Below are 53,288 nucleotides of genomic sequence, written 5' to 3'. Positions count from 1 at the left end.
AATTCAGGAGCATGTTTAATTCGTGTTTTCTTAGTTGTCATTGTTCACCTCGTTAGTGATTGTACTCACTTAACTCAGTGTCCAAAACTTCTGGTGCGGATCACTTCTAAACAATGCAACTAATGAAAGGAAAGAGATCCGTCAGCTTTATGAAGGTATTTTTGGTCATAGTTATGAAGATGATGAAGGAGAAATTCAACAAGTTGAAGGTTTGAAAGAGCAATTAGAAACTAGTTATCAGAAGATTAGAGACGATCTTTCAATTTTGTCGAATGATTTGTCAAAGACTATTGATACTCAGTCAATTAAATTGCAAGAGCTAGAAGACTTTTTTAATGAAAAAACTGGTGATGCAATTAATGCTGCCAATGAACAGTATCAGGGTATTGTTAGCAAGATAAATGCATTATTACCTTCCGCGTTAACTGCTGGGCTGTCAGGGGCTTATGTAGAAAAGATCAAGGTAGAGAAAACACAATTAGAAAAGCATGAAAAGTCTTTCTTCGTAGCAATAGTTGGCTTAATTATTTGTTCATCGATACCACTGTTATACAGTGTTTTTCGTGTGTTATTTCAAGGGCAAGAGTTCGTCACCGTTATAAAGGATACGCCGACTATCTTTTCGCTAATGTTGCCCGTATATGCTCCAATCTTATGGGTGGCTTACTCTTCAAACAAAAGTTACAAACTTAGCAAGCGCCTTATTGAAGAATATACTCACAAGGAAGTTTCGAGTAAGACATTCGAAGGGCTATCTACTCAGATATCCAAAATAGGTGAAGACGATTCCAGTGGAGAGCTGAGGACGCGACTATTATTCAATTTGCTTCAAGTTAACAGTGAAAACCCAGGAAAGCTTATATCTGACTATAACAACTCTGATCATCCGATTATTGATGCTATCGATAAAAGTTCTAAGTTAGCCGATGCAATTAATAAGTTAGACAACGTACCTTTGGTTAGTCACTTGTTGAAGCATTTGAATGCTAAAGCACAGGCTAAAGTTGATCAGAAGGCGAATGAAGCGAAGGTAGTACTAGAAGCTCATGTCGATGATCACCTTCCAAGTAAAGCTTCTAACGATTCTTAAGGGAAAAATATAGAATATGACCAAGAAAATTCCAATTGATGCGAAGTATCAAGCAGTTGTTATAGAAGATGACTTAACTTTCACACCGCAACAGTTTCAAGGACACTCAATCCAAAAGAGCGTTAGAAAAGAAATTGTTCTTGAAGTTGTAATTGATGATAAAGACGAAATTGAGTCGCTTAAAGATCTATCAGATATAACCAAGCACTAACTAGCAGGGAAAAGATGGAAGCAGTAGATTTTGCTTTTTTTGCTATCGGTTTTTTGGGGTTCTGCTGCTGGGGTGGTTTTAGGTCAGAAAAAGCTCGACAGCGATTACAGGCGTGTATCGATAACGGAAAGGCGCAGTTCGATGGATATTCGGTAACACCAACAGTCGGTATTACCGAATCACTTAACGCAATGCCAAAACTATTGGTTCAGATCCCCCACCCATGCTCCTTTAATCTTAACCTCAATATCTCTATACCTTGTTTGTTGAGTTGACGTGCTCGTTCAATCGAAACTCCTAGCTCATCCCCGACATCTTTGAATTGAACCATAAGGTCGAAGTCAGATAAAACTGAATAACGAGTTGATACAGCGATACGCTCGCGACTTGGTAACTGAGTAATAAGGTTTTTTATGTCACTTTCAAATTCAGTTTTGCACAAAGAATCAAGAGGGCAAGTTATAGATTCAGAATGCATTTCAGAAACCGAATGAAATGGTGGTTCGGTATGAACTGTTCTGTCGAACCCCATGTCAATGAGGAACATAGCTTCACGGATATCTGAGACAGAAACGTCTAACTCACTTGCGATGCTCTGAATCATGCATGGATTAATGAATCGTTTCTCATGTTTGTTGTACATAATACGAGATATTTTATAAGCGAGTTTCAACCTATAAACTGGTATACGAACCGTTCGACTTACATTCAACAATGACGATTCAATGGACTCTCTGATCCACCATATTGCGTAAGTTGAAAGTCGATTCCCAGCAGTATGATCGAATTTGTCGATAGCTTTCATCAAGCCAATGTTCCCTTCACTAATTAAATCCAGAAGGTTAAGTGAAACACAGAGTCTCTGCGAATAGGAACGAGCCGTTTTTACAACAAGCTTGAGGTTACAAGTTATGAGTCTATCTCTAGACACAAGACATCCCGCTTTATATTTTTCAAAAAGAAGAACTTCTTCTGCTGCAGTCAATAAATCGTGATCGGCTATATCTGATATATACCTTTCCATTGAGAGCTCTTCTCCATTAAGTTTGACTCTGTATCCCTTTATCATTAATAGCTTACACCAACAATTGAGCATGAAATGCTAAATTTAACTCATATGTGTGCAGATTCATATTTGATTTTGTGATGCTCTTCATGAAATGAAAAAACAGTCGCTCAATGATAAGTCTGTAAACGGGCTATGGCTTTGAAATGATGACTACTATCAAAAATTGTGAGTTTCACGCAGCAGCACTAACATATTTTACCAATCGAAAGATTCAAGAAGATGGGGAAAATGATGCTGCTTCGTATAAATAATAGCTTTTTAACGAATGGTTGGTTTTGGCTTGGTTTGTTGATTTGCGCGGCGCTTACAACAATGTTATTTGCCAAATACAAAAACCAAAAGTAGAGGGAAAAGAAATGGCGTGGGTTATCGAAATCACAGAAAGGCTCAAAATTCGCAATAGTGATAAAGGGTTAGATAGATCTTACGTTACCTCTATTAAACGATGCGGAACAAACTGTTCACTTACCACATCTTTCGATAGTGCAAAGGTCTATTCGAACAGAAAACACTTTCAAAAACTTTTGGATTTCTTTAATGAAAATGGAATTGCTCACCAAGTAATTCCAGTTAACGAAAAGAGGTAGAAAATGTCAGTTAGGCAAGCAAAGAAGAATAAGCGCCGTCAGGCAAGAAAAAAAGTGAAAGCGGCTAAATCTAAGCCCTACTCTCCAGCTCCAGCACAAAACGTCATTGATGGTGTTAAGCCGCTATTGATTGAGTACATTCAAAGTGAGCAGAAATATTTGGATATATTCAAATCACTGGAAAGAGGGCAGGTATACGTTGTGGGAACAGAAGGGCCACAAACTATGCATACGGTTTTATCAGAAGATGAATACCTTGACTTAATGCCACAGAGAGATAGGACCGCATTGGCTACACAGTTCGCCTTATTAGAAAGTGAAAAAGTAGTTGGATACACCGAAGACGAGTCAGGCTTTATGACTTACTTTTTTGCGGAAAATGAGGTTCTTCAACCACAGGTAAACAGGGAAAACTCTAATGCGTTGATAGAAAAACGGCCTATGCCTGATACGGTCTATGTGTCTGAAACTGGGCAGCGTATTTATGTCGAAGATGTTGTAGGCGAAATGGACGATGAGTTCTATTTGGTCATGACCGTTCCCGAAGAAGATAAAGATCATATGGATGCTATGGGTGATGAACTAGATTCTCACCAGTGGGTTGAGATGATCGATTTATTAGGACTAGAACTAGAGAGTTGAGCAATGATTAATGTTCTGAAAGGAATCGTGTTTTACCCCTTATTGTGGCTACGAGGGCTAGTGATAAAAGTAGGTAGACTTTTAGCTGGTTTTTTATTGTTCGCAGCACTACTTAGTCTTTGGGTAGGTGACATACCAACAAAAATCTCCATTGCATGGGCTGTAATCAGCTTTGTCCTATTTCTGCTCTGTCACTTTTATGATTGGGTTTTAATTAAGCTCAACCCGATCGACAACATACTAATTTTGGATTAGCGGGGAAAATAGAGCGTTATGAAAAAGTTTATTATAACAATGGGTTTGACGTTAGCCGCATCGAGTTCAAACGCAACAGTGACAGAAACAGCGGCTAAAGAGTTTGGTTTGTCGATGGTTGATTCACTAGTTGAACTTCAATTACAGACGGCTTGTGACACTCATATTGCTAGTACAGGTAAGCAAGTCGTATCCGTTGATTACGAATGTATTTCAAACGTGAATGAACTACTGACCATGTTAGAAACAGAGCCAAGTGCAAAACAACTGGTGAGTAAGGTTAGTGCGTTCATGGATGCTAATAACATTCCTAAAACTCTTTAATGGGGAAAAATATGGCAGTACCTTTCATAGTCTTGGATGGAGATCTATCAAGCGCAATAAGGTTGCGAAAAGCTATTTTAATGAAAAGTGCTAGTGAACAAACTGCAAGATTGGTCACTACCGATGATGTAAAAGGTCGTTGGGCGCATCTTGGTTGTACAGGTTATTGTGTTAGCGAGATTGTTAGAATAGCTAATGCTGAAAAAATTGAACCGGAAACATTTGAAGTGCTGATGCGCTCAATGAATAGCTATTTGTAAAGCAAGGGAACGAACAATGGGGAAAAAATGTCTGGAAAATTTAAATACTTCATAGAACTCATTCAAGAGAATGAAGGTGATGCTAGATCAGAAGGTACGAATGCGTATTTTGTTAATCCAGTAAGTAAAGGCGATACAATTTATTGGGATAATGAATATGGTAGCTGTGGCGGTGTTATCAAATCAGTGGAACATCACCCTACGGTATCCGTTCTCATTGTTAGAAAAATTAATTTGGGGGAGAGTAAATGAAGATTAAATTAACAAATGAAGATCTAGAACTAATCAATCGCGCTTTGATGCGCCAAAGGTGGCACGTCGAGAATGATACAGACGAAGGGACAGAACATCCTGATTTTCAGCGCTCAGCATCGCTAATGGATCGATTAGCAGTACCTTGTGAAAACGGGGCTGAACTGGAAATCAAATACTAGAGGGAAAAGACGATGCCAGTTTCATTTTGGGTACTATTCAGTTTATGTGCTGTTAGCTGTGCAGCTTGTAAATATGCCAGTAAAGATATGCAGGAAAGGAAACATATTGGGGTACTTGGGGTTGTGGGCTTTACTACCTCAATTCTCGGTATTTTCATCGTTTAAGGGGAAAAATGCCAATACTAAAATTTATAGCTTTACTCGGAACCATTGCAATTGTTTGGATAGGGCTTGTCGACATTTTTTATAAATATGGAGCTATAGTAGGAATGCTTGCTCTTTTTATTACCGTGATGATCGGTAGATATTTATCAAAAATAACACTGGCAAAGATAAGATCGAAACAATAACTTAGGGAGGATCGTCTCTACAGCTAATTTCGCTTAACCCTACTCTCGAAAATTTTGCATGCAAAATTTTTTATACTTCACCACGGATGGTGTCGAAATCTACAAAAACCCTCCCTTTGTAACTCAGCGCTGGGTACGGCATGACAAAATATACTAGTTTTTGACATGCCGTACATGTGTGCGGGAGTTGACCGTGCTTTTCTATTCGCTCGATGTCTTTTCTAAATCGGTAATAACCTTTACCACATCCACATGCGTATTCGATTCTTTGGACACCTTCAATATTATTAAACAGTCTATTTTCATTAGTGCGCAAATTCTTTCCTCCTGGTTCGATGTTGCCCTGATAAGATGCTAAGCCCACTTCTCTTCATATTCATTATCTCATTTTTATTCTCATGTTCGACTAAGCATCACTACGCAAGTAGTTAAGAAGAAAAAGTTAACACGTATCAATTACGGGAGCTTTCAATATTAATAACAATTTTGCATGCAAAATTAATGTATTTCCCTATTGACTTTTTATGGTTAAGGCGTAATATAGGTAAGGTAATCAGGCGTTAACGCCATTCTCAAAGGAGTATCAACAATGAGCACTATCATTTGTATAGTTAATCAAAAAGGCGGCGTGGGTAAAACGTCAGTATGTGTCAACCTTGGCAAAACGCTTTCCTTGCAAGGCAAGCGTTGTCTGTTCTTGGATTTCGACCCACAAAATAACTTAGGCGAAGCATTAGCCCCTGAGCTTGCCTCAATGGAAGGTTTTGAAAGTGGCGAGCACCCGAGCAATGTTATGTACATGTTTAGCGGCGTTGTGGAAGCGAAACCGTATGCCGTGAACGAGAATATTCATGTTATGGGTAGTTCGAAAAAGTTAGCTAGCGTAACCCAAGACAATATGTTTGATTTCGCTGACAGCTTAGATGCTATTAAAGACAGCTACGACTACATATTTATTGACTGCCCGCCTAGTGTTGGCGCATTGCAACATACAGCGTTAGCTGTATCTAACAAAGGTTTGATTGTCTCTCAGGCTCAAGGACAATCCATTAAAGGTGTCGATAAGGTAATGACGACACAAGCCCAAATTAAAAAGCGCTTGAATCCAGACCTTGAAATTATCGGTATCGTTATCAATCTTGCCGAGCGACCAGCGCCTAAGAACCAAGCTGAGAAAGAACAAGACTTACGAAAACACTATCCATCATTGGTTTTTGAAAACAAACTATATAAAACCGTTCGTGTTTCTGAAGCCATTGAAACTGGTCAAGCATTGGTCGAGTTCTCTCCGAAACATGCTGAAGACTTTGGGTTTAATGCATTTGTCGATGAATTTCAAACTCGTTTGGAGATGAAAGCATGAGCTTACGAAATAGAGCAGAGGCATTAGAAGGCGTTGACTTGTTAGATGAATCAGCAGTCGCGATACTTCCTGGTGAACAGATTGTTCGCATTCCCAAAACAGATATTTACAGTACCGAACAGGTAAGAAAGAACTTTAACGCTGAAAGTATTGAAGAAATGGCTTTTAGCTTGGAGCAAGAAGGGCAAATCCAACCTATTGTTGTCAGTGAGCGTGATTCTCGTGGTTACTGTATTCAAAAGGGCGAGCGCCGTTGGAGAGGAGCTAAGATGAGTGACAAGATCACGCATTTAGATTGTCTCGTTCGAGCGCCTGGTACCATCTGGGGCCAGCTTGCTGAAAATATCATTCGTGAAGATTTGACTCCTTTTGAAATCGGCATGGCCATCGAAAAAGGTAAAAAAGAGAACGACCTTGATAATAAGGGTGTGGCCAAGAAATTAGGTATTTCTACACCTAAAGTCAGCGCATACTTAAAGGCAATTGAAGCGCCAGAAGTGGTGAAAAACGCTTATAGCGAGGGAACTATTGGTGATGTCGATACCATCAATTCGCTTCGCATAGCCCATGAACTAAACCCTGATGCCACAGAGAGCTTACTGTCTAGCGGTGATGCTGTTTCGCGTAAACAAGCGCAAGAGCTGACCAAGGAACTTAAGAGCAAGAAGTCAAACGATGCTTCAGAGAAAGAGCAAAATAATCTAACACCCGCCAAAAAAGATCGCAAAGCTAAAGCTAAAGCGATTCGCGTAAAAGTTGATGGTGCATACGGTGTCATCGATATCACTGGAAATGCCGTAGATGGTGAGCTCATGGTGCTGCTAGATGATGCTCCAGAGGCGCAGAGTGTATCTGCGTCTGATATTGAGCTGATTGGCTATTACACTGGTTGATATGACAGCTAAAACAACATTGGCTCGCGTGGTTAACCCCAAACGAGCCAATTTGATTAAGTGGTTTTCTTATCAGTTCGATGGTTCAAGCACTCAGGCAGCAGAGTGTTTAACGAACATTGCTATTGAAAGAAAATACATCACTTTTCGGAGCGCCCCACCAGGTGAATCTCTAAAACATTGGGTTAAAGCTAAAAAAGCACCACAGTGGGCGTGTCGTGCAGCTTTTGACTACCTAATTGATAACGATTGGCAACCCAATGATGAATTAAGCAAAGCTATTGCAGCGCGTTATTTACTGCTTAACGGCCACCGTATCACCCAGGAGTGGGAGTACCTTATCGGCCCTTGGTTTGATATTGCTCTAGAAGCTAACAAAGAAATGTAGTCAAGAGCGCAAGTGTAACAGGTGCGTTTTCGACGAATGGACAAACAAATGAAAATTGATAATTACAATGAACGTCTAAAAGACGAGTACAGAACCCTTGTTGTGGCGTTTTTGAATGCCGCTGAAAAATCTAGAGAAGATCGAGACAGAAGTGCAGCTTTGCTTTTTGATATGGCCAAGAAGCATGAACTGACTGAAAAAGAGTCTATGAGCGCTGACTGGTTAAGACAACGTGTTTATCAACCAGAAAAATATAAACATTTACCGCAGTGGTTGGCCAAGTCTGCTTACCTTTGCTTGATGGAATTAGAGTGGACACCAACTAAACAGTCTGAGTGGTTCGCTATGATTGCCCTGTTCGTTCGTGAACGTGGTGGTGATGAGCCGAATTATGACGAGTTGTCTAAAGTTCTACCGCTGAACCTGGAAGGTGAATTGGGCTTTTTGTGGCTTAAAGTTTGTGTCGATGCGGTGTGTGATATTAAAAAGATGAAGCAAGAGAGTGAATCATGAGTGTGAACTTTGAAACTTATACCAAAAACCTTCAAGAACTTTCTCAATTAACCAGAGTTTCTTTATGTTTTCAATTTCTTACGTTAATGAATCTTTGTGACCAAGACCTGGATAAAGGCAAGGTCGAAAGAGATCGTGATGATGAAGGGAAGGTGTTCTTTGAAGCCAATTCTCTCAAAAGTAATCTTCTCGATGTTCCAAGTCTGAGTAATTCACATAAGGCACTTTATGCTTTGTTAGAAGCTGGATTCGTAGAAAGAAGAGTGCTTAACAAAGATGGTGAGGTTGTATATGGTAATAATTTTGGCCGTAACTCTTCAAAAATCTATTGGCGTATTACTGACAAAGGTTTGAGTATCTTTGGTCGATAAAATGATCCTTTCTTTTTAGTTGGGCGTTGCCGCTTCGCGGCCAGGCTTTCCGTCGCTACGCTCCTCTGACCGCTAACTTGAGCCACTAATAGCAAGCAAGCTTGCTGTGGCTCTAAGTTCCAGGCCAACAATCCTTAACGCAATTCTTTATGTGAATCTTAGTGAGTCGTCATTGGTTTATCAGTTCCACTGAATGTTCATCTAGTGATGACAGTCCGTAGGTCGCTTCGCTCGGCTTAGCAAGGTGCGGTCGGGCTCCTGGGGGCGCTGTGCTTCATTCTCACGCAGTCGCGGCCTGGCATATGGGTTAGGTTGGGCAACACATTTTCACACGCTTAGCATCCCTTTGGTGTGCAGTAGCTTTACTGTTCTTTTGTGCTTTGGCTCTGCTGTCTCGCTTCGCTTATCCCTTCGGGTCGACATTATTTAGTTATTGTTTTTCCTTATTGACTTTTTAAGTGTGGACAAGTACAATACTCATACTTTCAAAAAAGGAGAAAAGCATGATTAAACTACATTCTGTTAAATGGCTTGTCCTGGCTTCACTGCTTGTTTGTACTTCTAACGCTAGCGCTGAAGAGTGCAAGCCTGAAGGGGCCGCACTGTCGCTCTCTGAAGACTTTCTTTGGGTACTTAAAGGCCGTAAAGACATCACAGAGGAACAATATTCACAAGCTTACGAACTGTATTTAAAGTTTAAGCTTGAGTATGATCATTGTGTAAACTCTATTGGTACACCTTCAGCCAAAAAGGAATCGTAAAATGAAATTACTTGAGAGCTTTGAAAGGAACATCGTTGAGATCACTGTTATCGTTTCGATTGTGTCTCTTGTTGCTACTATTGGTTTTTTCGCCTGGCAAATGGGTAACTAGATGAAACTGAATGTGAGTTTTGAAAACCTTGTCCTGGAAGCGAGCAAGGTTAAAGGCTTGATTGGCTTCGCTGAAGCGCTCAGAGAGAGCTCTTATAGTTACCAGGAGGCCATTGAAGCTCTGAAGCTGTTCACCTCCCAGAACGGCGGTGAGTGTCGCCAGGAGGACGAAGTCACTCGGTTTGTTGTTTTGGGTGAAATCTTAGACTGTTATCAACCATACAAGGATATCGATAAACTCTATTTTGATTGTTAGTTTATTAATTTTCCCTATTGACCTTTTAAGCGTAAAAGCTTAAAATAGCTCAAGAAATCAAGGCAATACCGCCGCTACTTTGGAGACTTTAATATGTCATGTTTTTATGTTGGTGATGACTTCCTGGCTCACCTTAAATCTTCTCTTTCTTCCATTGCTTTCTCTGGCAAGTTGCATAATGCCGACACGCTTAAAGGTTTTTTGGCTTCTTTAGATCCTGACCCATTTTTTGGCTCTCCAAGTGATGGTGTACTTAACTTGATCCGCTTGTTTCATGTGGCCAATCATCGCGCTTATCGCCTTCGTTATCCTCACGAAGAGATTGAAGCCTTTGAATCGTACAAGCGTCGTGACCCTTCAGTTGCTCCAACGAACCACCGCCCAAAAGCGGATTACAAGCAAATTGCGGCTACCGTGAAAGCAATTGATTACCTTATCTATCATTGTGCTGAGGATGGTGTGGTCTCTTGCGAAAGCCGCAAATGTTGGGCGCACTTTCAAGAGTTACGTCGCATTATGAAAGACATTCTGATTGAAAATAGTCCTGAGTATCAATCAGCGCAGTGGGGTGATTCTGATTTTATCGAGTGGCAAAAGATGTACTAAGGTTGAGGGCCGTGCGAGCGGCCCATAATTTTGCATGCAAAATTGGAGAGTCAGCGATGACAAATAAATCAAAAGTATATTGCGCAGAGGTGTTGGTAGAAACTGAAGACGGCGAAACATTAACGCTTCACGTTAGAGCCATTAGTGCGTCACTCAGATCCAAAACGATTGAAAATATTGAGGATGAGTGGTTTAAGGTTTTAGACGTCACCCTTGCAGATTAAGCTAAATCTATTAAATTTCCCTATTGACTTTTTAGGCGGTAGGGATTAAAATTAACAACGAAATCAAGGCAATACCGCCGCTACTTTGGAGATTCATCATGTTGGAAAAAATGCTACTTAACGAACCGTTCAGCTACCGCTTCCCTGCGACTCGCGGCCTTCAACACACTCAATACTTCCAGATCAATGTGCCGCTAAAGGTGCTGGTCAAAATGCTAAACCTGGACGATAAGGGGTCGACTCTAGATCGCTCACAGCGTGCCGTTAACAATAAAAGAGCTGAAAAATTTGGCGACTATCTGATTGATAATGTGAAGAAAAATCGCTTTTATATCTTCCCGAGTGTAGTGGGTTTGATCGATACCCCTGTCAATAGTAAGCCGGCGACGTTTTTTGATGTTTATGAGGTGCTCAATGTCAAACGTACCGATGATGTTAATATGCTGTCTCAAGGCGTGTTAGTAGTTTCAATGGATAGCACCATTAAATTGTTTGATGGCCAACACCGCTCTTCTGGCTCAGCATACGCGATTAAAAAAATTGCGACTGATCCGGAATTGAAAGACCTTGATTTGAGCACAATCCAGGTGCCTTTTATGGCTTACACTGATTTGTCATTAACTGACCGCCAAATTGGATTTAGTGATATCAACAACAACTTGGCCAAGCCGCCTGCGGCTATTTCGATTGCTTATGACCACCGAGATCCAATGAGTAAATTTGCTGTTGAGCTGGCCACGGATCTCACGTGTTTTAAAGATATGGTCGATTTTGAGCGCAATGCTATCACCGGATCAAACCTTAATTACTTCTCACTGAAGACTATTCGAGATGCGACTCAAAGCTTCCTGGGCTTAACTAACAAACAAGCTAAAGAAGAGCTAACTACGGAACAGAAAGAAATTGCTAAAGAGTTTTGGATGACATTCAGCCGTCATACTGGATGGAGTGCATTGAACTTTGGATTGAATGATGCAAGGGACCATCGCGAAACTCATTTAAACACGTACGCGGTTTTTCTTAAGGCGCTAGCACTGGCAGCAAAAAATATCCTCACTAACTTCATTTCTTTCGACAAAGTAGATTTGTCTAAGTTGGATGATTTGGATGTGTCTCGCTGGAGTGATGACTTTAAAGACAGGGCATTCGATCAAGTCAGCGGAAAGATGAAACCTGATAGCACAGGCGTAATGCTGACAGCGAATAAGCTCCAACTGGCCGTTGGCTGCCCTCTCGATACAGAGCAAGCGCAATTAGAAAAGCAATATTTCGGTGAGTTCGAGCAACCGAAAGTTGTTCAACAGCCAGAACCTCAAGCTGAAGAGCAAGCAGTTGAAGAGGTTGTGTTAGGTCAGATGGGCCAAGACTTCACTAACGAAGACGCAACGGTAATCGCAACCATTGTTGGAAATAAATGGAGTGACACAGTGACGGAAGAGCAGATAGAAGACGCCGCCGCAAAAATCTATAAAGTGGTTGGGGAGTTTGCCGAAGAGGATGGCCAAGCATCCATCGAGTTTTTGAAGAACATTAAACAGTGTTTAGTTCCAGATTCGAATGACAACATTGAGAGTGATTGGCGAGCGTTGAACCGCATCAATTCGCTAAGAAGCCAGCTGAAAAAATTTCATGGTGAATGTGTAGCAGCATAGTACCCAAAGGGGCCAGGTTTGATGGCCCCTTTTTTGATTTAATTTAAATTCTCGTATTGACTTTATAGTTGGTCGGGAGTAAAATTAATTTCGAAATCAAGGCAATACCGCCGCTACTTTGGAGATTTCCACATGAACTACAGCCAAAAACTACTTGCTGAACATCTACAAAAACACCCTGAGCACAACCAGTACGTTTCAGCTATCGACTTGTCGACAGCTGAACGCGCATTTCATGCGACTTCATTCAGCCCTGAACGCAAGGGCGTTCTTGTTGTTGTCGATTACGCACAGCGTTGTGAAGGTTTCAAAGTCCAATTGAACCAGGCCATTACTACCGCCAAAGCGAACGGCATTGTGAAGGTTTGTGAACAATATTTAGAAGAGATCCATAAACACTTTCAAAAAGAAGTCGCTCAACTCTTTATCAACTACATACATGCTGAATCCGTTTGTATGTCATCGGCCATTACTGGCCCTGCAAATTTTCCCGTCGAGCGCAACAGAAAGCGTCTTGCTTCCGCTATGAACAAATATGACGCCATCGCAGAGAGAGAAAAGCAGCTGTATAAACGAGCGGTAAAAATGCTCCTTCCAGAAGGTGATGGCACTGTGATCAAAAGTGACTCCGCTAGCGCTCTTCAGCAATTGGAAGCCAAGCTTGAACAGTTGGTCAAAGAAAAAGAAATGTGGATAGCCATTAACAAGATGGTGCGCAAAGTGTATCCCAAGGGCCAGTTAAAAGCCGGTGCGACTCAAAATGACATCGACAAACTGATTAAAGATCTTCAGACGTCGTTCGGCCTCTATGAAGACACAGCGATCACTTTGCTTAAACCTTGTCGCATTACCTCAAAAGTTGTTGCGTTTCCTAGTTATTCATTGACCAACCGCTCTCAAGAGATCAAGCGAACGGAACAACGCATAAAAGAGCAGAAGAAGCTTGAAGAAGGGCGCGAATCAAATCAACTCAATGACTCCCTGGACAACGGCATTGAATACGAATTGACCGAGGACAACAAGATTGCAATTCACTTCACCACTAAGCCTAGTGAAGAGGTGCGGAGCATTTTAAAAAGTAATGCGTTTAAGTGCTCTCGACACAGAAACTATGCCTGGGTTCGTAAGCATACATTGAACGCCCAAAATGCTTTTGTACGTGAAGTTTTACCCGTACTAAAAGACATAGCCGCTTAACACCTTAGCGGGCTGCTGGCCCGCTACTCTATCGAACAAGGAGAATGTTCATGAGTATCAATAACCGACAGTTTCAGAAGGTTGTTTATGGGTGTGGTCATAAGTGGCTCGCTCTAAACGAGCCGAACTATTTAAAGTACCTAGACTGCATTGTGTATGTCTATGCGAATGATGGTTACGCTTTCGTGAGAATGACAGATGAGTCTTCAGCAATAAACCTGCATGAAGAGTTGGTGAATCGATATCGAAGGTACAACCAAATAGAGGTTAAGTGCTGCCGCTATGATACTCGACTTTTTGAGGTCAGCTTTGAACTTGCACCGTGAACTGCCTTGTTCATTTATACACTGAAAAGACTATTCAGGAAGGAAATCCATGAAACCGACAATAGACCTGGCACAATTCCTATCTCAATCTCTTAAGATTGATCGCGCGTTTTTGAACGACTGCATGAGTATGATAGCAAACAAAGAAACACTAGTGTCATTACATATGTATGCTGACGAACTGGCCGTATACATCAACATCGATGCTGAGCATATCGTAAGCCAGCTACAAGATTTTTCATGTGCTTACATTGGCAACCCTTTAAAACACATTTGCATTAAAGACTACCAACCAGAACCTAGCCTATAACTTTCTCAAAGTGGGCGGCGTGTAAACGTCGCTCTACTTTCTCCACACTTAAGACATCATATCAATTCAAAACTTCATTCTTGAGATACAAAGGCTCAAACAAAATGAGCTGCATTTTGTGGGCCTGGATATTCAGAAGTAACACTTCATGCATTCTCTTCATTAAAAAATGTTCAAAAGCGATTTAAGGCTTTTCATCGTTTTCGTTGGATTACATTGGGGAAAGTTAATCAAGTTGAGTCGGGGAGTGGGGCGGATCATTCTTCAGCAGATTAAGTGTCAGGTTGTGTTACTTATTCATCTCTTTTTTTTGAAATACTTTATTGAGCAGGGCGTTGCCGCTTCGCGGCCAGGCTTTCCGTCGCTACGCTCCTCTGACCGCTAACTTGAGCCACTGATAGCAAGCAAGCTTGCTGTGGCTCTAAGTTCCAGGCCAACAATCCTTAACGCAAGAGCTCTCACTGCTACGCCATAAGAGACAGTAATGCTTTATGCGCTGAAACCGTGGCTTGTCTCCTTTGCTCATACCACTTCCCATTTCTGCTCTGACTTCTAGATATCTCAGAACGGAACCTCTTTTGCAATGTAAAGCGAAGCCGCTACGCGCCATTGCAAAAGAGAACCACTAATCTGAGAAAAAGAAGTCAGGCGAAAAAGAAAGTGATATTCAGACAACAAAGGAGAACCCACTATGTTTCCATCGCATGACAAGCAAACTGTCTCTAATGACTTAACAGCGACTAGCGTTTCGACGCTAGACCCCGAAGGCTCCCCTAAAAATGATAATGTGTTGATCCACGATATCTTGGCCAACGGTTGGAATTGCATGCCAAAAGAGCTTGAGCCTATTTGGACGGATTACGATGGTATCGAGGTAATGTTTTGCATTGAACACCAAAATCAGGGCGGAGACATCACTTTGGAGCCCTTTTTGGAAAGCAATCTTGAAGAAGGTACGCCAGTTAAATGTTGGTCTGTTTTCGGTCACTGCATCGATGGCGGGATCGAGTGCTTGCACGATTGTAAAACTCAACATGAAGCCAATACTTTAGCTAAGTATTGCGAACGTATGATCTAGTACACGCTTACAGGTTCGCAGGGCTTGGCAAGGTGCGGTCGGGCTCCTGGGGGCGCTGTGAGCCACTCTCACGCATTCTAAGCCTGGCATATGCGATATGTCAGGCAACACCCCTTTACGCGCTCAGAGTTCGTCTGGTGTGCAGTAGCTTTACTGTTCTATTGCGCTTTGATTCTGCTGTATCGCTTCGCTTATCCCTTCGGGTCGAAACCCCTTATTTGTGTATTTCCTTATTGACTTTTTAAGCTTAAATCATTAAAATGTATATAGTTTTTAAAGAAGAGATAAGGGGATGAAACTTACAAAAAGGCAAAAACTCGAAAAGGAGAATGAAAAGCTCATTCTCGAAATAAGGAATAAACGGTTAGACAATATTAGACTCGCAATCCAAATACCACTAACCGTTATCCTCCTAACAACCGCAATCATTACGCTTGTTAGGCACTTTTAAGACAAGGGGACTTGCTCCCCTTCCTTAAGACTGTAACACAGTATCGAGCCAATTAGAAACGCCTACTTGTTTGTTTACCCGTAACTAGAGGGATGGATTATGCCAGTGTACAAGCTAGAGAACTTTGATATGTCCGAATGGTTAGAGCAAGCGAATTGGCTCGCAGCTGACCACCAAAGTTTGCCCGCCATCCCTCTTCTGCTCCAACTAGGTCTTTCACTCGATCAAGCTTGTGAATTGCGCCATGATGCTTTCTGCACAATGGGCGAGTCTTTGCACGATGGATTGACAGATTACCTTTATAAAGTCAAAGGTCGTGTATCTGCGACCCCATCTAAATTTACAGGCGATGCATTGCTTAACCATGAAACCGAAGCCCTTTTTGATCGACTAGAGCGAATTGACTATTGGGGAAGTGACCACGAATTGGATGGTTGGTGGCTGTGCAATCGTTGGGATTTTAATTAGATTCTTCAATCAAATATTACTAGCACTTAGTTGTAACTTTAAAAATCGTTTAGGCAATACCGCCGCTACTTTGGAGACAAAAAATGATTCAACCAAAATTCTATAAGAGAGAGCTACCTTTTATTGCCCCAGTTAATCAAGAGTATAAAACTCTATCTGGCTTGCTCTCTGATTATCAAAGTGATGTACTTTCGGGTTCATTAGAAAACGAAATTCAATCTATCAAGGCATCGGGCTTTCTTTCAAATACGAAAGCCATCGTTAATAAAAATCGTCGTTGGACTTATCAGCAAATCCTATCAATCAAGAGTGAAATTATAAACGCTTCACCTGTTGAATTTGGCAATATTGAACTTATTCAAGATGCTAATTTTCACGGTGTATGCCTTACTTTTAAATACAAGTCTCTGACACCTTCGATTTTGTTTCAATCAACGAAAGATGGTTTTATCGCCACTGCGATCAATTACAATATATCAAGTCTTCCTGTTAAGACACCAAGCCAGATAAAACTTAGCATCCGAAACAAGAAAAATATCCACTAATAACTTAGGCAATGCCGCCGCTACCAAGGAACGAAAATGAATATCAACGATGCACTATCAATTCTTAAACTGAACAAAGAAAACGAAACCTATTCTAGAGATGAAGTTAAAAAAGTATTTCGCAAGCTTATCAACCAATATCACCCAGACAAAGAGGGCGGTGATGTTCACTTCAGCCAATTATTAAATCAAGCTTGGGAATCACTAAGAAAGTTTGACCAAGTTACATTTACTGGCGAAGCCGACGGCCAAAGCGAAAACTTGAGTGAAATTCTGAAAAGAGCAATTGACCAGATTAAAAACTTGGATGGTCTAAATATAGAAATTTGTGGTACGTGGATTTGGGTTACAGGAGAAACAAAGCGACACAAAGAAAAGTTGAAAGATAGTAAGTTCTTTTACTCGAAAAACAAAACCGCTTGGTATTTTAAAACAGGGACGGCAAAAAGAAGAGGCTCAAGCAAGTCACTTGATGATATTAGAGAATCGCACGGTTCCAAGATAGTGAAGCGTGGTAACAAGAAAAGAATAGCAGCGTAATTATTGAAGCCATGAATATTATTCATGGCTTTTTCTTGAAATACATTATTTAATATTTAAAATATATTTTTTAACTAAAGAGGTTTCCAATATGAGATCTTTATTTTACCTAAGTTTATTATTCCCATGCTTCAGTAAGGCGTTTTGCTTTGATGAAGCAGGGCGGTATTACAATGTCGAACCCAGGCTCTTAAAGTCGATTGCTACTGTAGAAAGTAGCCTAAACCCTAACGCGTACAATGAAAATAAAAATAAATCCGGTCACGTTGTTAGTCGTGATTTTGGTTTGATGCAAATTAATTCTCATTGGTTTGATAAGTTATCCGATTTTAATATAAACGAAACGAACATTTATGAACCATGCTTTAATGTTTATTTGGGTGCTTGGGTGTTAAGTTCGAACTTTGCCAGTCATGGATATAATTGGAATAGTGTCGGTGCGTATAATGCGGGATTTCATGAACGCACCGAGAACGCTAGAAAAATATACATCCAAAAAGTCCAATCAGTTTATTATGAGCTAAATCTTAAATAAAAGACCCTGCACCATAATGGTGCAGGGTCTTGACTATCATGCCTTATCCACCCTTCCTTTCTTTCCTTTTTTAACTCACGATATTAACCGATTCAATCGCCACCTGGTCGGCTCTTGTCTTTCGCTTCTCTCCAGATCCCACTGATTAGATTCTTTTGCCCGATAGAAAGCGTCCGAGAAGTCGGAGGCTTTTGAAAGTCACCACACCCTACGCTAAATCGAAATTCGATTTAAATGGTTGTCTGAAATGAATTTAGTCCTTTAAAAACAGTAGCTTACATTAAATTGCGCTCGGTAGAATGCAGTATTAAAAATTTTTAAAATCTTTACTAATTAGCATATTTAATCGTAATGAGATTTACGGTAATTGTATTTGATTTCAATTTAGCCCAATTCGGGCAATGGTTGGGAGAAAGGGTATTGAGATTTAATTGTAAGTGTATTTGATTTCAATTTAGACCTTTAATTTCGTGGCTCTCAGAGGTTTTTATGATTATAATGATATTGAAATGTATTTGATTCACATTACTTTTATATTGATTTTAAATCTAAGGAAAAAATCTAAAATGGCAAGAAGTCGAGTATTACAAGCTGCGATTAAAGGTGATTTAGAGAAGGACTTTGCGGAGTTTCAGAAACGTACCCAAATGAATGATGCCGATGCTGTGCGTGATTTACTCACCTTTGCATTGCGTATCAAACTGAACGATAGTGAAGATACGCGACCGTCGAACCGCGAGTTGATGGAAGAGATGTACCGTCGTATTAGGCAGATACAAGGGACGGGGAATTTGACTCATTCCCAAAGTTTTGATGGGGCCGCTTTTTATAGTAAAAAAGATGAAGCGGGTGAAATGAGAAATTTAGTTAATGCTGATGTGAATAATAAAGTGGACGAATTTCTTTCAGGTGAAAAAAAAGGGTAGCCATGGGCTACCCTTTCTATTCTGATTATCGTTCCAGTTCTCTATCTATTTCTCTGTCTTCATAATCGGTGTCTCTATATTTTTCTAGTGCGATAGATTCCTTTTGTTGACTTATGTTTCTGTCATCGAAATAATCTAATGATTGACTGTCTTTCTCTTTTCTTTCATTTAATTCAAAGCTATCTAGTCGTTCCGACTGTTCATGTTTTATATCATCAGGAATTTCTTCTTTCGAGATGCTAGAAGCTCTATCCAGTTGCTTTATACACGATTCAATATCGCGATGCAGATCTTCTTCTGCAATAAAAGTAATGTCTCTTCCATTAAAGTTCTCCATGATTTTTTCAATGTTGTTCGGGTTCAAGTCTTGATTGCCTTGACTCAAGACAATAATTACATTCTGCCGTAATTCGTCGGTGGATAGATTTTGAATGTCATTCTTATGGTTGACATTAATAATGTCGACTTTGCTTTGAGTCTCTTCTCTAATTAAATATGATTGCTCAATAGATGTGCTAATTATTGTTGCGTGTAAATGTTCACCTTCGTGGAATTTCGTAAACTGTTTCGATTTTGTCCCCAATACTCTTGGGTTAATATCGAGGGTGTTATCTTTATTCCCGTTCAAGTCCAGGTATGTGATTTCAACGGCCTTCGTTTCTCCATTCTTGTCGTGGATATTTGTTAGCATGGCAGGGTGGAGGGCTTTGTCTTCAGAAGAGTACACCGAGGGGTGATATTTAACATGCTCATTCTCAATGTTATTTATGCCCAACTTGTTCAGATAAGATTGCGCTAAAGAATCGTTAATGGGTTGACTCTGTTTTATATAATCCTTGGCCCTTTCTTCAAATTTTGCGATATGTCTTGGCGTGGTGTTTATCAATTTCTCGTGATTAGGGTTTGTTGATAATTGATGTTTATCAGGCTCATTGATCATACTGTTTGCTATGTTCATCGCTTCCTTATATCCAATATCTTTGTGACTCATTATGAGGTTAACGAGTGAGCCTTTTTCTCCCGTCGTGTAATCTTTGAAATAACCACGGTGGGAGCCCGTCAAACTTACTTTTATGGCCGATTGACCTATTCCGAAGGTCAGATAATCTCTATCCGACTTACTCATGTTCGGTGTCCCTAATAATACTTTAGCTAGGCTCTCGGTATATTTAGGAAGGGTCTCATTAATATGGTTTTTGAATTTTTGATAATCAAAGTCACCACTGGCATTTTGAAAGCGTGTGTCCTCATGTGGCAGTGCATTGCGGTTAAAATACACGGTATTTTTGGGAGGAGTCTGCTCGATGGTTTCCAACGCGCTCGATTTATGGCTTTCTTTGGATAACCAGGTTTTGACCAGGTGCTCCGTGTTATCGGTATAGAGACGTATGTGCTGACTCGCACGGGTAACATCGATACCGGCACGTCTAAGGTTGGTTAAACTCCCTTTACTCTTAATTGCGGTGATGACGTGTGGATATGTTGACCCCTGGGCCATATCAGCCGTGCGGCTATAGGCGTAATCCCAATGCCCATCTTGTAGGGTCGAAGGGTCGATAGTCAGGGATTGGCCCGTCGGTGATTGTGCCTGGATGACTTCGGAGGTTGCTTGGGTGATGTGGTATTCGACGTTCGCTTTGATGTCACGTGTCTTATCGGTGAAGCGCGTTACGATCTTATCACCGGTTGAGAGTGGCTTTTCAGCCACGGAAAACAGAGTCGTAAACGTGTGGTCACGGTTTCTAGGTAAGAAAGTCGCAGTTTTGCCCGTTTTATGACGCTGAAGTGTCACGATGCCATGCTCTGAGTCAACACCGGTAATGGTCGCGTATTCCCCTGGCTTTGTACTTAATACTAAGCCTTTTTGATAAGGCATCATGGTGGATAGTTCCTCACCCGTCGCGCCCACTGAGCGAAGGCGTGTCGCCATGATGTTTTCTTTACCCAACTCCCTGTTTTTGATGAGGCCGTCGCGAATGTGCTCAGTAATCTCATCACGTTCAATGTTGGTGTAGGCGATGATAAGGGTATTGTCGCGCGTCTCTGGCGTACGCTCTAAGTAATCTTTGGCCACAACGTAAGAAAGTTTGGCTGTCGCTTCCAACTGCGCTTGGCGTTTATCTTGGGCATGTTCATCGAGTGTTGAAATAACGTGTTGGGTTTTTCCTTGAGTGTCGGGGGCTTGTTTCTGGAGCTTGTCAAGCGCACTGTGTGGTTGCTTATCAATGGTGTTTTGCGCCGCGTTGAGTAGCGTGTCGTTTTGCTGACGAACAATGTCGGTCATATCAGCGCTATCGATTCGGCCTTGACTCATCGCTAGTTCAAATGGCTTACCGGCACTGAGTGACAGCAACTGTTCTTTGTCCCCTAAAAGAACGGCTTTGGATTGACTGGCCAGAATGAGATCGGTGAACTCTTTGGCCTGCTTATTGCTGACCATCGAGCTTTCATCTAAGAAGAAGAGGTTGCCCTGGTAATCACTCGGTTGACGGTTTCCCTGGCGTAGTTCAGTTAATAAACTTTCTAAGGTCTGCGCTTTGACGCCCTTACTTTCTAGCTCTGAGACGGCCGCGTGGGTTGGTGCTAGGCCAATGACTGTTTGCGCTTTCTCCTGGTTAACAGCTTTCACTGATTGAATAAGTTCAATATTGGATTCGAGCATGGTGGATTTACCCGTGCCGGCTAAACCTTGAATGGCCACAAAACTGTCTTTTGTGGTCGAAATGAGCGTGACGCTGCTTTTTTGTCCCTCTGTGTGTCTGGGCTTTTCAGCAAGGTACTGCGCCACCTGTTTTGCTGATGCAAAAGGCGTATGCTGATGCTTACCTTGATCAATATTCGCTAGGATGTGTTTTTCTGTGTCTAGCGCGGTCTGGGTTGTCCATCTCGTGCCGTCGCTATAGTGCGCGGATAAGGTATCGCTGCGTTTGGCCAACTCCGCCTCAATATGGGATTTACTGACCGATGTGCCGGCTTCTTCAAATGCGTAACGCACGGCCTCGATCACCAGCGCTTTTTGACTAAAGGCGGCTTCTCGCTCTGATAGATGGTTAAGCGCAAAGCTTACGGCCTTTTCTATGAGGGGAGTGCTTTGGTCCCGAGAGAGGGCGGATAGTGCCGCGTTGACGTCCTGCTTGAGTTCGTTTGCAGTACGACCATTTAAATAGCGGTCGTTGACCGGGTTTGGTGTCATGACGCGTTCGATAGCTGACGGAGTGACCTGGGTTTTACCGAGAGCATGATGCGCTTTCTCCATATTGTCGGTAAAGATATCGATGCGCCCGCTCTTTTCTGTCAGCTCTGTGAGCAGTGGTTTTGACAAAGTGAACGCTTTGGCTGATAGCAAAGTATGCGATTTTAATTGGATATGACTGGCCGTATGGACGTAGTCGTAGTTCAGGTTGGCATCCTTGAGGGCTGTGAGGGGGAGGGTTTTTGTTTGGCCCTGATGGTCTAATGTGATGGTATCTTTATCGAGTGCTTTGACACGATAGCTTTGGTGTGCGGTTAGGCCGGCGGCTTTATGATGGCTAGCGGCTTTGATGCGTTCACCCACTGCAATATTCAAACTCTCAGGCTTAGTCAGTTGCATGTTTCTATTTTTAAACTCAGAGGTGGATGGATCAAAGTGAGTGCTCTGCCCATCTTTTTGGCGAAGTGCGGTCATGGTATTGCTCTCTTTATCGATGCTGGCGATGACAAAGCGCTGGGGCTGCTTGTTATCCCATTGGGTGAGTATCATGCCTGGCTTGTAATGTTGAACGAGTGGTTGTTGCGCTTTAGAGAGAAAGTGAGGAACTTGAGTGAAGAGGGTGGTCTCGATGCGAGAAAGGGCGTGGGTGTTTTTTAGCTGCGTCCTTATCGCTTCGGTCAGACGCCGTTGTTCAACGCCAGAGGTGGCTAATACTTGAGTCTGATCCTTGTCTGTCAGGTCAGCATACACGCGAGCCAGTCGTTGCGTATCATTGTCGTGAAGATTCACTTGGCTGTCTTGGCTTTTCCCATTTATCCAGGTGTGACTCTCAACATGGCCCTTACGGTATAGCTCGATGGCATTGTGCGCTTTAAAGCCTTGTCGGTTCGTGACGCGATTGAGCATCACCACTTTGCTGTTCGATTGCTTAGCCTTTTCGGTGAGTGCCAGCAATTCATTGGCACTCAGTTTATTTGCTTCATCGATGAGCAATACGTCTTTGTTGGTTAGGGGTAAGTCACCGTTCAACAAGCTGTGCGTGGTATGACGATGCTCCGAGCTGAACAGTTGGCTGACCCAGGCACTTAAAGTGTGGCTTTTTCGTTGAATGTTTTCCATGCTGTTTTGTTTCTCCCTGGCGTTGGGTGAAACCAAGTGAACCCTTTTGTGACTATGGTTGCCGAGATTCAGTAAGTGCTGGGCCATCGGTTTTGAGTCGCCGTGAACGTTCACGATGTGAAATTGTTTGGTTGACTGGTACACGTCGGTAAGAATTTGTTGTTGCTTGTGAGAAGCCTTGAGTTGATTGAGTACACTCGGATTCACGTGGGTTCTCATGTGGTGCGCACGGCCTAGTGTGGCATCCATGAGTGCGCGCTCATTATCGAGTAGGGCTTTTGATGTGTATTGACCTTTCTCTTGGAGCGCAATTAACTGGCCGCTTTTGATAAGCTCATCGGAGGCTTGCTTTAAATCTAGAGCATTCAATTGCGTTGTACCTAAAGTGAAATCAGCGGCCGCGATCTCGATGATTTTTTCAATGTGCAAGGTGGTTTTATATTGTCCCAAATGTTCAACGGCGCGATGGATTGCTGCCTTAGCTTCTTGTGTTGATGGGCCGACACGTTCAGTCGAAGCACGCTTTGCCAGAGAAACTAACTGAGCAGGGTCATGCCCGTGCTCTTGGATCTTGGTTTGCCATTTGTGGTTGAGTGTTTCATGGCTGTGATAGGTTTTGGCTTTGCGTGTATCGAGTGCGGCCGTATCCCTTGCTGTTTGAGTATTACCGAAATCCAATGCTTTTTGGTCGATCTGCTTTTTTCTCGTGGAAAACTCATCAATAAGGGATTCTGGTACGCCAGCAACTTCAAACTGGCCATTTCCGACCCCACGCATGCTGAAGCCGAGGTTTTCAGCACTTTTTGCAAGGTGGCTTTGGTACAGTGAGGTGTAATATTTTTGAAAATTATAGATGCGTTCACCCGATCCGTTAATCACCCCTCCTTTTTGCTTGAGGCACGTTGATAACGCGCGTAATTCTCCTGCTTGATCACGCGTCATATTGGCGGCGAGGGCGTGAGAGTGGAGCTGCATATCATTTTCACGGCTGGTTTTATGCCGGATCACTGCAAACATCATAGCGTCCGTGTTTTCGTACTCTTGGACGCCTTTTTCATGGGTAACTTTCACTTGAGCAACGTCTTTTTCTATCTCTGTGAGCGCAAACTTTACTGCTGCGTTGTGAGCGTCAATCAATTGAGTATCACCGCCCGCCAAAGCCAAGAGGCTAATGGACTTTGGTGCTGAAAAAGTCAGGTCGACCCCCGACTTATGATTCGCCCTCTTGCCTTTAATCGTTTCTTGGCCAAGATGGCCAGAAAGGACAGACTCTAAGATCTCTTTTTCTACCGGCTTTCCCGCTAAATTGACTTCTTCTGCCAATTTTCCATGCCAAAAAGTGGTTTCAGGCTGGTCTGTTTCTTTTAGGTAATAATTATCTCCTTCTCCTTTCTCAAGGGTGACGTCAGGAAGGTCTTTAGGGTTTTCTTCGCCAAGGTAGTATTTTGTTGCGCCAGAGGCGGACTTGAGTGCGCTGATTGAAAGCATGAGATTTTCCTTAAGGAATGCCAAATACCGCAGGCAATAAGATTGAGCGGTATTTGGTCGTTAGTAGTTTTTATTGATTAAGGTTGTATTTGAGTCGTTCGGCGATGTGGGTTTTGAAAGACTAATTAAAATTAGTCTTAATGCACTATAACTAAATTTACTGTTCCTAATGGAACTCTATCAACATGCAGCTATGAGAGCAGTAATATGAAACCACGGTGTGTGGCGCCATAAAGAGGCATCCGTTTGAAATGATTTAAGGTGGTTTACACCTGGCAACGTACTTTGTTATGAAACCTCAAAATTGAGTTGAGTCATTAATCTGCAATGCCTCCAATGTCAACTTCGGGAGAGATGGCTTGCTCTTCAATGACACGTTGAGCTTGCTCTTGGTACTCATGATTGTCTCGATCCTTTGACTCGACCATCTCTTGCACGGTGTCACTTTGCATCGCTTCTCTCATTTGGCTAGCTTCATTCAACATTTCTTCTTTGGAATCAAACTTAGCTTGTTGTATATCCAGCAACGGTTGCTGCTCTTCTTTTGAGAGGTGAATACTAGGCGCGACGCTCTCATAATAGGTCGCTTGTGCGTAGGCTTCTTGCATTTTCTGTGACAATGTCACGCTTCTTTTGTTGAATGACGGACAAATGTCTTTCATAACATCGAACTCCAAGTCCAGTTTGGTGATGAGGTCAACGCCTGGTGTGCGTAAGTAACATTGCAAATCGTCCAGGGCTTGTATCTCACTCGGGGATACCACAGGTCTTGTGACCGTTTGATGGCCCAGAGAGACGCCATCGCGCAACGTGTTTGCACCGTAAGAGACGTTTTCCTTGGAAATATCGACTTCTTGCTCACCCAAATCCTTAGAAGAGATCTGTGCCATTTGTGCTGAGGGGGCGCGAAAGAAAAAGCGCGTGTTCAACAAATCAAACATCTCATCGGCGGCGTTCTTGCCGTAGGTCTTTACCAACTGCGCGTACGATTGGATACCAATCAAATAGCACCCCCCGAATTTTCGAACTTCGGCAATAATGGAACCCAGCTCAGGGAGTTTATGAAGACTCGGCATCTCGTCCATTAATACCCAAATGCGTCGTTTTTCATTGGGTTCAAGTCCGAGTATGGCGTTTGAGGCAATCGCCAACCACATCGAGATAAGTGGTCTCAGTGAAGCGTGCTGTTGGGCGTTGCTCGATAGGAACAAAAAGCCACTTTGCTCATCGTCTTGCACCCAATCAGTAATGGAAAAAGGCTTCTGCAGGGCGGCTTCACGATCCTTATCATCCAGCCCATCCAGAAATCGCATACTTTTCATGTAGGTGGCCAACACTGACTTAATGGAAATAGCCGTTTTCTTGATGTCCTTTGAAGCTAGAGCGGCGGCTTCTGTCCCTTCCAAGAAGTTACCAAGCGTTTCCAGCTCACTGGTTAGAATCAAGCTCAGCAATCGAGCAGTGGTCGCGGGCTTGTTGTCCTGGCTCATACGAAACGCAGTGGAAGAGAAAATGGTACGCGCTGAGTCCACCCAAAACGGATCACCATCACCATGTTGAGGAATGAGGGCCGCCGCCATGTTTTCAAAATCGGGCGCGTCTTTGGCGTCGCACCAAACGTTCCAGTTGGCGCAACGCGCATCAAACGGGTTTAAGATCACGTCCGTATCTGGGCGGTAAAATTTACTGGTAAACACACACCCTTTGTCGTAGATGATGGCTTTATCCCCGCGTTCGCGTATCCAACGCAACAATTTGCGGATCATAACCGATTTGCCCGCACCTGTGGTGCCGTCTATGAGTAAGTGCTGTACCTCAAATGACTGCTTAAGCAGGGCGTGGCCATCAATCTTAAATTGTGAAATTGAACCATCGCCATAGCCCCGCTTACGGGTCACTTTCGCGCGCTTGATTTGTGCCTTGGTAAGTACGTCAGGGGCAACTAAACGAAAACCACGAACATGGAAATCTTCACTCTGTTTTTCCCCTTGAACTTTAAAAAATCGTTGCAAGAGATAAAAGATGAAAAAGCCAATGGCCATTGAGAGCAAATAGTAAATTTGAAAGTTGTGCCATAGTCGTTCGTGGATATCGAGCAGCACGGGGTTCTCAAGTTGAGAGGCTAGAGTAGATTGATAGCGCTCTCCCTCCCAAATGGTGCTAATCATACTATCCAGGGGCTTATCTAGCTTCGCGTAAAAAAAGTTTCGCCAGTAATAGAACTCACCCCAAAGCGCATTTGGTGGGGCTTGCAAGAGTGTCAATCCCACAGTTGAGATAAGCATACCCCACCCAATATACTTAATCAGGGCATTATTAACTTGAAAAAACATTCGTATTGAATGAAAGGTGACTTGGCCACCACGGGTAAAATGGTTACTTTTTTTTCGGGTTCGCATCTGTGCTCCTAATTCAAGAGTTTACATTGAGGCAACGGATAAATGACACATTCAACGGGACTTATAAGAAGCTTCGCACTAACGATATGGTTTTCTCTGGGAGTAATCTGCGAACGACAGGGGTTACCAGGAGTCTGATAGTGCATAGTTCAATCTAAAAGGTTTTAGGTGAACAGCTCGCTAGGCTTATGTCTAATGTCGATAAGATTTGAAAGGTGGATTCAAAGGATGACAAACTTTGTTTGTCGGGTTTACTTTACCTCTACATGCAAGCATATAGCAGCTAAGGCAAACCATAATTTATTAAGCAATACTAAAGTTAGGGGGGTAAAGTCGCCCAGTATTAGGAAACTGAATCCATTGAATGTCTTGCTTGTTTAGTTCTCTCACGACTGTAGTGGAAAGTTCTAGCCTTCCGATGAGAGGGTATGTGCAATGGATGTATTTGCGTTTTGATATGGCTGTCTTTAAAAAGTCATCAACAGAAGATGGGCCTGACGCGATAAAAAGTTCGTCTTCTTTAACAAAGGCTTCTTGCATAAGCTTTTCCAAACGTAAGCAAAAAGTTAGGCGTTTAGTCTATAGCCTAGCTTGCTTACCAGTAGTAGGGGAAGGGTATTCTCATTGTTAGCCCCATTAAAAAGACACGCTAATTGCGTGCCTTAATATGGAGAGCCGATTTTTGCTCAGTAGTTAAAACCAACTAAACGATGCGCTTGCGGTACTTGGTCATAACAAGGGTATTTAGTTTGAAGGCCGTAGACTATAAGCCCACTCACACCACCAAATGAAGCAGCACCATTATATACATCAAAGCGATTTGGGTTATATTGCAAGTCTCGCTCTAAGCCATACCAAATGACACTCTCTATAAACTCAGTTGGATTTTTTGCATTGTGACTGACCGTTTTCAAGCTTCCTCCAGGTGGGCAAAACCATGGAACCACGTTGGTCTGAATTTGTTGGTTGATACTGCCAATATGTGCCGACTGCATCCCCCACAAAAACGCCTTGAGCTGCGCGTGCTCCGGCGTACCAGGTTTATCAAGGTGTCGAATGAAGTAAGAAAGATTATCAACACGACCCATTTTCTCGATTTGATAATCAGATAACTCATTTGATTCGTACTTCGCATTCAATTTGCTCACTAACGCCTTTAATTCGGAGCTTTTGTTCCAAGACTGTGCCATTGCTGGCAAAGATACTAAGAGGCTCAGTAATGCCATAGTTATCCACTTCATATTTCATTCCCACCTTTAATATACACCTAACATATTAACACAGTTTACTACGTGTTTAAATATACAGCGCTGTGTTTTTAAACACTATTTTTGAGGCGGTTGATTTAATGGGTAACTCGTATTAGTCGGACTGCCCACCCGCGTCGGTTTGATCGGTTCAACCTCTTGCTCGACGTCTATTTTTACTGAACCATTTTCAACCGACGGAGACGGTAAAGTCGGCTCAACCTGATTCTGCATGTGACCGGCGACCAACAAAGCATTGCCTTTCACGTTATTGTAGTTGCGAGCAACAAACAGTTCTCCACTCTCATTGAGCTGAAACATGTCCGCAGCGATTTCATCGGTCTGAGAGCGCGCGTTGACTGCTCCTGAACCTATGAAATGGTTCTGCTCTGGCGTTAAGGTCGGCGTCCCACCTAAATCCTGCGGCTCATATTTACCTTTGAGCGCCTCCAATGAGGCTTTGGATGTGTCCACGCCATAGTGCTTTTGAAAGTCATCACTGTTGATGTAATCATTAAAAGCTCGCCTTACATCTTGAATGTCCTCCGGCTTGTAGGCATTCATCAGGCGGGACACTTCTTTGTCATCTCCTAGCATTGTGCCCTCTAAGTATTGCTGGAAGCCGGTGATGGTGCTGGCACTGAAGTTCACCGTGTCGTTTGTCAGTCTTGATTGTATATGACTGAGGCTGTCGACTTCGGCATTGGACGCATTTACCGCAGCCGCCGTTTGTTGGGTGCGTTGGAAGTTCAACGCAAAGTCGTGCGCGTATTGCTCAACTTCATTACGGTTTTCTTTCGCATCCAGTGTGCGGCCCGCGCGCTGCATTTCTGTGGCTCCTTCACTGTATTGTGCGGTCGCTTGAGAAAGTGACTGTTTCTGCTCAGCACTCATTTTACTGAACGATTCTCGCTCATCTTGACTCCAATTGACTCCCGCTTTAGCACTCATACCAAAAAGTAACTCAGCGCCTTTTGGTGTACCCACTTCGATGCCACCACTAATCGCTGTCATGTAAGCCCTTGCTTGATCGTGTGTCCAGCCAGTCGTCTCCGATACACTTTGAATCGCAGATTCCATTTTGGCATGCGACTGACTTATCTGGCCTTCAGTTGATATTGACTGACCATCCCCATAACTGCGATTTCGACTCCAGTTGTCATTCCAACGATCACTTTGCGAAAAGCCTTTCGAAAAGCTGTCATTGAAGCTGTTCATGTGTTGCGTTTGAGCTGTTTTCGCGTCTGTGTATTGGTCATTGATACTGTTTTGCAGCATGGATGAGGCTTGCGCTTGCCACAACGGCTTGGATTCAGCCTCTTGTGCGTTGTACGTCTTACGACCACCATCATTCTGAAAGCGTGTGACGCTAGTGCCATCCGCTTGCTGCGCGGTACTCATTCCAGTTCTCATTAATAGATTGTCGTCAAACTTATTAGCTGAAGTATTATTAAAGCTGTGGTTTTGCATTTGTAAATTACCAAAGTCCAAGTTTCCGGTGGAGGAGGCTGCTGAAACGCGAGCGTTGGTGCTATTAATCATGCTTGCTAATTGATAGTTCATAGCCTGAGCGGCGGCGACCCCACCTTGCAGGATTTTTCCGGCTAAGACAGGGATCGACATCATTAAAAAACCCGCCATATATCCGTAACGCATGTGTAACTCATCCAATGCATTACCATTAGAAAGTGACAGCCCATTCATCGGGTTAGCCGTTGCCGTAGAATGGGATTCGAGCGTCCAGGTCATGATCGCATTGAGTATCGCAAATAAGCTCGGCCATACTGCCAAGTAAGCAAACGTCTTGATGTAGTTAGTCAGCACCATTTTGGTGAACGCGGGTATCAGGGCTACCGCTGCGATCATAAACCCTAAACAACTAAACAAAGTAAAGAGCATGGTATGCATCATGGGGATGAACTCTCGGGCCTGCATCCCTAAGGTTGCCCACATTGAGGTTTGCTGCATCTTGTTCGAGGTGTACGCGTAGTTCATAGCCGATGCGGATGGATCGAGGTTATCAATGCTATGTCGCATCGCATTCATTGTCATATTTTGCTGAAGTACATTGACGGCGTTGTTACTGATCCCAATGTATTTTTGATAGCTGTCTGACATAGCATTTTCTATATGGGCTCTATAAATATTAGCCTTACTGCCATGAAGGTAAGTCGCAATCAAATCAAGCTCTTCAGCTGCTGAACCAAGGAATCTGCGCTTTAAGTCGGGGTAGACTTCTTCACAGGTTTTAAAGGACTGGCTGATATTATTTAAAATCACCCCTCGTAGTGGACTCATATTCTGCCCATCCAGAAATGTGAAAATATCCGGCGCGTTCAAGAGAGATTGCCAGGAGTATTTTTTGTTGATTTGAATGTCCCCGATGATGCAGTTTTTGAAAAAGTCATCCCATAGCCTTCTTAGCTCAACGTCTTTTAAGTCGGCTTGACGCGATAATTGATAGAGCTCTGAGCCAAACATCATCCCTGTACGACCATAACGTTCATCATCGACTGTCGTGAAAATAGACTCTATTGTATCTGCGCTACCGACCATTAAAGTTGAGAAAAACCACGTTGGAAGAGCTACCAAATAAGGCACATTTGCCACCGAATAACCCGCGGTAGGCTCCGTTCTATCGATAATCTGCATGTTCACGGTTTGCTTGATCAGCATCGAAGGTACCAACGTAAATACAAGAGCCCAAATGTAAATGTGCTTTGGGTTACGCGAGGCCACAAAGTTCGCGTAGGTAAGTGCGGCTCCAATCATAAGACTGATAGACGTCATTGACGCGAATGATTGGCTGGCAAAAAACATTGCAATTGCATTGAGTGCTTTTTGTATCGCCGCGCCTTGAGTGTAAGTGTAATATTCGAGTGTCACGTTACCCTCCAAAAGACAGGTTCTGTAGAAGTTGCTTATTGACCTTACTCATGGAACCTTGATCTGTTTCTTTGTACGCCTGATTCAGTTGTTCTTGTGTTAAAATCAGTCGTTTAGCTTTTTCGGTTAAACCATCGGTAAAACGACGAGCTCGGTCGACGTCGGTCATAATAAGGTCAATATCTTTGCTATCGACTTGAGTTTGATTGAGTGACGTGGTCACTACTGTCAACATATTGTTGAGATAGCGAGTCAGTAACTCAATCGCAATGATGCGCGAATAGGCCGCAAAGTTGGGGTACTGATTGCCTCTCACAGCTCCGACAAATACCGCCAATACGGGTGTTTCTGTGTATTCCAAAAAGCTTTTTTGACTATCTGTCAATTTGGTGTCACTGGCCACGCTCATGTAAAGCGCTTCTAGGGTTTTACGAATACGCGATTCCAGCCCTTTGTCTTGAGCTAACGTGAGTTCTTTTTTAACCGGTGACAGGCAAGCTTTTGGGCCTTGGTTATCACACTTGTAATACTCAACCTTTCCACCTTTGAGTAGCGCTTGCACTAAATTATTATTATCTGCTAAGAGTGACGCATAATACTTCGGAATCCCGTTAGCGTCGTAAACATACGTACCCGATAAACTCATCAAAAACTCAGCCAATGATTTATCACGCGCTAACCAATCGTTTTTCACGGCGGCTGACCATACAATGTTGTGGCTAGTTTTTGTAATGTCGTCGAGACCAGATGCCCCATCAGCGCGCGCGTTGTTCAATTGTGCTTTGGCTTGACCACCAACGCCACATTCGGTTTGCGCAGCAACCCAATCGTCAAATACATTTTGTTTGGTTCCCAAAGTTTTACAGACGTGCTTTTTTGCATCCGCTCCCCCAAATGATGCAGCTAAACCACTGACGGCCGCTTGCGCAGCCTCACATGAGTTAATGGATTGATTGAGGAATTTATCAGCAATATTTTGTAAGTTGTCACGAATTTGTTTGATTTGTGGCGCCCAAACTTGGAGAGCCAAGTCGACTGCAAAAGGTGGAGCATTTTGCACCACTGCTTTGCCAAATTGAACCAGACCATCAGAACTAATGTGTGAGAACCCCCCCATAAAGGCGTCGATGCCGCCGCAACCCATAGAGACATCAGGCAAATTAACACTTACAAGCTGTGCACTCTTGATGGGGGAGCGTACGGAAAGTGAACCGCCGTTATAGTAGCTCGCAGCTTGTCCCTTATAAGCATTCGGGTGAGTAACATTCGTGTTATAACCTAAATCATTAAAAAACCCATCCAAAGAGGAATTAACACCGCCCGCCTTCACGCTGCTTATCATAATACCACTCAGCCCCAGGGCGAGGACGAATGGACGCCATATAGGTCGTCGTTTCGTATGATTCATTGCAACGCCTCCAGTGTCTTAGGATCGCTTAAAATGCGCGTGATACTTTGGTTCAATACATCAGCTGATACATCCCCAATCGACAGACGCACAAACTTTTGAGAGTTCACATTGATGAAAAATGTCGCAGGCACAGTGATACTCCGAGGATTATCAAAAAACATTTGACTTATCTCCGGCGTAGCTGGAATAGGTACGGGGTAATGTGGGATCGATTGACCATCGAGTGAAAACGCGTATGTTTGTAATTGCTGAAGCTCAGTAACGTGTTTCAGCTTAGGCGCGAAGCGGTGACAGTAAGGGCAATCACTTCGAAAGAAAAACACCATCGCATAGTCGTCGTTCGGGGAGGCCTGAGCCGCTGATAGTGGTGACAGGGCAAAGAGGCATAATAATAGGGTTCGGATTAACATAGAGTGTCTCTCTGAGTCGTGGCAAGCATTCGCTGCCTTAAAAATCGGGGGTTTGATAATCGTTAGCTACGTTATAAAAACGGCCTAACAACGCAGTTTGAGAGATAAAACCGTACGCCAACGGTTTCATCTCACCAGTGTTGGGGTTAACTAAAATCAGAGCAGGCGAAAAAGGCACCTCAACTTTGTTGTCGTTCACTCGGTTTTCCCGAATGCCAGACACAAACGTGTGGTCGCGAGACAGACCTAAAATTTCAATCCCGTGAGTATCGGCAAAGCTTTGCATTGATGGTGCCAGTTGCTGGCTGAGGGCATCTTGGCCGTCATAGACAAAGAAAAAACCCCATCCTGCTTCACGCATGTGTGCTAATGCCGCAACTTTCTTCTCTCGCTCTAATTGATGATAAGTTCCTCGTGCGGCAAATTCGGCGGGGCGATCTTTTAGATAAGAAAGCTCAGGGTTAGCATGCAGCACCTTTTTGAACGTCATGCCCGTTTCACTGGTACGCTCACCAATGAACTGGTTAAGCTGCATTACTGTTTTTAGCTTGCCTTCGTCTTTAGAATTTATGGTGGCGTCGTTGAGAGCTTCTTTGTAGGTCTGATGAAACCAATCCATTTGCTCAGTCGCGCTCATCACCCTTGTGGTTTGGTTGGGTGGAATGGGCTTAGGGGGCGTTTTTTTGGAGGCCGGTTTAACCACCGGCTCGTTATACCACTTCCAGCCGAGGGGGGACTGGCTTGCCTGCACGCTGCCCCCATAGAGCAAGGTCAACGCAAGCAAAGTGCGTGTAATGTGTGTCATTTTTTATCCTCCCATAGCACTTGAAATCCGCTCTTGAATCTCTCGGGATGAAGGTAAATCAGTATTGCTGTTCATCTCGGCAAAAAAGTCTGAAAAATCGATGTCTTCAAAATTGATTTGCTGCATTTGCTCAGGGGTAATAGCCCCACACTCAGGCGCCCTTGGCGTACCTAGACTAAGGCCCAATTGCCCCTGAACGCCTTGCTGCTGAACAATGCGGGCCAATAAACTATCGAACAGACAGTAAGCTTGCTTTTTACGAATACACTTACCGAGTATCTTTTCGGCACAATAACTACCTAAATATATGGTTAATTTATCCTCCTTAGCTTTGCCGAGCGCCTTCTCTTGCTCACTGCAACTGGCGAGCCCGACATCCGTACCCCACCCCCCATCTTTACAGCAGTTGGCAATACCCGCGATCTTCTTACTGCATGTTTGGCCCTGACCGGTGAATATTTTAGGTGGATCGCCCAATCCTTCGGCCGCTTTAGCTAATGCCGCAAGCGCTGCTGCGGATTCATTAAACTCGGTCGACGTAGTAGGCATCTCACCGTAGCAATCGCCATCTAGACAAAAACTATCTTCGCCGCACATAAGATTAGTGGTACTACAACGTTTTTGAGGGCAGGACTTACTCAGCTCTTGCTCGATGCAAACACCTTTTTGTTTTGCGCTGCAATGAGTGGCGGTGGTTGTGCAGTTAGCAGGCAACGCATTACAAGTGTTCGTTCGAGTACATCGATGATTGACTTGATACTTCCAACAGTTGAGCGTGGTCGGTATACCATTGATGCGACGGGTAGCTCTACCTTCAATACAGCGCTGAGAGGTCACCTTGCATTCTTTTAGTAGCGAACAATGAGTTGTCCATCGAACGGTGTTTTTTATGCAATTCCCACCTGAAAGCGTAAAGCCAGAACGGCAAGATAGTGCAGCACGCTCACTTTGAGGAACAGGACCGCAAATCCCATAAGTCGTTATTGTAGTTTCTCTATGGCGTCCACATGAGGTTAGGTGTTCACGCTGATACGCCCCCAAAGAAAATCCTGACGGCGATACATTACGTCCGTTCCAACGCCACGTATCACTTCTCCAAACACAGCCCCCTAGACTGACAAAGTTACTGGAGTCATAGCGACACTCTGTGACTGTGCGACGGCACATATGCCCGCTTCGTGACCAACCAGGGCGACAAGTGTAAATCACAGGAGAGGTTACTACTGTGAACGCAGGACTTTTCGTACAAGGCACATTGCTGTTAGTAGGTTGGCGACATATTTTAGGGATATAATCTATGGTGCACTGAGTGGCGTTATCGCAATCGACGTACTGGTTAGAAATACCGTGACTAATCTCATAAGCGTTATCTTGAGCGATAAGTGCAAACTCATAAGCGGGATCGCTTTTCACCTCTGGACGACCTTGATCGAAGCTACTTTTGACGGCTTGTGCTTCGGCGTTGCTGTACATCGCCGACTGCTTTTTCGACGTCATATTGCCGTCGGTCAGGTTCGCTTCCTCTGGCCTCGCGATTTTACGATCACATCCAGGCTCAGCGCAGTAGTCGCTCGCATTTAACTTGCCTTGAGCTCTGGCAGGGATCGCTTGCTGTGCATTTTTCACCCACTCGACGTTGTCGTAGTATTTATCGCCCTGCGCATCGGCCTGAACGGACGACGGCGAACCTATCATGGCCAATAGAGCAAGCAAACTCAAAAAGAACGTCCTATTCATAGCCTTTCCTTAATAACGGATGTACTACCTCAGGATTATCACCTTCGGCCAATAAGTTGAGAGCGTCAGGCAGCGAAACGTTCCCCGTCAGACGATCAAAGTCGGTGTCCAAACAAGTATGCTTGGGTAGGCATCGTCCAGGTTTAACCGCAACGAAGGTCGGCACCTCGGTCACCTCAAAGGTGCGAAACCATTCAGGGTTAATGGCAAACCCGCTCTGGATCGGTTCACCAGGTGTTTGGGTTTTCAGTAATGATTGAATGCGCTTAGCGGTTTCAAGAAAGCCGCCAGGTAGAACACCACGTATTACCAAAGGCACTTGCCACTGCGCGCTTTGTTTGAGCAAGGCACGTAAAGTGGCATCTGGCATAGTGAGCGAAACAAACACCATCACTCCCGTAGGGGCTGCATTGGGATTTTGTTTTGGCTCAGGAATATCAATTACCCGTTCTAGATGTTGAGGTCTTAATTTTTCTTGCCAAAACAGAGCCATCTCTTTCGCCTTGGATGAATACTCACTACTTGCTTCATATTGAGATTCGACAGTACGCACTACATCCTCAGAAACGGGCGCTTCAAGCATAGAAGCTTCAAGCTCTCTGAAAGCTTCAAGCTCTTCTTGCGTGTATGCGTGAGACGAGGTCGTCACAAACAAGGCAACCATGGCTAATACAGGGAAAAAAGGAGACATAAATACCTCAAAGAAATAAAAGCTCCACGCAAGCGTGGTACTCCTTTTGACAGGGCAGGCAAGCCTACCCCGCCAAAAGCGAGCTCAGATTAAAGAAATACGCAATTTCGCTTGCGCCACTGAACAAAACCAAAGTTATCGCCCGTAGTCGGGTTATCATGCCCCATCTCCCAAATAGTGGTCGTCGTGGTGTAGGGGTGACACCAGGCGGCATCTGTAATAGGCGCACTCATTTGATAGCGATATCGAGACTTAGGTAAAATTGGCGTTGGGTACTGATAGCAGATTGCCCCGTCTTCTCCTCGCGTCTCCCATACCATACCTTGCCGGTGCAGCTTGTAATTAAGCCGCTCCATAATCAGGGTACCCGCTTGGATGGGGGTATCACGGTAATTCGTATTACCCGTTAACGGGTAAGCGCTACCTTGAGAACCCAAACACCAAAAAAGAAAATCAAATGGTAGGGAAAGATTTGTGGTGGTCGCGATGGACTCAGGAATACAAGCCAATTGTGCGATGGGGTTACCAAACAAGATGGCCTCTGGGTTTAAAATGAACGCCAGCTCATCGTCATTCCATAAGGGGTCGACTTCGGTCAAATACGCTACATCAAAATTATCAGTCGCCATACAGGCGGCAGATTGCATCAATTGCAGCCAATAAATCAGTGGGTATTTGTACCAGTGAGCATGATAAAACCCTCCATCACTCGACGCGGATTCGCGTGAGGTGCTTCGCCCACCAAGCCTTTGTTGATTCGCACCCGATAATTGCATCCCCATGTTAACCATGCAGTAAGGCACCCTTGTAACGTCAGTCAGAGCGTATGGTTCCCAATAGCCGATATTGAGCCCAATTTGCATAAAAATGGGTGGCGGTTTGGGGCAAAAAGAAATCGGGGAAGCGGGGTTGTTAGTGTCAGGATAAGCCGACGGAATGAGGGGCACAGAGCCGAGTGTCATGGGGAATAAACAACTCCAACATACATCGGTAATAGGGTTGATAAAACGACTCACGCACGCCGCACCACCGGCGGTGGCGCTAGATGAACCAAGTAAAAGCAGGCACAGCACTAGCGCGCGCCAAAAACGAAAAGGGGTCATGGTCACTCCTCAAGAGGGAGAAGATGCTGAACATCAAACTCTTGCACGCGCCACGCCTTTCCCGATTGTTCAACCAGGCTCGGCACGGCTTGGATACGCAATTTGTCACTCAGCGTCCCTTGTTGGTCAAAGTATATGCGTTGACCAAGTTGCTTCGCGACTTGATTCGGACTGCCACCGGTCAACACATATAACAGGGGTTTTTCATGTGTAAGCGCATGGACAAAAGCCAATTGTCGCGCGTCCCGCGCATCAAAAAAAACTAAGGCTTTACGGTACTCAAACTTAGGTAAACGAGCTTCACTTGGCCAAGTAGCCGTATCAAAAGGATTCACCCGCGTGCCCGCTTTGGCAAACACACGTCCTTGTGCGTCCATTAAATCCTTCGGCACTACAATGCTGGGGTCGACTAAATATGTTTTGGGCTCGGTGGTAGTGCTCAAAGCAAGTGGCGGTGGCGTTTCCACACTCTGTTTAACTTGCTCAGCAAACGCATTTTGCATTTGCTCCAACTTACCGTTTTGCTCAAAATTTCTCAGGCGAGCTTCAATCCAGCTCAGCATATCAATTTCTCCAATAGGAAAGACCGGCCCCACACGCCCAAGATCTTTGGCTACCAAAGGCCCTGCTAATAATGTTGCCAGCAGCCAAACGTAAGAGAGATTTCGCATCGTACCTCCTATTTTTGATAGCGTTCAACGATAGCTTGTTGGACGTGGTTGGTAATATCCGGCGTCCCATCGACCACCGCCGCACTAACCAAGACGACTTGACCGTGCGCCTTGGCGTAACGCGCCACTTCTTCGTTCATAACCTCGGCAAAAGCAGCCAATTTGTCGGCTTGCTCTGGAACCGTCAAGGACGATGCCAGTAAGGTTCTGTGGTATTCGTCTAAGGTACTTTTGACATCAAAACTGACCAGAGGTGGCGGCGTGTCTAGCGCCCAAGTAGTGGCAACCGAAGCGGCCACACTTAAACACAACACGCTGAACAGGCGTTGTAACTCATGCATCATGAGAAGTTCCTTATATTTGTTGAGAGAGCGCGCGCTGATAATCAGAAATTTCTTGCCCATAGAAATGCTGTGCCGTGGCTTCGATGGCGTCTAGGGTGTCCATCCCTTCTTTTACAAGGTTGTCACAATATTCAAACTCGTTGGCTTCAGTGCTGTAACAAGCCCTCGTAAATGGGTCAGAAAACACGCGATGATAGGTGGTGTGACCGCCGGCTTTGATGCGTACGCAGCTGTATCCCGCATCCGACGCCCGAGGAAAGCTTTTTATGATCCCTTGTTCCATCTCGTTGAAGGTCTTAGGGTTATCTTGTAAGAACTTCTCAAAACCTTCGCCTTGTCGCAAAGTAATGTGAATGTCCGAGTTATCGTAAGAGGCACGTGCCTCTTCATTCACGAAGAAATCACCAATCCCTTGAGTCACCGTACAAAATGAGCCCCCAAACTTACGGGCTGTACGATAACCAGTATTGATAAAGGTACGGGTTTGCGCATTGGTACCAGACATTAAACTCCACGCCTCTTCGATGATGCACATCTTCGGCGTCGAGCGTGAGCCTGATAGGTACATTTGTTGGTTAATAGACACAATCAGCGCAAACACCACGGGGCGCAACACATCTTCGGGAAACCCTTCCAACTCTAATGTGGTGATATCGACATTGGGATCTAGCATCGACGGTTTATTAAACGTGTCTCCATACACACCGTTAGCGCAATATTTATTGAGCTGTACGGCAATATCGCGAATACGTCGGTCATTACCATGCTCTATTGCCAAATCAAATAATTGCGTTTGCACGTTGTCCACTTGTGTGGCCGTGCCATGCTGCTCCCAGGCTCTTAAGATAGCGTCTCCAAGTACAGCTGTCTGATACCCTTCTAGCTCAGCGTGCGGTGAGGCGATGGTTGCAAAAAGCGCGGTTATGTTACTGAGCGCCTCTTTCATTGGATCAACCCGCTCGCCGTCATCCCACTCGCTAGGCGTGTGGCTTTGAAGTTGGTCTAAATGAGTAAACGGGTTTAAGAATATATTGCTGTGGTTAAGGTATGAGCCTCCAAGCATCAAGGTCAACTTCTTGTAGCTATCCCCTTTGTCTAAGATCCAACATTTCCCCCCCTTGGCGTACACACTGCGAACTAAACCTTGAGTAAAAAAGCTTTTCCCCGCACCAGAGCCGCCGGTCAATGCGATATTTTTGTTGTCACTGCCACAGTGAAAGGGGTCGAAAAACGACACTTGTCCGCGCATCGTGGGCAACAACATACCACTGACTAACCGTTTAAAATCGAGTACCATAGGGAAGAAATTGACCACATTGGCGCTTTTCATAGTACGGATGCGTCCCGCGCGGCCGCAGTCTTCCCAAAGTCCTTCGCTCATCAAAAACGGTAAGGCGCTAAGCAGACTTTGGCTTTGCATCATAATTTGCTCTTTGATATCAAGCCCCGTCGCCGAAAATGCCTCTTTAGCTGATTGCACGTCACGGCGTTGCTCCTCCTTGTTAGTAAACAAAGTTAAGTTTAATACCATCGAGCAAACGGTGATCGCCTTATCAGCTAGCCCTTTCTGCAGGGCAGTACGTTCTTCGAGTTCATCGCCGGCTGTCGGTGAGAGAATCGCCATCGGTGATTTCAAGGTTTTGGTCAAATCGCTGATTTTTTTGTTATTCTCATGCTCGAAGTTGCCCGTGACGTTGTGGCGAAAGCTCAAGGTCAATACATGAGGACAAGTTAGCATCTTAGCTACATTGCGAATCGAGGCGAACGCTTCGGGCATGGCATAAAGTCGAAAATCAGTCGGGGCGCGTGCCAACCCCAAACATACAGTACGCCCACGAGTCTCTTTTCCTTTTGAGTTGGTAAAACGTGTCGCAATGTGATCACGTTTCATAAGCATTTCAGTATCAGGCGACAGAACTTGACGGTTAATCGGATCGAAAGGGTTATATTCTCGCGTTTGAGGCCGGTCTTGTGCGGCATCGAAGTTAAGGATGTCACCGGCAAACGTTACCAATACCTCAGGTGTCACCCGTTCAGTCTCAACCCCCAATTGCAGCAGTACCGTTTCCATCGCCGCACGAACATCATCAAGTTTGTCGTCCTTTTTCTCTGTAGTCGATACAAAGAAGTACGCCTCGTAATCACGCAAATCAAACCGATGTCTCTGACGATGGAAAAATCCATGGGCAGCAGAAAATCCCGCATAGCGCACCTCTTCCTCAGCCAAGCGTCGACAAATTCCACCACGTTGAGCCATCGCCTCACTATTCGCTGCCAAATAATGCGCCACACGATGATGACCAAACATTGATAACTGGTAATCCCACTTATCCCCTTGAGGAAAATCCATCACCATTTTATTGAGTGAAACCACTAATTCGTCGTTTGCACCACCAAGCACTGACAACTTAAGCGCAAAACCACGTGAACTGCGATTATGAAAAAGCTGACGTTCAGCATCAAACTCACGATAAGGCAACTCATGGTGTAAATGGTTTTGATGTCGGTTGGCATCTTTTATGAGCGCATCAAGGCCCAATGAAGCCGATCCTTTTAAGCGTTTTCTAAGCATGGTCAATCCTTCCAAATAGCCTTAGGTGGTCGTCCTGTCCAGCGACTTTCATCCAATATCACGTAAATATCTGTGGTATCAACGTAGTGACCTAGAACATCAACAAACGGAAAAACCGTGACTTTTTTTACTACATCGTCTGTGCGTGCCGGCACTCCTTGTCTATCTCGTCTTGGCAACGTCAAAAACACATTGTTCGGGGCCTGAGTGGGCGTTTTCGCCTCTGCCACAAAAGGCTGACGACGTATCTCATCCATAGTGGTACATCCAGGCACTCCGCCCACTTGGGTACAACTAAAATCTTCACCAAGACCGGCAGCGCAGCCGCCTAAAAGTAAGGGCAATAACACCCAACATATGCGCATAGCGCCTCCTTATTGATGGCCAAACGGCGACGGTGGCACTTGAATGCCTTGCGCACTGATTTGTTTAGCTAATGGATTTTGGGTGACACTACTTATCACCTCCATGACTTGATTAGATTGAGACTGATTTGTCTCGGCTTGAGCTTCCTCGTACTCAGCAGCCGCTATGGGGTCAAGGGGAAAGCCTTCTAGGAATACAATGTTTACTATGGCACCAGGATTGATTTCGACAATCGGGTGGTACATCTCTGCTAAGCCAATGTAATAGTCTGCCAGTTTCGCACCAACAGACGCGGACGCGTTACCAAGTAGATTTAATCCAATATCTTCACCAGAAACGCTTGTAGTGGAGCCTAGTGCCGACGTTGACGTCGTCTCTGATAGACCTTTACCCGCTTCTCCTAACCCCGTTAAAATCCCCGCTAAACCGGCCATTTGTACAACTTTACCGTTTTTCAAAATGGTAGTGCCGCGTATTCCATTACGCCCAAAGTTAAACACAGTACCTTTGACCGCCACGTCCAATATCTCATCGTTATCGAGGATACAACTCATACGATTAGTACGAACGATGCCACGCGAAGAAGATATTTCTCCATAGGTGGCACCTGTGACAGTACAATCCTTCAGCTTGGATTTTTTACCATTTGGTAAAATGCCTTCATTAAGCGTTTGCAGTACCACAGGGGTTGTGTCTCCTTGGCCCAATACGCCAGCATTCGCGTCGGCCCCTCCGGTCACCACTGCGGTCACAAAAGTACCAGTAGGCACATAGTTGTCGACAGTGCGTTTCACCGGTATCACCTCCTCAGCCCACGAAAAATCCGTACTGTCAAACTGAGATGGCATAAACGCACGTTGCTGGCTATCGGAATAAGCCATGCTATCAATATCAGGATTATTTTCTGATGTTGGAATGGGACGAGGCGGCAGTTTGGCTTGACCAAAGGTTTCGGGGGCCCCCTGCCAATTGCCATCTTCGCCTCCCTTATTACCAGAAGCTCGCGGCACTTTTGTTTCCAACTCTGTGATTTTGGCTTGCAGCGAATCGACCGTCTCTTGCATCTCACGACGCACCCTCACCTCAACAAGTGAGGCGGTATCGTCTTTTGCACTTTCTATACGCTGATCAGTATCTTTTTCGAGACGTGTCATGTTGTCTTTGAGATCATGAAGATCTTTTGTGAGTGTCGCTATCAATTGTTGCTGCTGAGACAAAGCCGACTGGTTATCCTTATCAGTGAAATCTTTATCGACAATAGCCCCAAAGGTCACGGTTTTCTCTGGGGCTGTCGTAACAACTTTAGGGCGGGTATACTGATAAACCCCGAGAACGATAGCCAAAAGCGTGATCATCACCACCGTCGTCAGATTTTTATTACGCTTGGTCGTCTCAGCATTAATGTCGCCGCCGTGTTCAAAATCGCCGTCCTTGTCATCAAAAAAACGCGCTTTGATTTTATCGAACATCGCTGACTCCTCCCCCTGTAACTAAATACAAGCGAGTATGCTCGCCAGGAGCGAGCGTCAACGAATCAAGCGCTGCACTTCGCGCCGCGTAACTATAAAACTGAGCTGTGGTTAACACGACCGTGTTACTTGAACGATTATGTACATCATAAATGATGCCCGAATAATCTTGCCCGACAAACACCACTTGAGGGGTTAACGGTAAGTCGCCTGACTTATCATCTAACGTACTTGGGTCGACCGGATGGACAGAGAACCCATCAATCGGCGTAGAGTCTCGCTGCCAGAGCATCATTTTTTTTGTGAACTGCGCGAGCGCCGTTGGATAATCAAACTCTCGTTCAAATACAGACGGGCGAAGCCTATCGGCATCACTCGGCGCAAACTCAGTCACTACCGACGGCGTCGACTTCGGACTCACAAACAGTGAGAAAACACGTCCTTTTTGGGTCGTTACATGTACATTAAACGGCAGTCGAATGTTAATTTTGAGTGAAACTGAGCCTGTTTTATCTTTTTGATTAGCCGTAGTAGTACAGAAGCCACTAGGACAGGTGATGTTAACAATTTTATCGCCTTTGACCATCAATCGATTAATGTTTAGCGATGAGAGCGAGATAGGAATAGTGTCACCGTCGGTAAAGTCGATCACCCGCTTTGCAACAATGTCAGCTAGCACGCCAGGACTCGAAAGTGCCGCAAGTAACGGCACCATAATGAAAAAACGTCTCACATTTGGACTCCTTCTTTTTTGATACCAACGAGCTCAAGCACACCATTCGGATAGGCCATCTGAACCACGTAAGTTACAGGCTCTGGCGCCAGATCTCGGTCACCAACACTTTTGTAAAGAGTGCCTGATTGCTTAAATTGCATCGACTCCAACGCTACTAACGTGCCATCTCTGTCTGGGATAAAACGGCTAGATACGTTGCTCTCGATAATGTGCTCGGCGTCCGAAACCAAAACGGGCTGAATATCTGCCCAATACGGGGCTGGCACATAATCGAGCAACAAACCGTACTGACGAGAGACACTAGCAGGCGTGATGTCATATTTAAGGTGCAAAAAATAGCTGCCCATCAATGACAAATACGCTTCGTCAACGTCGCCATTAGATACCGAAAACGCGCGAGACAGAGTTGGCGGCACTAATGTTCGGCTCTCTTTTAACGACAGGTAGGCAAGAGCGCCGCCTAACCCAACGCTAGTAAGGCTGGCGGTCAAAAAACCGACTGCCAAGAACACATTGAGCAATTTGCTCATAGCCAATAGGTCTTTTTTGTTTGAAATCTCCATTCACTTTCCTTAAGACAACCAATAACGCTTAATCGAAGGCGGCGTATGCTGAAACACCAAGCGACTTATCGATGCGCTGCCCCACCAATAAAGGGCATAAGCGACGATGTGCTCACCGTATTGGGTTTTTATGTACCGAAGCCCCATAAACCATGCAGCCGCTAACACAAAGCCAATGGCATAATGTTTGGCAAAAAAGCCGAGTACGAAGATACACAGCGCCGGAAGAAGCTCTTCACGAGGTAAGCCACACATCCGTTTGCCCGAATTGAGGTACTTGGGTATCGAGTAATACTGCGCATTAATATTCATGGCTACGCCGCCTCCGTGTTAGGCCAACCCGACTAGCGGTTTCACCGTTTCCCAGAACATCATGCCCCCGGCAAAGCCGCCGACCGCACCAAACCAGTTACGAGACGTGATACCCACCACTGCTGCGCTCAACGCAGAAAAACCAAGCATTGCGGTTTCAATACCCGAGTCGTCACCGGCGTTTTTCTTTACCATATCTTTGCCGGAAGCAAATAAATCCGTAGCCGCAGCCATGGCTGGCTCAGCGGCCAATACACACACAGCCGCAACGCAGAGAAGAAGTAAAACACGCCCTGAGGCGTGATAAGTGCTATTAATTTGCATACGCAAAATTCCTTATTTTCATAGATAAATAAGCCCTTACGGGCGATGGTTGCCAAATTTGGCATATAAACATGCACTTAATTCACCAAGGTGAATTAAGTGCATAATGCGGATTGGTTTAAAAAGATGTAGATACGAATGGGATGAAACATGCAAACTAAACGTCGAAAACGTGCTTGCGTACCATTATGAAGCTAAAGAAGACAATGACTCGCTCGCATACTTTAATCCACGATTACGACTCACGTGCTGTCTCCAATTTTTAGGTGTCACTATGATGTTATTGACTTTACGATAACGCTTTTTCCTAGCATTAATTGAATTACTAGAGGTATGGCAGTTAACTGATTGCGTCTGTTTCTGGACAGCAACAAAATGAGCTCCATTCCAATCAAAAGGCAATGAAAATCGCATGCTGTTAGATAGCAAGGCTGCGAACGCAACATGCTCTCCCCCAACGGGTCCAAGCTGTTTTACAGCGATAAAATCACCTTGTTCGACAAAACGTCCTAACAAACTAATCGCATCGCAACCATCACAATAGCCGTATATAATTTGCAAGTTCGCACTCCTTCCTTCCTAGAACATTGTTTTGTTTTCAAACAAAACAATGGGCTCTCTTACAAGAGCCGTGCTACAAACTGGCTTGTTCATTCTTGTAGTAGAATGCACACACTCAAAGGTGTGGTGTCTGGTACTCCCAAGTAACCCTACTAAACCATTCAACAAGCACGCTTAATTAAATAGAAAAATAGCTTTGGACATCGCCCCAGATAAGGCTCCTGAATTTATTTAGGTATATTACGCACACCTGCGCCCCTCTGCGGCGCTTTCTGCATTAGTGAAGGCAGCCTACCTTCAAGCCTCATTTCTAAGGCTAAATTTCGAATACCGACAGAATCTCGATACTATTTTCTTTCTACACGAGAGCCTATCGAAGATATCTCTGTAAATTGCTCTAAATGATCTTTCATCCGCAATCTAGCCTCTGAGCGATTCGTGCGGCCAGACTTCTCGACAGCAATCTTAAATCTTTTGGCTGACTCGCCTGTAAGCACAACTGTAATACTTACTTTTTCTTGATTTTTCATAGATTTTCCATAATGAAATAAATCAAATTACATATGAATCAGATCAAAGTAATACAAACTGATATGAATCACGTTGGATTGCATGGTATTGCAATTTATAAAGTTTAGTTACCCCCCAAAAAGGGGGGGTAACACTCATAAACTCGCCACTTTCGCAGCTATAACAGCCATAACCCTGGTTAAATACACGTAACGTATTTCCAGTGTGTTTTGGCAGCCCAACTTCTTCTTAATCAAGGACAGATGCTCTTTAACAGTGTCAGTTGAAATACCAAGCTGAATACTTAGCTGTTTTTGGGGAGCACCAGAGGCATACATTTCCAATACCTTGTATTGCTTACAAGTAAGCTCAGGGAACAGGTAATTGAACCTACCAATATTTTTTAAATCATTCATACGCTTAAAGCAGAAACTACTTGCTGTTAGTGTTAGGAATGTCATATTTTACACTTCTGTAAAATATACAAAAGCGCTAAATATACATATATGTAAAATTTGTGATATGGGAACTAATTAGAAGTTTTAGGGCGGAGCGTTTATTGTTGGCGGTATAAGAAGTGGTAAACTAACAAGTTAGATTTCCATAAAACAGTGAACAGTAGTGAACATATCTTTTCTGACATACATAAATAGTCGATATGGCTCCGCCCATGGGAACCAAAAACTATTCTTAAAAGACAACTCTCACATAAGTGCATCAGAAGTCAGTCGTTGGATAACAAAGGGTTATAAAATAGATTTAGAGACTGGGGATATCTTCAAACCTTCCAACAAAAAAGTTAATATAAAACCACTTAGTTTTGATTCACTTTAAACCGCTATCACACTTTACAAGATGACGCATTGTTGCTATCATCTTCGCACGTTCTTAAAGTAAAAGTGCATTACATAGCACGCTACTACATAGTCTACTATGTAGTGTATTTTTTAAGATCTAGAGTGTGTTAGCCTGAGAAACTAACTATATAGCACTTGCAAAAAGCCGTTAGTTCCGATAGCTAGCGGCTTTTTTGTATCTAAAATTCAAGATGTTTGATCTTTTCACAAATTTTATGTACATTAAAAATTCATTGTTTGGACTCTCAATCTAAACAAACCTAAAAATCTATCGGAATCAAAAATGAAAACTATATCACCGAGCTCTACTAGAGCCTCTAAACACTCAAGACTCTTCTATCTTTATAAAGCAAATCAATGCCCAAGTATTATGACATTGAATAGCTGTGATAGAGGCTTGTCTTATGTCTACAGATAACCTAAACCTCCTCACTCATCATCATCAATTAGAAAACGCAGTTCTAATGAATGAGTCTATTCCGCGAGAAGTAAAAAACTTACTTGCTGGCATAGCGACGTTCTTTAACGTCCATAATCAATGTGCATTCCCAAATCGTCAGCAGCTATCCAAAAGAACTGGCTATTGCCCCAACCACATCACAACTCTTATTAAGAAAGCAAAAGAGCTAGGTTTACTTATCTCTACCCCTCAGTTTATCCAAATTGACGGCGAATCTGCACCGCGACAAATAGCTAATAAATATGAATTTGTCCTTGAGAAGTTTGGCCTCTTCTACAGCAAAGCCCAAGCAATGCTCAACCGCAATTTGAGAAAGCAGAAGAAAGAAAACCAAACTCAACAAGCAAACATCAATTCAAGAGTAGAGCATGTAGAGCAATTACTTAGAGAATCACATACAACAAGCTCACCTGGTTCTTATCAACCAGAATGGGAAGACTACTCACCACCTGAATAAGCATACAGAATTAATCTTATACCGTTGGCTCGGTAGGCCTCGCCACATCCTTAATAAAACGCATGTGATACAAGTCACACAACCCTCATTCCACACACCAATTCCCCCCCCCTAAACTCTCCTAATTCATGACACAAGTCATCAAAAAGTCATGATTCACCCACCCCCTACAGATTATTAAGTATGAATCCATAAAGATTCTATAATAGGGAACCCTAAAGATTTAGTTGTAACCAAAACATAAGAATTAATAGATATAAGAATTAATTAACAAGATCAGCCACGCCTGATTTGAGTGTGGGTAACTTTCGTGAGGAACGAACGAATAGTTATCCATCACACAAATCCGACACAGCAACGCCGAAGCGTTGCCCGTCAGTTATGTACGCATGTTCTGCTTGATCGATCTATAAGAAAATAGCTTTACAGTGGCAGTGCCATAGAGAAAGATTAGTGATATTCCGCTTGCTCACCCTTCGACTGGCTGCGCCAGCTACGGGATTGCGCCGAGCGGTTCAATTAAAAAATAATAAGACGCTTATATATTTTTTTACCGCACGGTTATTGTTGGTGTGTATTGTGTAGAATATGTTAAATAGGCCAAATTAGGGTGATTTTTGCAGGCTCCATTCTCTAATCGCTACGGAATGGCAGAAATCACCCAACTTCCCTCTCGATACTCACCAATTCCCGCTTGAAAGTTAATTACAGAATCTTGGCGAATGTTAACGAGTTGTAGCAGGATTTTGTTTCAGCGGATATTTCCTCTCTAAACCTCAAAATGATCGGTTTTCTTATTTTTAACTTAAATTGCCACCTATTCATTGCTGAAATGATTAAGTGGAACGTTAGTGGCAGAAGTTAGAATGAGGCAAATCAACAGTTATCAACCAAGCGGTAAACACAAAAGCTCCGTTGACCTTGCGTGACCGTTATCGATGAAAAAAAAGCCATTTTATAAACGATTATACTGGATGAATGAACAGTGTGATGATAACGTATTGATTCGGTGAATAATCCAAATGAAAAACGGTAACGTGATATGAAAAAAATCTTAATGGTCGGCCTACTGTTGGCCTCAACGCCTGTCTTAGCCCAAAACACTCAAAATGGGGGCTTGGTGGCCAAACAAAAAGTGGACTGCTCGGCAGGAGGTTGCAAGTTGATTTGCAAAGCGCCCAACCAAAAAGCTTACGTGCGTGACGACAGAATCAATGAAGCAGAAGTGATTATCTTCGGGAGTGGGTTAATGGTATACAAATTGGATATGGTAGGTGGGGACCACCAGGTGATGATCCCACCTGGCACAGAGTCGTGTGACCTTAAAAATATTCGTTAACCTTATTGGATTCTTTCAATGACAGGGCGAAATGCTGCCCTACGGCTGCGCCTACCCGCTAGACACTAAGCGGCTCAAATTTGTGGACAATCTAGCAAGCTAGAACGCTTCGCTTTGACGCACAGGTTTGAGCCGTTTACCGTCTTAATGGAAAGCATGGTCATGGTTCGCAGTGCGGGAACTTTCGTAAGGAACGAGCGAATAGTTATCAAGATGCGAAGCCCTCAACGAGCTCCGCGAGGCGAAAGTTAATCACTTTCAAACACCCCAAATACCATCGTTAACGCATCCACATATACCCCCGCTGGGACATCCCCAAGGAAACACGGTTTGAATGACTGACTGGCCATGTACTTTCTTTTTGCAGGAACGTAGTGCATCGAGTCGGGATTAGCTGCGAGATAGTCTTTAAACACCTTACTTACTTTTTGTCGGCTTAACCCCAAGTGACGGTAAATATCGACACTGGTAACGTGGCCATTGAGAGCAAGCTTGGCATCAATGAGCTTTAACACTGCATCGTCTAATAATGGTCGTGACATTTTGTTTTTCCTTAGCGTGACAGCTTGATTTTGCCTGCCGCAATCAAAGCCAATACCAACAGTGAAAAAGTGCCTAATGACCCAATGACTAGGCCCGTTTCTGCATAAAATTGGCGACTGACCCAACCCCCTAACAGGCTCAATACACACAAGGTTGTCATCGTCAGCATGCGCGTTTTTTGGTTCATGTTGTTCCCCTTCTCTATCCCAAATACCCCATTACTGGAATGATGGTTTGTGGCTTGCGGCCTGTCATGACCATAAAGCGATCCCATATCTCATAAGGGACTGCTGCTTTGCCTTGCTTAAATTCACGAATGCGGCGATCTGATGAAACCCCCAATAACGCGGCCAGCTTTTTATCTGAGTGATAGTCGGCCATCAAAGACTGAAAGTGGCGAAAGTACGCGCCCACGATGTCAGGGTGTGGCGGCTCATAACGGGCCTTATCCAATAGATGCGCGTTTGAGTATTTGGCCTCATCGCGCTCTGTTTGAGGCGCGAAGACAGGCGCATCGATGTTCGCTTGTAGTTGTTTAATGGCTTTATTAATGCCATCGGCTACGATTTGTCGTTGTTGCTCTTCAATGGTTGGTATGGTGATTTGCATAATGTCTCACTTAAATAAAAGGGGGCTGTTCGCCCCCTATCTATTATCTCGGTTGTAGCTCGATATTTCGAACGTCCGAAACCTTGATGCTAACCAAGCTCAGTGTGCCGTTGGCCACCTCCCCCCATCGCCCTTCTAAGTGCAAAGACTCAAAGCAAATGAACAGGAAGCGCGATAATAAGAACTGTGTGTTCTCCACCTTGATCCCTATGTGTTCACGATTAAATTCATGAACAGGAGTGCCAACGGTTGTTAAAGAGCCTCGACGCGTGATCCAAAAGTCAGCTTCTGGAAAATTTGTCTTGATGGTTGCTACATCTTTAAGTTTCATTCAGAACCTTTATCGAGGCATCAACTAGCCCCCTCGTTCCGAGTGGCTTTCTGTGTGCCCCCGACAAACACCATGTTAGGCGAAATTCGCCTATATTGCAAGTGATTTAGGCGCTTTTCGCCTAGTTGTTTTCTAGGGCTTTTTTAAGCGGTGGTAAACTTTTGGCAAAACTGACCAAGGGTGAAGCGAAAGTTTACCACCACTCTATCTAGTGGCTTTTGCACGAACCGGTAACACCACATCTTGTGCTTTACCCGTTTTCCCCCAAAGCTAATAACACCAGTACCTAGATCACTGATCTATGTACAATCCACTGTTAGCGTGTGTGTTTCTTCATGTAAAACAGGAAATTGCACACATGGCACTACCAACGCTCATCTAGGACAAAGACAAAACTTGGATCTTTAAAGTTATTACACAAACACCAGAGCCAGAGCTTAGCGCTTGTTTAATGGGGTTCTTTCTCGGTAGTGGCATGAGTACGCTAGAAATTTGTCGCGTACAGGTTCGAGATATTGTTAAGAAGAACGGACAACTGGCAAAATGCTTTTCTGTCCAAGGCGAAGTGAGCCGAGACTTTTACCTGTCGAACATTAAGTTACAAAACCTAATCAAGAGCTATATCGAGAGGCGTAAAAAGATGGTGATCATCCCGACCTATACAACGGTTTTGATGCTGATGAACCATTCTTTAAGCGTAGGAATGGCGACCATTTTAAAATCAAGCATAGAACTACAGAGAAAGGTAATACTACTTACCACTGTAATGCTTTAAATAATCACATCAAACGATTGTTGGATGATTCTGGTATCGATCAGCCTAGTATTCTAAGCGGTAGACGAACGTTTTCTGTAAGGCTTAAACGTCATGGAGTAGACGTTCCGACTATCCATTTGATGCTTGGAAATAAGAGCCTTAAAACCACGTTAAGACTTATAGAGACAGATACTGTGAGTATGCTAGCAATTGCAGATATGGCTTTTTAAAATATGCTAGACATATATGACGGGTGTATGTAGTGTGTTTTTATTAGCTACAAACAAGTGAGCCACCCTCGAAAGGGTGGCTCTTAAACTCGCTACCTGTTGTCAATACTGTTTCCAGCGGAAGAGGACAGGGCTATCACAACAAGAGGATTAACCTCAGTTGTGTCTAATAATACACAACCTTGATACAGAGGGCAAATAATTTGGATTTGGAAGAGATCAAGCAAGGACTTTCTACAGAAAAACTAGAGACCTATCGTCAGGTGCTCGACTGTAAATCTGATAGTGAGTTGATAGCCGTTTATATGGCGATGCAAAGTATAATGTCTCAGTTTTTCTCAGTAGTTCAGTTACTTGAAGTGACGTTGAGAAATTCAATCCATAAATCAGCAACAGAATGCTTTGAAGATGATGAATGGTATAAGCGAATTCCTCTAAGTCAAGAGTCTCGAAAACAAGTCGATTTTGCAGAACACCAGTGTTTAAAGGATGTAGGCGCTCGATATACCAGTAACGATCTTGTTTCTCGATTACCGTTCGGATTTTGGGTTCACATGTTACACCGAGACTACAACAACCCTCGCAATAGAGACCATAACCTATGGCAAACACAGTTGGATAAGTGTTTCCCGAACGCTAGAGAGAAGAGAGTTAAACTCAATACATTATTTCAGAAAATGGGAGCATTAAATAAGTTCAGGAATCGTTTATTCCATCATGAGCCTGCATGGAAAGGTAGATCCACTCGAAACCGAGTTGATGCTATTGAGTTTCTTCTAAAAATGTTCAATGAGCACACGGACGCTATTTACTTACTATCCACTTCTAAACGAGAGCTTATTACAGTGTTAGGGTTTGAAGAAAAATTCAATCAAGAGTGTAATATCAAAAACTTAGAACGTTTTGAGTCGTTGTTAGCTCCTGAGAATCGAAATGCTGGTGATTAGTAAGCTGGACATATTTGACAGGTAATTAAATTGGAATGAACTAGACATATATGATAGGTAGAAATGTTACAGAGTTTCAACTTATAGCAAACGCTAAAGGTTGGAAGTTTGAAGAAATCGCAAAACGTTGGGGTAAGTCCGAACGCCAGTTATCACGGATAGCAAAGGCAGGGGAACAGCGTGACTTAGACGCCGTGAATGGCCTACCAAACAAAGACAACGAACAAAAGGGATAAAAATACATCATGTTTTTTGAGTTCTTTGATTGGAAAATTAAAGCAGGAATAATTATTACCGTTGCTCTTATGTTAGGTAGCGTAATCAGCTTCATTGTTGCGTGGACAGCACCAGTACCAACCGATGCATTATCAGCCGTAACCAAATATCTAAATTATCGTTGGTTTGCTTTCTTTGCTGTAAGCACAGTGTCTATTGGTGCGGCAACAATGAAGTATCACGATAGAACACTAAAACGTTGTTAAGGAAAAAATTTGTGTGGGAAACATCAGAAGATCGGTTGAAACGCCTAATTAATGAAGAAAAAGATCATTTATGGAAACGGGTAAATGAGCTTGGTGGTGAGTTAGAAAAAGCACAGTTATCTTTATCTACATTAGAGAAAACCGCACCGGAGCACTTTTCTAAGACAGTTGGGAATCAAAGAAAAACAGCTGAAATTAAGAATAAAGCTACGTCGCAGTTTGAAGCAATACAAGAGATAGTAAAGAGTGTCGAAGAGGGCAAAGAACTCGTTGAAGAGTTGAAGCAATCCATATCTTCTGCACATGAAAAATCCATTAATCAACAGACTGAGATCACCGAGGCTCTTTCTGTCGTTGAAAGCCAAAAAAGCGAATTAGTTGAAACTAAACTTGAGTCTGAAAGCACGATTCAAGAGCTAAAAGAGTTAATTGAAGAAAAAAATGCTTTATCTCAACGTATCGAGACTATAACGGAGCAAGTAGAAAGTTCGGAAAAGCTAACAAAAACTCTTAAAACACTTTGATCTGCTCCAGTAAGACTGGACACCGCATTAAGCGACATATTGTTTTTCAAAGTTAACTGGGCTTAGATACCCAAGAGCACTGTGCCTTCTTGTTCGATT

General features: G+C 43.7%; 61 protein-coding genes. 34 read left to right on the top strand and 27 right to left on the bottom strand.

All coding sequences use genetic code 11. From position 1 onward, the window contains the following. The first annotated feature begins 211 nt into the window (after window positions 1-211). On the top strand, window positions 212-1,090 hold the full coding sequence (locus tag F0251_RS21860) for a hypothetical protein (RefSeq protein WP_171731809.1): 879 nt from the start codon (window positions 212-214) through the stop codon (window positions 1,088-1,090). Window positions 1,091-1,106: 16 nt separating this feature from the next. Continuing rightward, window positions 1,107-1,301: a hypothetical protein gene (locus tag F0251_RS21855; RefSeq protein WP_171731808.1), complete on the top strand. Its 195-nt coding sequence runs from the start codon at window positions 1,107-1,109 to the stop codon at window positions 1,299-1,301. A gap of 208 nt (window positions 1,302-1,509) precedes the next feature. Here F0251_RS21855 and F0251_RS21850 read toward each other — a convergent pair whose 3' ends face one another. Beyond that, complete coding sequence (locus tag F0251_RS21850) at window positions 1,510-2,325, bottom strand: RNA polymerase sigma factor RpoD/SigA (RefSeq protein WP_171731807.1); 816 nt, start codon at window positions 2,323-2,325, stop codon at window positions 1,510-1,512. Between the two features lie 320 nt (window positions 2,326-2,645). Here F0251_RS21850 and F0251_RS21845 point away from each other — a divergent pair, with 320 nt between their 5' ends. From F0251_RS21845 to F0251_RS21725, 25 genes are all read left to right on the top strand, one after another. Further along, on the top strand, window positions 2,646-2,957 hold the full coding sequence (locus tag F0251_RS21845) for a hypothetical protein (protein ID WP_253821651.1): 312 nt from the start codon (window positions 2,646-2,648) through the stop codon (window positions 2,955-2,957). Between the two features lie 3 nt (window positions 2,958-2,960). Next, window positions 2,961-3,599 carry a hypothetical protein gene (locus F0251_RS21840; RefSeq protein WP_171731806.1) on the top strand — a complete coding sequence of 213 codons (639 nt, stop codon included), beginning with the start codon at window positions 2,961-2,963 and terminating at the stop codon, window positions 3,597-3,599. Between the two features lie 273 nt (window positions 3,600-3,872). After that, complete coding sequence (locus F0251_RS21835; protein ID WP_171731805.1) at window positions 3,873-4,178, top strand: hypothetical protein; 306 nt, start codon at window positions 3,873-3,875, stop codon at window positions 4,176-4,178. An 11-nt stretch (window positions 4,179-4,189) separates the two neighbouring features. Further along, on the top strand, window positions 4,190-4,438 hold the full coding sequence (locus F0251_RS21830; protein ID WP_171731804.1) for a hypothetical protein: 249 nt from the start codon (window positions 4,190-4,192) through the stop codon (window positions 4,436-4,438). A gap of 27 nt (window positions 4,439-4,465) precedes the next feature. Next, the gene (locus tag F0251_RS21825) at window positions 4,466-4,690 is read left to right on the top strand and encodes a hypothetical protein (protein WP_171731803.1); all 225 of its coding nucleotides are present in this window, start codon (window positions 4,466-4,468) and stop codon (window positions 4,688-4,690) included. Then, entirely contained in the window at window positions 4,687-4,872 is a 186-nt protein-coding gene (locus F0251_RS21820; RefSeq protein WP_171731802.1) for a hypothetical protein, read from the top strand. Before F0251_RS21825 ends, F0251_RS21820 begins: the two co-directional genes overlap by 4 nt. 939 nt (window positions 4,873-5,811) lie before the next feature. Further along, window positions 5,812-6,585 (top strand): ParA family protein, encoded by a 774-nt coding sequence (locus F0251_RS21815; protein ID WP_171731801.1) that lies wholly within the window; start codon window positions 5,812-5,814, stop codon window positions 6,583-6,585. After that, window positions 6,582-7,478: a ParB/RepB/Spo0J family partition protein gene (locus F0251_RS21810; protein ID WP_171731800.1), complete on the top strand. Its 897-nt coding sequence runs from the start codon at window positions 6,582-6,584 to the stop codon at window positions 7,476-7,478. The genes F0251_RS21815 and F0251_RS21810 overlap by 4 nt, the downstream gene beginning before the upstream one ends. Next, window positions 7,459-7,866 (top strand): hypothetical protein, encoded by a 408-nt coding sequence (locus tag F0251_RS21805; protein ID WP_253821650.1) that lies wholly within the window; start codon window positions 7,459-7,461, stop codon window positions 7,864-7,866. The genes F0251_RS21810 and F0251_RS21805 overlap by 20 nt, the downstream gene beginning before the upstream one ends. A 48-nt stretch (window positions 7,867-7,914) precedes the next feature. Further along, on the top strand, window positions 7,915-8,379 hold the full coding sequence (locus F0251_RS21800) for a hypothetical protein (protein WP_152471430.1): 465 nt from the start codon (window positions 7,915-7,917) through the stop codon (window positions 8,377-8,379). After that, window positions 8,376-8,750: a hypothetical protein gene (locus F0251_RS21795; protein WP_171731799.1), complete on the top strand. Its 375-nt coding sequence runs from the start codon at window positions 8,376-8,378 to the stop codon at window positions 8,748-8,750. The genes F0251_RS21800 and F0251_RS21795 overlap by 4 nt, the downstream gene beginning before the upstream one ends. A 503-nt stretch (window positions 8,751-9,253) precedes the next feature. Next, complete coding sequence (locus F0251_RS21790; protein WP_171731798.1) at window positions 9,254-9,511, top strand: hypothetical protein; 258 nt, start codon at window positions 9,254-9,256, stop codon at window positions 9,509-9,511. Window positions 9,512-9,623: 112 nt separating this feature from the next. Further along, a complete protein-coding gene (locus F0251_RS21785; RefSeq protein ID WP_171731797.1) occupies window positions 9,624-9,878 on the top strand; it encodes a hypothetical protein in 255 nt (84 codons plus the stop codon). 93 nt (window positions 9,879-9,971) lie between these two features. Further along, window positions 9,972-10,484 (top strand): hypothetical protein, encoded by a 513-nt coding sequence (locus F0251_RS21780; protein WP_171731796.1) that lies wholly within the window; start codon window positions 9,972-9,974, stop codon window positions 10,482-10,484. A gap of 56 nt (window positions 10,485-10,540) precedes the next feature. Further along, window positions 10,541-10,708 (top strand): hypothetical protein, encoded by a 168-nt coding sequence (locus F0251_RS21775; RefSeq protein WP_171731795.1) that lies wholly within the window; start codon window positions 10,541-10,543, stop codon window positions 10,706-10,708. Window positions 10,709-10,806: 98 nt separating this feature from the next. Next, entirely contained in the window at window positions 10,807-12,360 is a 1,554-nt protein-coding gene (locus F0251_RS21770; RefSeq protein ID WP_171731794.1) for a DNA sulfur modification protein DndB, read from the top strand. Window positions 12,361-12,492: 132 nt separating this feature from the next. Continuing rightward, entirely contained in the window at window positions 12,493-13,557 is a 1,065-nt protein-coding gene (locus F0251_RS21765; RefSeq protein ID WP_171731793.1) for a hypothetical protein, read from the top strand. 50 nt (window positions 13,558-13,607) lie between these two features. Continuing rightward, window positions 13,608-13,883, top strand: coding sequence for a hypothetical protein (locus F0251_RS21760; protein WP_171731792.1), 276 nt, complete (start codon window positions 13,608-13,610; stop codon window positions 13,881-13,883). 49 nt (window positions 13,884-13,932) lie between these two features. Continuing rightward, the gene (locus F0251_RS21755) at window positions 13,933-14,193 is read left to right on the top strand and encodes a hypothetical protein (RefSeq protein ID WP_171731791.1); all 261 of its coding nucleotides are present in this window, start codon (window positions 13,933-13,935) and stop codon (window positions 14,191-14,193) included. A gap of 691 nt (window positions 14,194-14,884) precedes the next feature. After that, a complete protein-coding gene (locus F0251_RS21750) occupies window positions 14,885-15,271 on the top strand; it encodes a hypothetical protein (protein ID WP_171731790.1) in 387 nt (128 codons plus the stop codon). Window positions 15,272-15,821: 550 nt separating this feature from the next. After that, window positions 15,822-16,190, top strand: a complete 369-nt coding sequence (locus tag F0251_RS21745; protein WP_171731789.1) for a hypothetical protein — start codon at window positions 15,822-15,824, stop codon at window positions 16,188-16,190. 83 nt (window positions 16,191-16,273) lie between these two features. Beyond that, window positions 16,274-16,735 (top strand): hypothetical protein, encoded by a 462-nt coding sequence (locus F0251_RS21740; protein WP_171731788.1) that lies wholly within the window; start codon window positions 16,274-16,276, stop codon window positions 16,733-16,735. A gap of 36 nt (window positions 16,736-16,771) precedes the next feature. Next, window positions 16,772-17,275 (top strand): DnaJ family molecular chaperone, encoded by a 504-nt coding sequence (locus F0251_RS21735; RefSeq protein WP_171731787.1) that lies wholly within the window; start codon window positions 16,772-16,774, stop codon window positions 17,273-17,275. A 91-nt stretch (window positions 17,276-17,366) separates the two neighbouring features. Continuing rightward, window positions 17,367-17,810 carry a lytic transglycosylase domain-containing protein gene (locus tag F0251_RS21730; protein WP_171731786.1) on the top strand — a complete coding sequence of 148 codons (444 nt, stop codon included), beginning with the start codon at window positions 17,367-17,369 and terminating at the stop codon, window positions 17,808-17,810. Window positions 17,811-18,376: 566 nt separating this feature from the next. Beyond that, on the top strand, window positions 18,377-18,736 hold the full coding sequence (locus tag F0251_RS21725; RefSeq protein WP_102353116.1) for a hypothetical protein: 360 nt from the start codon (window positions 18,377-18,379) through the stop codon (window positions 18,734-18,736). A gap of 25 nt (window positions 18,737-18,761) precedes the next feature. Here the strand turns inward: F0251_RS21725 and traI are convergent, their stop codons facing one another. From traI to F0251_RS21615, 22 genes are all read right to left on the bottom strand, one after another. Further along, window positions 18,762-24,536, bottom strand: a complete 5,775-nt coding sequence (gene traI, locus F0251_RS21720) for a conjugative transfer relaxase/helicase TraI (protein ID WP_171731785.1) — start codon at window positions 24,534-24,536, stop codon at window positions 18,762-18,764. A 317-nt stretch (window positions 24,537-24,853) separates the two neighbouring features. Beyond that, the gene (gene traD, locus F0251_RS21715; protein ID WP_102353077.1) at window positions 24,854-26,935 is read right to left on the bottom strand and encodes a type IV conjugative transfer system coupling protein TraD; all 2,082 of its coding nucleotides are present in this window, start codon (window positions 26,933-26,935) and stop codon (window positions 24,854-24,856) included. 686 nt (window positions 26,936-27,621) lie between these two features. Next, a complete protein-coding gene (locus tag F0251_RS21710; RefSeq protein WP_102353075.1) occupies window positions 27,622-28,176 on the bottom strand; it encodes a hypothetical protein in 555 nt (184 codons plus the stop codon). 84 nt (window positions 28,177-28,260) lie between these two features. Beyond that, window positions 28,261-31,068: a conjugal transfer mating-pair stabilization protein TraG gene (traG, locus tag F0251_RS21705; RefSeq protein ID WP_171731784.1), complete on the bottom strand. Its 2,808-nt coding sequence runs from the start codon at window positions 31,066-31,068 to the stop codon at window positions 28,261-28,263. Window position 31,069: 1 nt separating this feature from the next. Continuing rightward, a complete protein-coding gene (locus F0251_RS21700; RefSeq protein ID WP_102353115.1) occupies window positions 31,070-32,476 on the bottom strand; it encodes a conjugal transfer protein TraH in 1,407 nt (468 codons plus the stop codon). Next, on the bottom strand, window positions 32,473-32,889 hold the full coding sequence (gene trbB / locus F0251_RS21695) for a type-F conjugative transfer system pilin assembly thiol-disulfide isomerase TrbB (protein ID WP_102353114.1): 417 nt from the start codon (window positions 32,887-32,889) through the stop codon (window positions 32,473-32,475). The genes F0251_RS21700 and trbB overlap by 4 nt, the downstream gene beginning before the upstream one ends. 37 nt (window positions 32,890-32,926) lie before the next feature. Beyond that, window positions 32,927-33,694 (bottom strand): type-F conjugative transfer system pilin assembly protein TraF, encoded by a 768-nt coding sequence (gene traF / locus F0251_RS21690; RefSeq protein ID WP_171731783.1) that lies wholly within the window; start codon window positions 33,692-33,694, stop codon window positions 32,927-32,929. A gap of 3 nt (window positions 33,695-33,697) precedes the next feature. Continuing rightward, window positions 33,698-35,389 carry a type-F conjugative transfer system mating-pair stabilization protein TraN gene (traN, locus tag F0251_RS21685; protein ID WP_102353121.1) on the bottom strand — a complete coding sequence of 564 codons (1,692 nt, stop codon included), beginning with the start codon at window positions 35,387-35,389 and terminating at the stop codon, window positions 33,698-33,700. A gap of 34 nt (window positions 35,390-35,423) precedes the next feature. After that, a complete protein-coding gene (gene trbC / locus F0251_RS21680) occupies window positions 35,424-36,122 on the bottom strand; it encodes a type-F conjugative transfer system pilin assembly protein TrbC (protein ID WP_171731782.1) in 699 nt (232 codons plus the stop codon). A gap of 89 nt (window positions 36,123-36,211) precedes the next feature. Next, window positions 36,212-37,225, bottom strand: a complete 1,014-nt coding sequence (gene traU / locus F0251_RS21675; protein WP_102353111.1) for a conjugal transfer pilus assembly protein TraU — start codon at window positions 37,223-37,225, stop codon at window positions 36,212-36,214. Window positions 37,226-37,227: 2 nt separating this feature from the next. After that, window positions 37,228-37,896, bottom strand: a complete 669-nt coding sequence (gene traW, locus F0251_RS21670) for a type-F conjugative transfer system protein TraW (RefSeq protein ID WP_102353110.1) — start codon at window positions 37,894-37,896, stop codon at window positions 37,228-37,230. Between the two features lie 8 nt (window positions 37,897-37,904). Continuing rightward, window positions 37,905-38,195, bottom strand: coding sequence for a TrbI F-type domain-containing protein (locus F0251_RS21665; protein ID WP_367613555.1), 291 nt, complete (start codon window positions 38,193-38,195; stop codon window positions 37,905-37,907). 55 nt (window positions 38,196-38,250) lie between these two features. Beyond that, a complete protein-coding gene (gene traC, locus F0251_RS21660) occupies window positions 38,251-40,812 on the bottom strand; it encodes a type IV secretion system protein TraC (protein WP_171731780.1) in 2,562 nt (853 codons plus the stop codon). Window positions 40,813-40,814: 2 nt separating this feature from the next. Further along, complete coding sequence (gene traV, locus F0251_RS21655) at window positions 40,815-41,177, bottom strand: type IV conjugative transfer system lipoprotein TraV (protein ID WP_102353107.1); 363 nt, start codon at window positions 41,175-41,177, stop codon at window positions 40,815-40,817. A gap of 9 nt (window positions 41,178-41,186) precedes the next feature. Next, window positions 41,187-42,647, bottom strand: coding sequence for a TrbI/VirB10 family protein (locus tag F0251_RS21650; protein WP_171731779.1), 1,461 nt, complete (start codon window positions 42,645-42,647; stop codon window positions 41,187-41,189). After that, on the bottom strand, window positions 42,637-43,380 hold the full coding sequence (gene traK, locus F0251_RS21645; protein WP_102353105.1) for a type-F conjugative transfer system secretin TraK: 744 nt from the start codon (window positions 43,378-43,380) through the stop codon (window positions 42,637-42,639). Before traK ends, F0251_RS21650 begins: the two co-directional genes overlap by 11 nt. Next, window positions 43,377-43,946: a type IV conjugative transfer system protein TraE gene (gene traE, locus F0251_RS21640; protein ID WP_102353104.1), complete on the bottom strand. Its 570-nt coding sequence runs from the start codon at window positions 43,944-43,946 to the stop codon at window positions 43,377-43,379. The genes traK and traE overlap by 4 nt, the downstream gene beginning before the upstream one ends. Before the next feature lie 9 nt (window positions 43,947-43,955). Continuing rightward, window positions 43,956-44,258 carry a type IV conjugative transfer system protein TraL gene (gene traL / locus F0251_RS21635; protein WP_102353103.1) on the bottom strand — a complete coding sequence of 101 codons (303 nt, stop codon included), beginning with the start codon at window positions 44,256-44,258 and terminating at the stop codon, window positions 43,956-43,958. Between the two features lie 18 nt (window positions 44,259-44,276). Then, window positions 44,277-44,582 carry a type IV conjugative transfer system pilin TraA gene (gene traA, locus F0251_RS21630; RefSeq protein ID WP_102353102.1) on the bottom strand — a complete coding sequence of 102 codons (306 nt, stop codon included), beginning with the start codon at window positions 44,580-44,582 and terminating at the stop codon, window positions 44,277-44,279. A gap of 186 nt (window positions 44,583-44,768) precedes the next feature. Next, complete coding sequence (locus tag F0251_RS21625; protein WP_102353120.1) at window positions 44,769-45,143, bottom strand: hypothetical protein; 375 nt, start codon at window positions 45,141-45,143, stop codon at window positions 44,769-44,771. Between the two features lie 347 nt (window positions 45,144-45,490). Continuing rightward, window positions 45,491-45,673, bottom strand: coding sequence for a TraY domain-containing protein (locus F0251_RS21620; RefSeq protein ID WP_102353101.1), 183 nt, complete (start codon window positions 45,671-45,673; stop codon window positions 45,491-45,493). Between the two features lie 135 nt (window positions 45,674-45,808). Further along, window positions 45,809-46,114: a LuxR C-terminal-related transcriptional regulator gene (locus F0251_RS21615; RefSeq protein WP_241906938.1), complete on the bottom strand. Its 306-nt coding sequence runs from the start codon at window positions 46,112-46,114 to the stop codon at window positions 45,809-45,811. Window positions 46,115-46,914: 800 nt separating this feature from the next. Between F0251_RS21615 and F0251_RS21610 the strand changes: the two genes are divergently transcribed. Next, window positions 46,915-47,427, top strand: a complete 513-nt coding sequence (locus F0251_RS21610; protein ID WP_171731778.1) for a hypothetical protein — start codon at window positions 46,915-46,917, stop codon at window positions 47,425-47,427. Window positions 47,428-48,469: 1,042 nt separating this feature from the next. Continuing rightward, entirely contained in the window at window positions 48,470-48,766 is a 297-nt protein-coding gene (locus F0251_RS21605) for a hypothetical protein (RefSeq protein WP_152471438.1), read from the top strand. 248 nt (window positions 48,767-49,014) lie between these two features. Here the strand turns inward: F0251_RS21605 and F0251_RS21600 are convergent, their stop codons facing one another. The 4 genes from F0251_RS21600 to F0251_RS21585 are packed head-to-tail and all read right to left on the bottom strand — an operon-like array spanning window position 49,015 to window position 50,249. Then, complete coding sequence (locus tag F0251_RS21600) at window positions 49,015-49,308, bottom strand: hypothetical protein (RefSeq protein ID WP_171731777.1); 294 nt, start codon at window positions 49,306-49,308, stop codon at window positions 49,015-49,017. Between the two features lie 11 nt (window positions 49,309-49,319). Beyond that, the gene (locus F0251_RS21595; RefSeq protein ID WP_171731776.1) at window positions 49,320-49,496 is read right to left on the bottom strand and encodes a hypothetical protein; all 177 of its coding nucleotides are present in this window, start codon (window positions 49,494-49,496) and stop codon (window positions 49,320-49,322) included. A 14-nt stretch (window positions 49,497-49,510) separates the two neighbouring features. Next, entirely contained in the window at window positions 49,511-49,918 is a 408-nt protein-coding gene (locus F0251_RS21590) for a hypothetical protein (protein WP_171731775.1), read from the bottom strand. A 43-nt stretch (window positions 49,919-49,961) separates the two neighbouring features. After that, window positions 49,962-50,249, bottom strand: a complete 288-nt coding sequence (locus F0251_RS21585) for a hypothetical protein (protein ID WP_171731774.1) — start codon at window positions 50,247-50,249, stop codon at window positions 49,962-49,964. 475 nt (window positions 50,250-50,724) lie between these two features. Between F0251_RS21585 and F0251_RS24500 the strand changes: the two genes are divergently transcribed. From F0251_RS24500 to F0251_RS21560, 5 genes are all read left to right on the top strand, one after another. Next, window positions 50,725-51,024 carry a hypothetical protein gene (locus F0251_RS24500; protein ID WP_253821649.1) on the top strand — a complete coding sequence of 100 codons (300 nt, stop codon included), beginning with the start codon at window positions 50,725-50,727 and terminating at the stop codon, window positions 51,022-51,024. 421 nt (window positions 51,025-51,445) lie between these two features. Next, window positions 51,446-52,183 carry a hypothetical protein gene (locus tag F0251_RS21575; protein ID WP_253821648.1) on the top strand — a complete coding sequence of 246 codons (738 nt, stop codon included), beginning with the start codon at window positions 51,446-51,448 and terminating at the stop codon, window positions 52,181-52,183. 50 nt (window positions 52,184-52,233) lie between these two features. Continuing rightward, window positions 52,234-52,419 (top strand): hypothetical protein, encoded by a 186-nt coding sequence (locus tag F0251_RS21570; RefSeq protein WP_171731772.1) that lies wholly within the window; start codon window positions 52,234-52,236, stop codon window positions 52,417-52,419. Between the two features lie 9 nt (window positions 52,420-52,428). Continuing rightward, on the top strand, window positions 52,429-52,665 hold the full coding sequence (locus F0251_RS21565) for a hypothetical protein (protein ID WP_171731771.1): 237 nt from the start codon (window positions 52,429-52,431) through the stop codon (window positions 52,663-52,665). Between the two features lie 11 nt (window positions 52,666-52,676). Next, window positions 52,677-53,189 carry a hypothetical protein gene (locus tag F0251_RS21560; protein WP_171731770.1) on the top strand — a complete coding sequence of 171 codons (513 nt, stop codon included), beginning with the start codon at window positions 52,677-52,679 and terminating at the stop codon, window positions 53,187-53,189. Window positions 53,190-53,288: the final 99 nt, after the last annotated feature.

Source organism: Vibrio sp. 070316B (assembly GCF_013114115.1).
Lineage (GTDB): Bacteria > Pseudomonadota > Gammaproteobacteria > Enterobacterales > Vibrionaceae > Vibrio > Vibrio chagasii_B.
Note: the sequence above shows the minus strand (reverse complement) of the source record. Positions and strands in the feature narration are given on the sequence as shown.

Bases quoted from the DNA above. Each gene is read 5' to 3' on its own strand.
- F0251_RS21770 (WP_171731794.1), top strand. From the start codon at position 10,807: ATGTTGGAAAAAATGCTACTTAACGAACCGTTCAGCTACCGCTTCCCT.
- F0251_RS21570 (WP_171731772.1), top strand. From the start codon at position 52,234: ATGATAGGTAGAAATGTTACAGAGTTTCAACTTATAGCAAACGCTAAA.
- F0251_RS21620 (WP_102353101.1), bottom strand. From the start codon at position 45,673: ATGAAAAATCAAGAAAAAGTAAGTATTACAGTTGTGCTTACAGGCGAG.
- F0251_RS21615 (WP_241906938.1), bottom strand. From the start codon at position 46,114: ATGACATTCCTAACACTAACAGCAAGTAGTTTCTGCTTTAAGCGTATG.
- F0251_RS21755 (WP_171731791.1), top strand. From the start codon at position 13,933: ATGAAACCGACAATAGACCTGGCACAATTCCTATCTCAATCTCTTAAG.
- traV (WP_102353107.1), bottom strand. From the start codon at position 41,177: ATGCGCATATGTTGGGTGTTATTGCCCTTACTTTTAGGCGGCTGCGCT.
- F0251_RS21790 (WP_171731798.1), top strand. From the start codon at position 9,254: ATGATTAAACTACATTCTGTTAAATGGCTTGTCCTGGCTTCACTGCTT.
- F0251_RS21820 (WP_171731802.1), top strand. From the start codon at position 4,687: ATGAAGATTAAATTAACAAATGAAGATCTAGAACTAATCAATCGCGCT.
- traU (WP_102353111.1), bottom strand. From the start codon at position 37,225: ATGACCCCTTTTCGTTTTTGGCGCGCGCTAGTGCTGTGCCTGCTTTTA.
- traA (WP_102353102.1), bottom strand. From the start codon at position 44,582: ATGCAAATTAATAGCACTTATCACGCCTCAGGGCGTGTTTTACTTCTT.
- F0251_RS21745 (WP_171731789.1), top strand. From the start codon at position 15,822: ATGCCAGTGTACAAGCTAGAGAACTTTGATATGTCCGAATGGTTAGAG.
- F0251_RS21700 (WP_102353115.1), bottom strand. From the start codon at position 32,476: ATGAATCATACGAAACGACGACCTATATGGCGTCCATTCGTCCTCGCC.
- F0251_RS21785 (WP_171731797.1), top strand. From the start codon at position 9,624: ATGAAACTGAATGTGAGTTTTGAAAACCTTGTCCTGGAAGCGAGCAAG.
- F0251_RS21600 (WP_171731777.1), bottom strand. From the start codon at position 49,308: ATGTCACGACCATTATTAGACGATGCAGTGTTAAAGCTCATTGATGCC.
- F0251_RS21740 (WP_171731788.1), top strand. From the start codon at position 16,274: ATGATTCAACCAAAATTCTATAAGAGAGAGCTACCTTTTATTGCCCCA.
- F0251_RS21825 (WP_171731803.1), top strand. From the start codon at position 4,466: ATGTCTGGAAAATTTAAATACTTCATAGAACTCATTCAAGAGAATGAA.
- F0251_RS21725 (WP_102353116.1), top strand. From the start codon at position 18,377: ATGGCAAGAAGTCGAGTATTACAAGCTGCGATTAAAGGTGATTTAGAG.
- F0251_RS21750 (WP_171731790.1), top strand. From the start codon at position 14,885: ATGTTTCCATCGCATGACAAGCAAACTGTCTCTAATGACTTAACAGCG.
- F0251_RS21780 (WP_171731796.1), top strand. From the start codon at position 9,972: ATGTCATGTTTTTATGTTGGTGATGACTTCCTGGCTCACCTTAAATCT.
- F0251_RS21610 (WP_171731778.1), top strand. From the start codon at position 46,915: ATGTCTACAGATAACCTAAACCTCCTCACTCATCATCATCAATTAGAA.
- F0251_RS21795 (WP_171731799.1), top strand. From the start codon at position 8,376: ATGAGTGTGAACTTTGAAACTTATACCAAAAACCTTCAAGAACTTTCT.
- F0251_RS21800 (WP_152471430.1), top strand. From the start codon at position 7,915: ATGAAAATTGATAATTACAATGAACGTCTAAAAGACGAGTACAGAACC.
- traN (WP_102353121.1), bottom strand. From the start codon at position 35,389: ATGATAGGTTCGCCGTCGTCCGTTCAGGCCGATGCGCAGGGCGATAAA.
- traL (WP_102353103.1), bottom strand. From the start codon at position 44,258: ATGAATATTAATGCGCAGTATTACTCGATACCCAAGTACCTCAATTCG.
- traF (WP_171731783.1), bottom strand. From the start codon at position 33,694: ATGACACACATTACACGCACTTTGCTTGCGTTGACCTTGCTCTATGGG.
- F0251_RS21810 (WP_171731800.1), top strand. From the start codon at position 6,582: ATGAGCTTACGAAATAGAGCAGAGGCATTAGAAGGCGTTGACTTGTTA.
- F0251_RS21760 (WP_171731792.1), top strand. From the start codon at position 13,608: ATGAGTATCAATAACCGACAGTTTCAGAAGGTTGTTTATGGGTGTGGT.
- F0251_RS21605 (WP_152471438.1), top strand. From the start codon at position 48,470: ATGAAAAAAATCTTAATGGTCGGCCTACTGTTGGCCTCAACGCCTGTC.
- F0251_RS21765 (WP_171731793.1), top strand. From the start codon at position 12,493: ATGAACTACAGCCAAAAACTACTTGCTGAACATCTACAAAAACACCCT.
- traE (WP_102353104.1), bottom strand. From the start codon at position 43,946: ATGGAGATTTCAAACAAAAAAGACCTATTGGCTATGAGCAAATTGCTC.
- F0251_RS21650 (WP_171731779.1), bottom strand. From the start codon at position 42,647: ATGTTCGATAAAATCAAAGCGCGTTTTTTTGATGACAAGGACGGCGAT.
- F0251_RS21590 (WP_171731775.1), bottom strand. From the start codon at position 49,918: ATGCAAATCACCATACCAACCATTGAAGAGCAACAACGACAAATCGTA.
- trbC (WP_171731782.1), bottom strand. From the start codon at position 36,122: ATGTCTCCTTTTTTCCCTGTATTAGCCATGGTTGCCTTGTTTGTGACG.
- traD (WP_102353077.1), bottom strand. From the start codon at position 26,935: ATGCGAACCCGAAAAAAAAGTAACCATTTTACCCGTGGTGGCCAAGTC.
- F0251_RS21565 (WP_171731771.1), top strand. From the start codon at position 52,429: ATGTTTTTTGAGTTCTTTGATTGGAAAATTAAAGCAGGAATAATTATT.
- F0251_RS21815 (WP_171731801.1), top strand. From the start codon at position 5,812: ATGAGCACTATCATTTGTATAGTTAATCAAAAAGGCGGCGTGGGTAAA.
- F0251_RS24500 (WP_253821649.1), top strand. From the start codon at position 50,725: ATGAGTACGCTAGAAATTTGTCGCGTACAGGTTCGAGATATTGTTAAG.
- traC (WP_171731780.1), bottom strand. From the start codon at position 40,812: ATGCTTAGAAAACGCTTAAAAGGATCGGCTTCATTGGGCCTTGATGCG.
- F0251_RS21840 (WP_171731806.1), top strand. From the start codon at position 2,961: ATGTCAGTTAGGCAAGCAAAGAAGAATAAGCGCCGTCAGGCAAGAAAA.
- F0251_RS21835 (WP_171731805.1), top strand. From the start codon at position 3,873: ATGAAAAAGTTTATTATAACAATGGGTTTGACGTTAGCCGCATCGAGT.
- F0251_RS21735 (WP_171731787.1), top strand. From the start codon at position 16,772: ATGAATATCAACGATGCACTATCAATTCTTAAACTGAACAAAGAAAAC.
- F0251_RS21585 (WP_171731774.1), bottom strand. From the start codon at position 50,249: ATGAAACTTAAAGATGTAGCAACCATCAAGACAAATTTTCCAGAAGCT.
- F0251_RS21850 (WP_171731807.1), bottom strand. From the start codon at position 2,325: ATGGAAAGGTATATATCAGATATAGCCGATCACGATTTATTGACTGCA.
- F0251_RS21710 (WP_102353075.1), bottom strand. From the start codon at position 28,176: ATGAAGTGGATAACTATGGCATTACTGAGCCTCTTAGTATCTTTGCCA.
- trbB (WP_102353114.1), bottom strand. From the start codon at position 32,889: ATGTTAATCCGAACCCTATTATTATGCCTCTTTGCCCTGTCACCACTA.
- traW (WP_102353110.1), bottom strand. From the start codon at position 37,896: ATGCGAAATCTCTCTTACGTTTGGCTGCTGGCAACATTATTAGCAGGG.
- F0251_RS21775 (WP_171731795.1), top strand. From the start codon at position 10,541: ATGACAAATAAATCAAAAGTATATTGCGCAGAGGTGTTGGTAGAAACT.
- F0251_RS21595 (WP_171731776.1), bottom strand. From the start codon at position 49,496: ATGAACCAAAAAACGCGCATGCTGACGATGACAACCTTGTGTGTATTG.
- F0251_RS21730 (WP_171731786.1), top strand. From the start codon at position 17,367: ATGAGATCTTTATTTTACCTAAGTTTATTATTCCCATGCTTCAGTAAG.
- F0251_RS21830 (WP_171731804.1), top strand. From the start codon at position 4,190: ATGGCAGTACCTTTCATAGTCTTGGATGGAGATCTATCAAGCGCAATA.
- F0251_RS21855 (WP_171731808.1), top strand. From the start codon at position 1,107: ATGACCAAGAAAATTCCAATTGATGCGAAGTATCAAGCAGTTGTTATA.
- traI (WP_171731785.1), bottom strand. From the start codon at position 24,536: ATGCTTTCAATCAGCGCACTCAAGTCCGCCTCTGGCGCAACAAAATAC.